We start from the raw sequence: 57,671 nt of genomic DNA on the forward strand, positions 1-57,671 counted from the left end.
TACGACGTGCAGATGTCCGAGCAGCTCGACGAAGCGATCGAACAGAACGGAAAAGGCGACCTGGCCGCACTGCTCGCCGGCGGCGACACCTGGACGGTCGTCGGCTAGTCGTCCCCGTACCCGGAACAGGCCCGCGTCCCCTTACGGGGCGCGGGTCTCGTCGTATGCGCTGCGGGCCTGTGTCACCGCTTCCATGCGGCGTTCCGTCCAGATCGCCAGCGTGCGGACCTGTTCCGCCGCCTCGCGGCCGAGGCCGGTGAGCGAGTAGTCCACGCGCGGCGGGATGACCGGCTTCGCGTCGCGGTGCACCATGCCGTCGCGCTCCAGGGTCTGGAGCGTCTGCGTGAGCATCTTCTCGCTGACGTTCCGCTCGCTGACGCGGCCGATCTCGCGACGCAGCTCGCTGAAGCGGTACGAGCGTTCCTCCAGGGCGATCAGGACGAGGACGCCCCAGCGGCTGGTGACGTGTTCGAGCACGAGGCGGTACGGGCACATGTCCTCGCCGCCGGAACTCCCCTTGCTTACTGCCATGCCAGTACCTTACTTCAAAGTGGGTACTTTCCACTGGTTAGCGCTACCCGTAGGCTCGGTGCCAGATAAGCCCCTAAGGCCAGATAACCCCCTAAGAGGAGATTCCAGACATGAGCATCGTCGTCACCGGAGCCACCGGACACCTCGGCCGTCTCGTCATCGACGGCCTCCTCGCCGCCGGCGTCCCGGCGGAGCGCATCGCCGCCGTCGTCCGCGACAAGGAGAAGGGCGCCGGCCTCGCCGCCCGGGGCGTCGAGCTGCGGATCGCCGACTACAACGCGCCCGAGACGCTGACCGGCGCCTTCGCCGCCGGGGACCGGGTCCTGCTGATCTCCGGCAGCGAGGTCGGGCAGCGCGTGCCGCAGCACCGGGCCGTGATCGACGCCGCGAAGGGCGCGGGCGTCGCCCTGCTCGCGTACACGAGCATCCTCGGCGGGCCCGACGCCGACTTCGAGCTTGCGGCCGAGCACAAGGTGACCGAGCAGGCGATCCTCGACTCCGGTCTGCCGTACACGTTCCTGCGCAACGGCTGGTACCACGAGAACTACACCGAGCGCCTGGCCCCGGTCCTGGAGCACGGTGCCGTCGTCGCCTCCGCGGGCGAGGGTCGGATCGCCTCCGCCTCTCGCGCCGACTACGCCGCCGCCGCGGTCGCCGTCCTGACCGGCGAGGGCCACGAGCACAAGGCGTACGAGCTGAGCGGCGACGTCGCCTGGTCCCTCGCCGAGTACGCCGCCGAGCTGTCGAAGCAGACGGGCAAGGCGATCGCGTACAACGCCGTCACGCCCGAGCAGAACAGGGAGATCCTGCTCGGCGCGGGTCTGCCCGCGCCGTTCGCCGACATCCTCGTGGGCGTCGACACCGCCATCGAGCAGGGCCTGCTCGCTGCCACCGGCGGCGACCTGTCCCGGCTGACCGGCCGCCCCACCACCCCGCTCGCGGACGCGATCAAGGCCGCCCTCGCCTAGGAACGGGCGATTTCCCACCTGCACGGATGTCCCGTCATGACCGTATAGAGATACGGACATGACAGCCGGTGCCCCGCGGCGCTACCTTCATGGGTGGCCGCCACGGGGCGTCCGCGCGTGTGGAGGAGGGGCCGTGGAGGCTGGGCAGTCGAGAAGCGAACAGCGCACAGGACTGTTGAACGGCATCGCGGCCTACGGAATGTGGGGCCTGGTGCCCCTGTTCTGGCCCCTGCTCAAGCCCGCCGGCGCCGGCGAGATCCTCGCCCACCGCATGGTGTGGTCGCTGGCCGTGGTCGGCGTCGCCCTGCTCTTCGTACGCCGCTGGGCCTGGGCCGGTGAGCTGCTGCGCAACCCGCGCAAGCTGGCGCTCGTCACCGTCGCCGCGGCCGTCATCACGGTCAACTGGGGCGTCTACATCTGGGCCGTGAACGCGGGCCATGTCGTCGAGGCCTCGCTCGGCTACTTCATCAATCCGCTGGTCACCATCGCCATGGGCGTCCTGCTCCTGGGCGAGCGGCTGCGGCCCGCTCAGTGGGCGGCGGTCGGCGTCGGCCTCGCCGCGGTCCTCGTCCTCGCCTTCGGATACGGGCAGCCGCCCTGGATCTCTCTCTGCCTCGCCTTCTCCTTCGCCACGTACGGCCTGGTGAAGAAGAAGGTCAACCTCGGCGGCCTGGAGTCGCTCGCCGCCGAGACCGCGATCCAGTTCGTGCCCGCGCTCGCCTATCTGCTGTGGATCGGCGCGCAGGGCGAGTCCACCTTCGGCGACGGCGCGGGCCACGCCACGCTGCTCGCGGCGACGGGCCTGGTCACCGCGATTCCCCTGGTCTGCTTCGGCGCCGCCGCGATCCGCGTACCGCTGTCGACGCTGGGGCTGCTCCAGTACCTGGCGCCGGTCTTCCAGTTCCTGCTCGGCATCCTGTACTTCCACGAGGCGATGCCCGCCGAACGCTGGGCGGGCTTCGCTCTCGTGTGGGTGGCGCTCACGCTCCTGACGTGGGACGCGCTGCGGACGGCCCGGCGGGGGCGGATCGCGCTTGCCGAGCAGGAGGCGCGGGTGACGGCTCCGGAGACGGTGCCGGAGTCGACGACGAATCCCCGGACACAGACCCAGCAGCAGACCCAGCCACAGTCGGGTCCGCAGACGGATCCGCGGCGCGAGCCGGCCGCCTGATCCCGCGCGCCGACACGAGCGCGCCCAGCGTCACCATCACCACCGGCACCACGAGGGCCGCGCGGAAGGCGGAGAGCGTGTCCGCCGCGCCGGCCCCCTTCGAGGCGAGCCCGTACACCGCGGTCACCGCCGAGATGCCCAGCGCCGAACCGAACTGCGTCGAGGTGTGGAGCAGCCCGCCCGCGAGCCCCTGCTCCTCCGCCGCGACCCCGTCCGTCGCCGCGATGGTCAGCGGACCGTAGGCGAGCGCGAAGGCGGTCCCGGCGATGATCAGGGTCGGGAACATGGCGGCGTACGTCCAGTCCATGCCCACCGGCAGGAACAGCCCGTACGCGAGGATCGCGAGCAGGAAGCCGCCGAGGACGACGCGCGCGTTGCCGAAGCGTTCGACCAGGCGCGGGGTGAGCGTCGGCGCGAGGACCGCGTCGCAGCCCATCACGACGAGCGCGATCGCCGTCTGCAGGGACGACCAGCCCCGCAGCTCCTGGAGGTACAGGGTCAGCACGAACTGGAAACCGAAGAAGGCGCCGACGAACAGCAGCGCCCCCAGGTCGGCGCGGACCACCGTCCCCGTACGGAAGATGCCGAGCCGCACGAGGGGCGCCGCGCTGCGCCGCTCCACGGCCACGAAGACACCCGCGAGTACGAGCCCCAGGGCGACGGCGGCGGCCGTCAGCGGCCAGCCCGCGAGCCCGTGTTCGAGCCGCACGACGCCGTAGGCGACGAGGAGCATGGCGCCCGCGGCCGCGGCCGCTCCGGCCACGTCGAACCCGCCGCCCCGCCGCTCGGGCGCGGCCTGCACGGGGATCAGCCGCCCCGCGGCGGCCAGGATCGCCCCGGCGAGCAGCACGGGCGCGAAGAACACCCACCGCCAGCCGAGCTCGGTCAGCAGCCCGCCGATGACGAGCCCGAGCGAGAAGCCGCCCGCGGCCGTTCCCGCGAAGACGAGGAGCGCCTTGTTGCGCTGCGGCCCCTCGGCGTACGAGGTGGTGATGAGCGACAGCGCGGCCGGCGTCATGAACGCGGCGGAGACGCCGGTGACGAAGCGCGCGACGATGAGCATCCACCCCTCGGTCGCGAAGCCGCCGAGCCCGGAGAAGGCCAGGAAGACGGCCAGCCAGAACAGGAACATCCGGCGCCGCCCGAGCAGATCGGCCGCCCGGCCTCCGAGCAGCGTGAATCCGGCGTAGCCGAGGACGTACGCGCTCATGACCCACGCGGCCGTGTCGGTGCCGAGGCCCAGGTCGGACCGGATCGAGGGGATCGCGACGGCGAGCATGGCGACGTCGATGCCCTCCAGAAAGATCGTTCCGCAGAGGACCAGCAGCAGTGCCCAGGCGCGAGTGCCCATGACGGATCGGCTCCTCAAGTCGCTTGAAGGGAAGGGTGGTTACGCGACAGAGGGTCGGTTCCCTCTTGTAACCACCACGATCCTGCGGCAGCATCGACGGGCATGGAAGAAGGCACTTCGAAGTCACCGAGTAACTGCGCGAGCACCGTCTCCGGCGCCGACCACGGCGACCCGGACCCCTTCCAGTGGGACACCCGCGAGGGCTGTGAGGTGCGCCAGATCCTCGACCGGGTCGCCGACAAGTGGTCCCTGCTCGTCATCGCGCTCCTCGAACACCGACGGCTGCGCTTCACCCAGCTGCGCCGCGAGATCGACGGGATCAGCCAGCGGATGCTGACGGTCACGCTGCGGCAGCTGGAGCGGGACGGCCTGGTGAAGCGGACGGTGCACCCGGTGGTGCCGCCCCGGGTCGAGTACGAGCTGACGGCACTCGGCGGCACGCTGCACGAGACGATCCGGTCCCTGGTGACCTGGACCGAGCGCCACCAGGGCGAGATCGCCGTGGCCCGCGCCGCGTACGACACCCGGGCGGTGGAGGAGGCGGCCGCAGCGGCCGGAGCGGCGGTCGGCCCGAGCGCTCCGTGACCCCCCGGGCCCGAGGCGAATCCTCTGGACGGAATTACTTGCGTGTGCATAAACTGCACGTGCAGGTAATCGGCGCGACCAACCGACCCCGGAGTGCCCCATGTCCCGCACGTTCCTCTTCCTGCTCGGCAGCAGCCGCGGCGAAGGCAACACCGAGATCCTGGCCCGCAAGGCCGCCGAGCAGCTCTCCCCCGAGGTCGGGCAGCGCTGGATCGACCTCACCGCGCACCCCCTCCCCGACTTCGAGGACCTGCGCCACGACAGCGACCACACCCGGCCCACCGGCGACAACACGGCGCTGCTCCTGGATGCGACCCTCGAAGCCACCGACATCGTCATCGCGTCGCCGCTGTACTGGTACTCCCTCTCGGCCCCCACCAAGCGCTACCTCGACTACTGGTCGGGCTGGCTGCGTACCCCCGGCATCGACTTCAAGGCGAGCCTCGAAGGGCGCACCCTGTGGGGCGTGACGGCGCTTGCCCACGAGGAGCAGGTCGTCGCGGACCCGCTGGTCGGCACGCTGCGCAACTCGGCCGCGTACATGGGCATGCGCTTCGGCGGCGTCCTGCTCGGCAACGGCAGCAGGCCCGGCGACGTGCTCAAGGACGAGGAGGCGCTGCTGCGCGCCAAGGCGTTCTTCGCGCCCGAACGGCAGCCGGAGATCGCCCGCTTCCCGTACGAGGTGCAGTAGCGCGGCAGTTGGTTACGCCATGATGTCCTTCGCCGTGAAGCGCGCCCACGCCGCCGAGCCGAACACGGCCGCGTACAGGCCCTGGAGGCCCAGGTTCTTGAGCAGGTCGTCCCAGTAGACCGGCTCGCGCATCAGGTCGGCGAAGGACAGCCAGTGGTGCGAGAACAGGTACGGCTGGATCGCGTGCAGCTGGGGGATCTGGTCGAGGATCTGGACGGTGATGAGCAGGCCCACCGTCGTCGCCATCGCCGCGATCCCGCTGTTGGTGAGGGTCGAGACGAACAGTCCGAGCGCGGCGATCCCGACGAGTGACGCGGCCACGACGAGGGCGATCAGCAGGGCCCGTACGAGTCCCTCGCCGAAACCGATCCGGGTGCCGGAGATCGTGACGAGGTCGCCGAGCGGGAAGAGCAGGGCGCCCGTGGCGAGCGCCGTCACCGCCACGACCAACGTCGCGACCAGGCAGAACGTCATCGTCGTCGCGTACTTGGTGAGCAGCAGACGGGTGCGGCCCGCGGGGGCGACGAGCAGATAGCGCAGCGTCCCCGCGTTCGCCTCGCCGGCGATCGCGTCCCCCGCGATCACCCCGACGGCCATCGGCAGGAAGAACGGGAGCGTCGCGGCGAGCGACGTGAAGACCAGGAACAGGCCGTTGTTGGTGATCTGCGCGATGAACGCGGGTCCTCCCCCGCCGCCCGCGGCCGGTGAACCCCCGCTCGTCTCGATCTTCACGGCGATCCCGACGAGGATGGGCACCCCGGCCAGGACGGCGAGCAGGGCGATCGTGCGCCAGCGGCGGAACGTGGTGACCAGCTCGCTGCGGAACAGGCCGAGCGTCCAGATCCTCTTCCGCACGGGCGACGCGTCCGTCACGACGGTGGCGGTGGTGCCGGCGGCCGTGGCCTCAGCCTGCGACATCGAATCCCTCTCCCGTCAGGGCCACGAACGCGTCCTCCAGCGAGGCCCGTTCGAGTCCGAAGCCGCGGACACGGACGCCCGCGGTGACCAGCGCGGCGTTCAGCTCGGCGAGGTCGGCGCCCGGACCGGGCGGCTCCCCCGTCACCTGGTCGTCCGTCACGGTCAGGTCCGCGATGCCCCGCTCCTTCAGGACGCGCGCCGCGTCGCCCGGGTCGGGGGTCGTGACCACGAGACGGCCTCGGGCGCCCGCCGCGAGCTCGGCGACCGGACCCTGCGTGATGAGCCGGCCCCGCGCCATCACGGCCGCGTGCGTGCAGACCTGCTCGATCTCGTCGAGGAGGTGCGAGGAGAGGAAGACCGTCGTGCCGTCCGACGCCAGCTCCCGCACCAGGGAACGGATTTCGCGCATGCCCTGTGGGTCGAGGCCGTTCGTCGGCTCGTCGAGCACGAGGAGTCTGCGGGGCTGGAGCAGCGCGGCCGCGAGCCCGAGGCGCTGCTTCATGCCGAGCGAGTACGCCTTCGCCTTCTTGCCCGCGGCGGCCGTCAGGCCCACCCGGTCGAGCGCGGTGGCGACGCGGGCGCGGCGGGTGCGGGGGTCGGCGGCCGGATCCGCGGAGTCGTACCGGATGAGGTTGTCGCGGCCGGACAGGAACCCGTACAGGGCGGGGCCCTCGATGAGCGCGCCGACGTGCGGGAGGACCGTACGCGTGGCGCGGGGCATGGGGAGACCGAGGACGCTGGCCGCGCCGGACGTCGGCTCGATCAGGCCCATCAGCATGCGGATGGTGGTGGTCTTGCCCGAGCCGTTCGGCCCGAGGAAGCCGAAGACGCTGCCGGCCGGGACGGTGAGGTCGAGGCCGTCGACCGCCAACTGGTCGCCGCCGTAGCGCTTGGTGAGGGCCCGCGTCTCGATCACGGACTCCTCGGCAGTGCTCGCCGCCATCTCGCTCCCGTCGTGCCCGTCGGTCCTGGTGGAGTGCGGGAGTGGAGGCACCGGGACCGGCGCCTCCACTCCTGCCTGCCAACTCTCGTGCCGCGTACGGCTACTGCGCCGCGTTCGCCGCCTTCACGAGCGCGTCCTTGGTGACCGCGCCCGCGTAGACCTTGCCGTCGTCCGTGACGAGCGCGTTGACCAGGCGCGTCGAGAAGACCGTGCCCGAGCCGAACTTGCCCGTCACATGGTCGCCGAGCGCGTCCATGAACTTCTGTGCCTCCGGCGGGACGTCGCCCGAGGACGAGCCGCCCGTCGGCAGGCCCTGCCCGCCGGGCAACTTCAGCTCGGCGATGGACGTCCAGCCCTCACCGATGACCTTCAGGTCGTTCATGCCGCCGCCCTGAGCGTCCCTCAGCTCCTTGGGCATGCCCTTCGGCATGTCCTTCGGCATGTCCTTCGGCGCGTGGGACTTGTCCCGCGCCTTGAGGTCGTCGCCCTCGGTGACCTTGGTGCCCTTCGGCGGGGTGAAGTCGAACGTCGAAGCGGCCGGCTTGGAGAAGTCCACCTTGGTGAAGCCCGCGTCCACGACCGCCTTGCCGCCGCCCGCGGGCGTCAGCGTGAACTTCAGCGGCACACCGGTCTTCGCGTCCACCGAGATGGTGATCCCGCCGACCGTCGAACCGGCCTGCTTCGGCTTGACGAGCAGCTTGTACGCGTCACGCCCCGCGACCTGCGAGGTGCCCTCCACGGAGATGGACGTCGTCTTGCCGGACGCCTTCAGGACCTCGTCCGCGAGCTCCTTCGGCGTGGCCGGGACACCCTTCGGCGTCTCCCCCTTGCGGTGCTGCGCGGCCCGGTCACCTGCGGCAGCGGCGCCCTTGGCGTGGTACGCCTCGTTCGACGCGCTGTCGTAGGCCCAGACCTCGTCGCCGTTGTGGATCACGCTGTACTCGGCTGCGCTGTCCAGGACGGACAGCTTGTGCCGGTCGGGGCCGTCCGCCGCGATACGCAGCGTGTGCGTGCCGGTGGCCAGCTCCATCAGCTTGGACTGCGGGTCGGCGGAGGAGCCCGCCTTGCCGTCCGAGGAGCCGCCGGCGCCCGGGGTGAAGCCGCCCGCCATACCGCCCAGGGACGGGAGTCCGAGATCCGTGGAGATCTTCACCGTGCCGGACATCTGCTGCACGTCCGACTTGGCGATCTTCTCGATGAGCTGCTGTGCACTGATCTTCGGCAGATCGGGATTGCCGGAGTCGGCCAGCGCGGGGACGAGCCCGATCGTCGCCGCGGCCACCCCCACCACCGCGACCGGGACCACATAGCGGGTCGCCTTGCGACGACCGGCGCTTTCGGATTCGTACGGTGCCATGTTGTTGCCCTACCTCCGTGTTGGGCGGCGGCCTACCGTCCTTGCTCGTCTGTCCACCCCAAGCCGCCATTCTCACCCGAACTGGTCGGGAGTGGTGCTATCAATCTGACCAAATCGGCCGCACGGAAGCGTCAGACCCCAGGATCAACTCCGCGTACTCCCGCGGTATGACACGGAAGGGCGGCGCCTCCCCCATCCCGTAGGGGAGACGCCGCCGGTCCCTCGTATCGATCAGCGCCGAACGAACACGTGGTCGGCCCGGTAGGGCACGCCGACGACCGTGCCGGGGTCGCAGCTGCCAGCCGGGATCTGCCTCGCACCACCACTCCATCGCCGAAGGAGGCGTACGGGCGGGGCGTGGACGGCACATGGTTCGCGGCGACACCCACCGGCGCCAAGGCACAGGGCAGCTCGGGGTCGAGCAGCAACGGCTACTGACCGGGCCGGCCCGCGCGTGGCGGCCCGGTGAGGCGGGAGGGCGTCAGCCCGCCCGGTGCACCACCGCGTCGCACAGCTCCAGGAGGGACGCCTTCGCGTCGCACTCGGGCAGCGGCGCGAGGGTCTCCCGCGCCTCCTCCGCGTACCGCACGGTGTCCCTGCGGGCCTGCTCCAGGGACGGGTGGACGCGCAGTCGCTCGAGCGCCTCGGCGTGGCGCTCGTCGTCCGTCAGGTCCGAGTCGAGGAGCTCGCACAGGGCTCGGTCCTCGGGCAGGCCGAGCTGCTCGGCGCGCTCGCGCAGGCGAAGCACCGGCAGCGTGGGGATGCCCTCACGCAGGTCGGTGCCGGGGGTCTTGCCGGACTCGTGCGAGTCGGAGGCGATGTCCAGGACGTCGTCGGCGAGCTGGAAGGCGACGCCGAGCCGCTCGCCGTACTGCGCGAGGACGTCCACGATGCGCTCGTCGGCGCCCGCCATCATCGCGCCGAACCGCACGGCCACGGCGATCAGCGAGCCGGTCTTGCCACCGAGGACGTCGAGGTAGTGGTCGACCGGGTCGCGGCCGTCGCGCGGTCCGGCCGTCTCCAGGATCTGCCCGGTGACGAGACGCTCGAAGGCCTCCGCCTGGATGCGGACGGCCTCGGGCCCGAGGTCGGCCAGCATGTGGGAGGCGCGCGAGAAGAGGAAGTCGCCGGTCAGGACCGCGACGGAGTTGCCCCAGCGGGTGTTGGCGCTGTCGACACCGCGGCGCACGTCGGCCTCGTCCATCACGTCGTCGTGGTAGAGCGTCGCGAGATGCGTCAGCTCGACGACGACGGCGGCGGGCACGACACCCGGCGCGTACGGGTCGCCGAACTGCGCAGCGAGCATCGCGAGGAGGGGCCTGAAGCGCTTGCCGCCCGCGCGCACGAGATGCTGCGCGGCCTCCGTGATGAAGGGGACCTCGCTCTTCGTTGCCTCGAGCAGACCCTCCTCGACAGCCGCCAACCCGGCCTGGACATCGGCTTCGAGAGCCTGGTCCCGCACGCTAAGACCGAAAGTCCCGACGACGGTCACGAGAGGTTCTCCTGTCTGCTGACGATCACATGGCGAACTCGGTCGATCATTTGGTCGATGACACGGTTTGTCGATGTGTCGCTGCCATCACTCAAGTCAGCGTATCCGGTCGCGTTTCGATCACAGTGGGGGCCTGCCCGCACAGACCAGGCCGAGCGACCCACGAACACCCCCGGTATGTTCTTGATCAGCTCATACGACCGAGTAGACCGGGAGTCTCCCCTTTGTCCCGCATCACGGCCGCGACCGAGCCGAACGAACCGGAGAGCGAGCAGCCGCCGCCGGGCGACGACCACGCGTTCTTCGGCCAGCCGCGCGGCCTGCTCACGCTGTCGGGCCTCGAGGTCTGGGAGCGTTTCTCGTTCCTCGGCATGCAGGCCATCCTCGTCCTCTACTTCGCGGACACGGTCGCACACGGTGGCCTGGGCATGTCCGCAGGGACGGCGGCGTCCGTATCGGCAGCGTACGGAACGCTCGTCTATCTCGTCTCGGTGGGGGGCGGCTGGCTCGCCGACCGGATCCTCGGCTCGTACCGCGCGGTCCTGTACGGCGGCATCCTGATCGCCTGCGGCCACTACGCCATGGCGGTGCCGACGGCGGCCATGACCTGGGTCGGTCTCGGCCTGATCAGCGCGGGAACCGGCCTGGTCAAACCCAATGTCGCCACCATGGTCGGCAAGCTCTACCGCACGGACGACGAGCGCCGCGACGCCGGCTTCGCGCTGTACTACATGGGCATCAACATCGGCGCCTTCGCGGGCCCGTTGATCACCGGCTGGCTCGGCGACCACAAGGGCTGGCACTGGGGCTTCTCGGCCGCCGCGATCGGCATGACGTTCGGTCTCATCCAGTACGTCGCCGGGCGGCGTCACCTGGCCGGACGCAAACACGCCGCCGAGTACGCCCTGCCGCCCGAGGGGATGCGGCGCGCGGTCCGGCTGATGATCGCGGGCGCGATCGCCGTCGCCGTACTCGCCGTGGTCCTCGTGGGCCGGCCGGCTGACGATGGACCGCTTCGTGGACGTCCTCACGGTCATCTCGGTGATCGCGCCGGTCGTGTACTTCGCGGTGATGTTCCGCAGCCCCCGCGTGACCTCCGAGGAGCGCGGCAGGCTCAAGCCGTACGTCGTGCTCTTCCTGGCCTCCGTGGTCTTCAACTTCATCCTGTTCCAGGCGTACTCGACGATGATCCTGCTGGCCTCGACGAACGCCAGGACCGAGATCCTCGGCTTCCACTTCCCCGCCGGCTGGTACGCGTCCGCGCTCGGCGCCTTCGAGGTCGCGCTCGCCCCCGTGGTGGCCGGTCTGTGGGCCCGGATGGGGCCGCGTCAGCCGCACGCCTCCAACAAGATCGCGTTCGGTGTGATCCTGGGCGGTCTGTCGTTCCTGCTCATGGTCATCCCCACCTCGGGGCACAGCGGGGACACGTACAAGATCACCGCCTGGTGGATCGTCGGCTCGTATCTCCTGCTCGGTCTCGGCGACATCCTCCTGGAGACCTCCGGCATGTCGGCGACGACGAAGCTCGCGCCGAAGGCATTCTCCAGCCAGACCATGTCGCTCTGGTTCCTGTCGCTCGCCCTCGCCAACGGCATCCAGGCACAGACCGTGAAGCTCTACGGCGAGGTCTCCAATCCCGTGTACTTCGGCGTCAACGGCGCCATCGCCGTCGCCATCGGCCTGGTCGTGGTCGCGCTCGCGCCGTGGCTGCGCAGGACCATGCACCCCGTTCACTGAGGTAACTCCCATGTCAGAAACACCGGCCATCACCATCCGCACCTCCTTCCCCTACGAGACGACCCGCGAGGACGTTCGCGTACCCCTGCCGGACGGCACCACACTGTTCGCCCGCATCTGGCGTCCGGTGACCGACGAGCCGGTGCCCGCGATCCTCGAATACCTCCCGTACCGCCTCAGCGACTGGACGGCGCCGCGCGACTGGCAGCGCCACCCCTGGTACGCGGGCCACGGCTACGCCTCCGTACGCGTCGACGTGCGCGGGCACGGCAACTCGGACGGCCTGCCCGGCGACGAGTACGACACGACGGAGCTCGCGGACGGGGTCGCCGTCGTCAACTGGCTGGCCGCACAGCCCTGGTGCAGCGGCAGGGTCGGCATGTTCGGCATCTCCTGGGGCGGCTTCAACTCCCTCCAGATCGCGGCCCTCGCGCCCGAGCCGCTCAAGGCGGTCGTCACGGTCTGCTCGACGGACGACCGCTATGACAACGACGTGCACTACATGGGAGGTTCCGTCCTCGCGGTGGACATGCACGCGTGGGCGGCGACCATGCTCGCCTTCGTGTCGCGGCCGCCCGACCCCCAGTTCGTCGGCGAGGGCTGGCGCGACATGTGGCTGAAGCGCCTCGAAGCGGTCGACCCGTTCATCCACACCTGGCTCGGCCACCAGACGCGCGACGCCTACTGGCAGCACGGCAGCGTCTGCGAGGACTACACCGCCGTACGCGCGGCCGTCCTCGCGGTGGGCGGCTGGCACGACCCGTACCGCGACACCGTCCTGCGCCTGGTCGAGAACCTGCCCGACCAGCAGGTACGCGGGATCATCGGCCCCTGGTCGCACCAGTACCCGGACCGCGGCCTGCCGCCGGGCCCCGCGATCGGCTTCCTCCAGGAGACCCTCCGCTGGTGGGACCACCACCTCAAGGGCGTGGACAACGGCGTCATGGCGGAGCCCAAACTCCGCTCCTGGATCAGCGACTCGCACCCGCCCGCCACCGTCTACCCGACGCTGCCGGGCCACTGGGTCGGCGATCCGTCCTGGCCGTCCCCGAACGTCGCGCCCCTCGCGTACGCCCTTCAGGGCCCGCCCGTGATCGTGAAGTCGCCCCAGCAGACGGGCCTGGACGCGGGCCGCTTCTTCCCCTTCGGCAACGACGCGGACCTGCCGCCGGACCAGCGGGACGAGGACGCGAAGTCGGCGTGCTTCGAGTTCGAGGTGCCATCGGAGCTGCAGGTCCTCGGCCGGCCACGGGTGACGCTGCGGATCACCAGCGAGGTACCGCGCGGGCAGGTCGCCGTCCGGGTGTGCGACGTGGCGCCCGACGGCTCGTCCACGCTGGTCACACGAGGCGTCCTGAACCTGTCCTCGCGCGAGGGCCGCGACAAGGCCGTCGCCTGGCCCCCCGGCACCACGGACGAGTTCTCCTTCGAGCTGAACGGCATCGGCCACACCTTCCCGGCCGGGCACCACATCCGCCTCGCGGTGTCGTCCGCGTACTGGCCGTGGATCTGGCCGCAACCCGGATCCGAGGCCGGCTTCACCCTCGACCCGGCGGGCAGCGCCCTCGAACTGCCGGTCAGGATGGTCGACGCCGAGAACGGCGCCGACATCGGCTTCGAACAGCCCGAACAGTCCGAGCCGATGGGCGTCGTCCACCCGGCCACCCTGGACGAACAGCGCCCCGAGCGCCTCTGCGTCCGCGACGTCGCCAAGGGCGAATGGCGCCTCGAGGTCGACCCGCGCTACGGCGGCACCCGCGTCTACCCCGACGGCCTCGAATTCACCGAGGACGCCGTGGAGACGTACGTCATCCAGGAGTCGGACCCGCTGAGCGCACGCACCCGCTCCGACTGGTCGATCCGTCTGCACCGGCCCGAGCTGGCGTGGGACGTGACGATCAAGACCCGCTCCGAAATCGCCTGCGACGCGACGGACTTCATCACCAGCAACGAGGTGGTGTGCCGGGACGGCGGCGAGGTGGTCTTCCACCGGACGTGGGAGCAGCGGATTCCGCGTACGGCGGGGTGAGGCAGCGGGGCAGTGCCGGCGGGGCGCGTGGCTAGCGTCGTGCGAAGTGGCGTTCGAGGATCACGGCGACGCCGTCCTCCTCGTTCGACAGGGTCACCTCATCGGCCGCCGCCCTGAGTTCTGCGTGGGCGTTGGCCATCGCGACGCCGTGGCCGGCCCACGCGAACATCGGCAGGTCGTTCGGCATGTCGCCGAAGGCCATCGTGCGCTCCGGTGTCAGACCGAGCCGCTCGGCGGCCAGCGCGAGCCCCGTCGCCTTGGTGACGCCGCACGGCTGGAGCTCCACGGTGCCGGGGCCCGACATGGTGACCGTCGCCAGGTCGCCGACGACCGCCCGCGCCGCCGTCGCCAACTCGTCGTCCGTCAGCCGGGGATGACGGAGCAGCACCTTGTTGATGGGCTCGGCCCACAGCTCCTCGCGGCGCTCGATGCGCACGGCGGGGAGCGTGGGATGCGACATCACATAGCCGGGCTCGATGAGCGTCAGGCCGTCCGTACCGTCCTGATCGACCGCCGCGTCGACCTGGCCGACCTCGGCCTCGATCTTGCCGAGGGCCTGTTCGGCGAGGTCACGGTCGAGGGTCAGGGACCACACGATGCGGTCCGTCGCCGCGTCGTACAGCTGGGCGCCCTGGGCGCAGACCGCGAGCCCGGTGCCCCCGAGCTCGTCGAGCAGCGGCCGCACGCGCGGCGCGGGCCGTCCCGTCACCACGAGGTGGCGGGCCCCCGCGGCGGCCGCGGCCGCGAGGGCACCACGCGTCCGGTCGGAGACCGTGTCGTCGCCGCGCAGCAGCGTCCCGTCCAGGTCTGTGGCGATGAGTTCGAACGGAGCGGAGCGAAACGGAGCGGGCATGATCGAGAGAATACGGACCGCTCCCCCAGGTCACTCCGCCCGGTCACCCCCTCCGTCGCCCCGTCCATTGCCCGGCTCGTTCACCCTTGCGCGGGGCGCCTCACGCGTGGGCCGCCGCGAGGTGCTTCGCCAGACGTGGCGAGGCGAACTCGGTGCCGCACACGAACCGCATCACCGGCCCGAACGACGACCCGCCCAGCATGCCCGTGAAGTAGAGCCCCGGCACCGAGGACACATAGCCGGCGCCCAGCCGGGGGGTTCCCCGGCTGGCGGCTATCCGGGTCCGCAGGCCGTCGCCGAGGAAGTCCATTGCGGCGAGGTCGACGCGGTAGCCCGTCGCGGCGATGACATGGTCCGCGGTCAATTCCTCGCGGCGCCCGCCGGGCGCCCGCACGATGAGGCTCGCGCCCCCGTCCGCCGCGGCGGACCCCACGATGCCCTCCACCTCGCGCACCCGCACCTTGTCCTCGAACCGCTCGCGCAGCCACCACGCCCCGAGCGGCCCGAGCACCCGCCGGACGAGGAAGTGCCGCGCCTGCGGCGGGAGATGGCGGTACGGGTGGGGGTAGTACGTCAGCGCGTACAGCGACCAGGCCCGGCCGAACGGTGTCTCGGGGCGCAGCTTCGGCTGGTCCCACGGCGGCGCGCCGAACCGCACGGAACCCTTTCCGCGCGCCACGATCCGTACGCTCGCCCCGGCCTCCGCGGCGAGCGCGGCGGTCTCCAGGGCGGACTGTCCGGCGCCGACCACGATGAGTTCCCTGCCGGAGAACCGGGACAGGTCGTGGTGCTGCGAGCTGTGGGAGACGGGACCTGTGGGCGCGGGCCCGTCGGGCGCCGCCGCGGCGAGCTCGTGCGGCAGGTGGTCAAGACCCGAAAGGCCGGTGGCGACGACGACCGCGCGGGCCGTGAACTGCTCCCCGGAGTCCAGCTTGACCTCGAAGTTCTCGTGTCCGCGCCGGTCGACCGACACGACCCTGACCCGCTCCAGGTCGGGCACGAGCTTCTGCTGGAACCAGTCCCCGTAGGCGACGAACGTCTCGACGGGGACGATGTCCTCGTCCGTCACCAGGCGCGGGATCCCGGCGGCTTCGCAGTAGTCGACGAGGTCGTGGCCCCGCTGCGGGGCGTCGATGTTCGAGGCGGACGGCACGGACTTCAGGATCATTCCCGCTGGCATGTGCGAGCGCCAGCTCACCATGGGGTCGCCGAAGACACGTACCGGAATGCCGCGCGCCCGCAGATGGGCGGCGGTCGACAGGCCGTACGGGCCCGCTCCGATGACAGCTACCGGATGAATCACGAAGTCCCCTCCCCAGGGAAGAACATTTGCTTCCTACTTCGCGGCGGCACTTGGCGCTCGTGCGCCCGCACGTCGTGTTGCTGGTGCGTTATTTGGTCTTTGCCTTGGTCTTGGTCTTGGTCTTGGCCTTGGTCTTCGTCGTGCCGCTGCCGCGGCGGTTGGTCCGCCACAGCTGATGGAGGTGACGGGCTCCCGGGCCCACGAACCGGGCGAGCATCGTGAACAGGGGCCGCAGGTCGTCGGTGGCGAGCCACGCGAGCTCCGTGCCCGTGGCGCGGGCCGGGGCGTGCGGGGTCGTGTAACCGCTGCGGCGGTAGGCGATGAGTGCGGGCAGGTCGATGTTCTCCACCACGTACCGGTGACCCGCGCGCTGTTCCCCCTCCGGGACGGCGCGGCCGGTCAGGTCGAGATGCATGGCACGGACGACGTCGATCCCGGACTCGCTCTCGAAGAGCCGGAACTGTGCGCCCATGCGCGGATTGAAGTCGAGGAGCTTGTACCGGCCGTCGCGCCGGTCGAAGCGCAGGTCGAGGTCGATGACGCCGGTGAAGCCGATCTGTTTGATGAAACGCGCGGCGAGGTCCGCGAGTTCCGGATTGTCGACGACGTACGCGTTCGCCGTCATGCCCGCGTGCGGCGGCCAGGAGCGCACCTTGACACCGGTGAAGAGGGCCAGCGGCGTCGAGTCCGCGTCGAAGTACGCGTGCACGATCCAGTCCTCGGCCTGCTCCCTCGGCAGATACTCCTGGAGGATCACGCCGGGCTGCTCGCCCCAGTCACGGGCGAGTTCGAGCAGGCCCTCGGGGGTCGCGATCTTCGTCGTCCCGTTCACCGCGGGCTGTTTGCGGCGCGTGAACGCCTCACGGTTCTTGGCGACCACCGGGAAGCGGGCCGACGCGGCGAACTCCTCGATGTCGGCGTACGACTCGGGGAACGCCGCCGCCGGCGACGCGACGCCGTGCTCCACACACAGTTCGTGCAGCCCCTGCTTGCTGGCAAGCCGGCGCGGCAGGTCCCGCTCGACGCGCGGGAACAGGAACTTCCCGCCGTCGGCCAACTCCTCCTGGTGCTCCGCGATGAGGACGGCCGCCTCTTCGTCGGTCGGGATCAGGACCGTAGGCCTGCCGATCCGGCGCGCGATGCGCAGCATGCCCTCGACCAGCCGCTCCGGCTCCTCGGCCCCGGTGGTCCGCCAGGGAAAGGCCCGGCGCAGATAGCGCGAGGACGCCGCGGGCGTGTAACGGTCCTCCGTGATCGCATACATGGGCACGCCGAGACGCCCCAGGCTGCGGATTGCTCCCACTCCGCCGTGGTGCAGTGGATAGTCGCCGAACTTGACGATCAGGCCCGGCACGTCCCGGTCGGCTGCGAACGGCACGCTGCTGGCGCTGCTGGCCACGGGTCCCCCCACGTGTCCTGTCCCCCTTCGGACCCGGACCCACCCCGTCCGCGTCCCCCGATAGGACGCTAAGCCGGAATTGACCACTCCAGCAAGGCTTATCCGGACATTGCGAACTCTTTAGACACTGCCCCAACGCGGCGCTCCCACGTAACGTGTGGCCCACCCATATGGAAAGCGAGGCAGGTACGCATGTCCGAGCAGACCCCGCTCACCCCCCTCGACCTCCCCGAAGGCGACCCCTTCGGACCGCACAACCTCCCGTACGGGGTGTTCTCCCTGCCGGGGGACGCCGTGGAAGCGCGCCGGGTCGGCGTGCGGCTCGGCTCGTACGTGCTGGACGCGGGCGCCGCGGCGGCAGCGCTCGGCTCGCCCTACGTCTCCCTGCTCGCCCGTCCCACCCTGAACCCGCTCATGGCGGCGGGCCGCACCGCCTGGTCGGACGTGCGCCGCGCGCTCACCGCCTGGGTCACGGTCCCGGCCCACCGCGAGACCGTACGGCCCCTGCTGCACCCGCTCACCGATGTCACCCTGCACCTCCCCTTCGAGGTCGCGGACTACGTCGACTTCTACGCCTCGGAGAACCACGCCCGGAACCTGGGCCGGATGTTCCGCCCGGACGAGGAGCCGCTGAAGCCCAACTGGAAGCATCTGCCTGTGGGTTACCACGGTCGCGCCGGGACGGTCGTGGTCTCGGGCACGGACGTGATCCGCCCCTCCGGCCAGCGCAAGCCCCCGGCCGACCCGGCCCCCGTCTTCGGCCCCTCCGTGCGGCTCGACATCGAGACGGAGCTCGGCTTCGTCGTCGGGACGCCGTCCACACAGGGCACACCGGTGCCGCTGTCCGCGTACCGCGACCACGTGTTCGGGCTCTGCCTCCTCAACGACTGGTCGGCGCGTGACATCCAGTCCTGGGAGACCGTGCCGCTCGGCCCGCACCTCGGCAAGTCGTTCGCCACGTCGGTCTCGGCCTGGATCACTCCGCTGGACGCGCTGGACGAGGCGCGCGTGACGCCCCCGGAGCGCACCTACCCGCTGCTGCCGTATCTGGACGACTCGGCGCCCTCCGCCGACGGCATCGCGGACGAGCCCGGCGGCTACGACCTGCACATCACCGTCACGCTCAACGGCCATGTCATCTCCGAGACCTCCTCCGCCTCCCTCTACTGGACGGCGGCGCAGATGCTGGCCCATATGACGGTGGCCGGCGCCTCCCTGCGTACGGGCGACCTGTACGGCTCCGGCACGATCAGCGGCGCCTCGGAGAACGCACGCGGCTCCCTCATCGAGATCACCTGGAACGGCCGCGACCCCATCGAACTCCCCGACGGCAAGCGGACGTTCCTCGAGGACGGCGACGTGGTCACGATGACGGCGTGGGCCCCGGGCCCGAACGACACCCGCGTGGGCCTCGGCGAGGTGACCGGACGGATCGTGGCGGGCGCCGCGGTGTGAGAGGCCTGGGGGTGGCGCGGTCAGCGACCTGAGGACGGCGCCGTCAGCGGCCTGAGGGCGGCGCCACCACCGTCACCAGTCGATGTCCTCGGGCTCCGGCTCGTCCTCGGGCCAGCCGGGGTCCGGCTCCGGCGCCTCCCCGGCGGCGGGGCCGGCCGGGGCCGGGGCGCCGCCGGAACCGGCGCCGTCCAGGCCGGCCAGGACCTCGAGGACACCCTCGCCCCACGTCGCCAGCTTCTTCTCCCCGACGCCGCCGATCGCGCCCAACTGACCGATGGACGCGGGGTGTTGGAGGGCGATCTCCTTGAGCGTCGCGTCATGGAAGATGACGTACGCCGGGACCCCGTTCTCCTTCGCCTGCGCGCCGCGCCACGCGCGCAGCGCCTCGAAGACGGGCAGCAACTGCTCCGGCAGGTCCGCCGCGGGCGACTTCGCCTTGCGGTCGCGCGAGGCCGAGCGGGACGTGGCGGGCCTGGGCGCCTCCTTGCGCAGCCGCACCTCCCGCTGACGCCCGAGGACGCTCCCGCTGTCCTCGGTGAGTACCAGCGTCCCGTACTCACCCTCGACCGCGATGAGCCCCTGCGCCAGCAACTGCCGTACCACGCCACGCCATTCGGCCTCGCTCAGGTCCTCGCCGATGCCGAAGACGGAGAGCTGGTCGTGGTCGAACTGGATGATCTTGGCCGTGCGCCGGCCCATCAGGATGTCGATGATCTGGCCCGCGCCGAACTTCTGCCTGCGCTCCCGGTCGAGGCGCACCACCGTGGAGAGGATCTTCTGCGCGGCGACGGTGCCGTCCCAGGTCTCCGGTGGCGAGAGGCACGTGTCGCAGTTGCCGCAGGCGGCCGTCTGCGGCTCCTGCCCGAAGTACATGAGCAGCTGGGACCTGCGGCACTGCGCCGTCTCGCACAGCGCCAGCATCGCGTCGAGATGGGACCCCGCCCGGCGCCGGAACGCCTCGTCCCCCTCCCCCATATTGATCAGCTTCCGCTGCTGGACGACGTCCTGCAGCCCGTACGCCATCCAGGCCGTGGACGCGAGCCCGTCACGCCCGGCGCGGCCCGTCTCCTGGTAGTAGCCCTCGACGGACTTCGGGAGGTCGAGATGCGCGACGAACCGGACGTCGGGCTTGTCGATGCCCATGCCGAACGCGATGGTCGCGCAGACGACCAGGCCCTCCTCGCGCAGGAAGCGGGACTGGTGCGCCGCGCGGGTGCCCGCGTCGAGACCCGCGTGGTACGGGACCGCCTCGATGCCGTTCCGGCTGAGGAACTCGGCCGTCGCCTCCACCGACTTGCGCGACAGGCAGTACACGATGCCCGCGTCGCCCTCGTGCTCCTGCTTGAGGAAGGTCAGGAGCTGCTTCTTCGGGTCGGCCTTCGGCACGATCCGGTACTGGATGTTGGGCCGGTCGAAGCTCGCCACGAAGTGCTTCGCGTCCGGCATGCCCAGGCGCTGGGTGATCTCCTCGTGCGTGGCGTGCGTCGCGGTCGCCGTGAGCGCGATGCGCGGCACGTCCGGCCAGCGCCGGCCGAGGACGGACAGGGCCAGGTAGTCCGGGCGGAAGTCGTGCCCCCACTGCGCCACACAGTGCGCCTCGTCGATCGCGAAGACGGAGATCCTGCCGCGGGAGAGCAGGTCGAGCGTGGAGTCGAGGCGCAGCCGCTCCGGTGCCAGATAGATGACGTCCAGCTCGCCCGCGAGGAACTCGGCCTCGACGGTGCGGCGCTCGTCGAAGTCCTGCGTCGAGTTCATGAACCCGGCGCGGACGCCGAGCGCCCGCAGCGCGTCCACCTGGTCCTGCATGAGGGCGATGAGGGGCGAGATCACGACGCCCGTGCCGGCCCTGACCAGGGCCGGGATCTGGTAGCACAGGGACTTTCCGCCGCCGGTCGGCATCAGGACGACGGCGTCCCCGCCGTCCACGACGTGGTCGATGATCGCTTCCTGCTCGCCGCGGAACGCGTCATATCCGAAGACGCGGTGCAGCGTCTCCAGCGCGCCGCCGCGCATCGCCGTCGCCACGCCGGGCTCCGTCACCTCGCTCATGCCACCGATCCCATTCATCGCCCTGTCCCCCGTACGTCCATACTCCGTGGTTCGACCACTGCTGCCACGATAGGGCTCCGCACCGACAGCCCGAAAAGTTATCCACAGGCTGGGGGTGAAGTCACCTCCCGGCCGGAGTCCCGGAACGCCTCCGCCCGGCACCCCCTCGCGGGGACACCGGGCGGTGACGACCGTGCGTGGCGCGGTTACCGCACGAACACGCTCGCCTGGTTCGCCAGGTCCAGGAAGTACTGCGGCGCAAGGCCCAGCACCACCGTGACCGCCACACCCACCGCGATCGTGGTCATGGTGAGCGGCGAGGGCACGGCGACCGTCGGGCCGTCCGCCTTCGGCTCGCTGAAGAACATGAGCACGATCACACGGATGTAGAAGAACGCCGCGATGGCCGACGAGATCACACCGACCACGACGAGCGCGCCGGCGCCGCCCTCCGCCGCCGCCTTGAACACGGCGAACTTTCCGGCGAAGCCCGAGGTCAGCGGGATACCGGCGAAGGCGAGCAGGAACACCGCGAAGACGGCCGCGACCAGCGGCGAGCGGCGCCCGAGCCCCGCCCACTTCGACAGGTGCGTGGCCTCGCCGCCCGCGTCCCTGACCAGCGTCACCACGGCGAACGCACCGACGGTCACGAACGAGTACGCGCCCAGGTAGAAGAGCACGGCCGAGATGCCGTCGGGTGTCGTGGCGATGACACCGGCGAGGATGAATCCGGCGTGCGCGATCGACGAGTACGCGAGGAGCCGCTTGATGTCGGTCTGGGTGATGGCGACGATCGCGCCGCCCAGCATCGTGATGATCGCGATGGCCCACATGACCGGCCGCCAGTCCCAGCGCAGGCCGGGCAGGACGACGTACAGGAGCCTCAGGAGGGCGCCGAAGGCGGCGACCTTCGTGGCGGCCGCCATGAAGCCCGTGACCGGCGTGGGCGCGCCCTGGTAGACGTCCGGGGTCCACATGTGGAACGGCACGGCGCCGACCTTGAACAGCAGGCCCATGACGACCATGGCGACGCCGATGAGCAGCAGCGCGTCGTTCCCCATGGTGTCGGCGAGCGCCGGGTCGATGTTCTGGATCGATCCGTCGACGACGTCGGCGATCGTCGCGTACGACACCGAGCCCGCGTACCCGTACAGGAGGGCGATGCCGAACAGGGTGAACGCCGAGGCGAAGGCGCCGAGGAGGAAGTACTTGACGGCTGCCTCCTGCGACATGAGCCGCTTGCGGCGGGCCACGGCGCACAGGAGGTAGAGCGGCAGGGAGAAGACTTCCAGGGCGATGAACAGCGTCAGCAGGTCGTTCGCCGAGGGGAAGACCAGCATGCCGCCGATCGCGAAGAGCGCGAGCGGGAACACCTCGGTGGTGGTGAACCCGGCCTTCACCGCGGCCTTCTCGCTGTCGCTGCCGGGAACGGCCGAGGCCTGCGCGGCGAACGAGTCGACGCGGTTGCCGTGCGCTTCCGGGTCGAGGCGGCGCTCGGCGAAGGTGAAGATCGCGACGAGGCCGGTCAGCAGGATCACGCCCTGGAGGAACAGGGCCGGGCCGTCGACGGCGATCGCGCCCATGGCCGCGATGTGTGCCTTCGTGGTGCCGTACCCGCCGGCCGCGAGCCCGACCACCGCGGCGAACGCGGCGGCCAGGGCGACGACGGCGAGGAACACCTGGACGTAGTAGCGGGACTTGCGCGGCACGAACGCCTCGACAAGGACCCCGAGGACCGCCGCACCGATGACGATCAGGGTGGGCGACAATTGGCCATATTCGATCTTTGGCGCGTCGATCTTGGAAATGGGATCGGCCGCCGTTGTCCACAGGCTGTGGACGGCTGCTGCGCTCACTTGGCCGCCTCCACCGCTGGCTTCGGGTCCTTCTTGTGTACGTCGGACAGGGTCTGCTTGACCGCCGGGTTCACCAGGTCGGTGACCGGCTTCGGGTAGACGCCCAGGAAGATCAGCACGGCGATCAGCGGGACGACCACCGCGAGTTCCCGCACCCGCAGGTCCGGCAGGGCCGAGACCTCCGGCTTCACCGGGCCCGTCATCGTCCGCTGGTAGAGGACCAGCGTGTAGAGCGCGGCGAGCACGATGCCGAAGGTCGCGATGATCCCGATCACCGGGTAGCGCGAGAACGTGCCGACCAGGACCAGGAACTCACTCACGAAGGGCGCGAGGCCCGGCAGCGAGAGGGTCGCGAGGCCGCCGATCAGGAACGTGCCGGCGAGGACCGGGGCGACCTTCTGCACGCCTCCGTAGTCCGCGATCAGGCGCGAGCCGCGGCGCGAGATCAGGAAGCCCGCCACCAGCATCAGGGCGGCCGTCGAGATTCCGTGGTTGACCATGTAGAGCGTCGCGCCCGACTGGCCCTGGCTCGTCATCGCGAAGATGCCGAGGACGATGAACCCGAAGTGCGAGATCGACGCGTACGCCACCAGGCGCTTGATGTCCCGCTGACCGACCGCGAGCAGCGCGCCGTAGACGATGCTGATGAGGGCCAGTACGAGGATGACCGGCGTCGCCCACTTCGACGCCTCCGGGAAGAGCTGGAGGCAGAAGCGGAGCATCGCGAACGTGCCGACCTTGTCGACCACCGCCGTGATGAGGACGGCGACCGGGGCGGTGGCCTCCCCCATCGCGTTCGGCAGCCAGGTGTGCAGCGGCCACAGCGGCGCCTTCACCGCGAAGGCGAAGAAGAAGCCGAGGAAGAGCCAGCGCTCGGTGCTGGTCGCCATGTGCAGCGAACCGTTCGCCCGCGCGGCGGCGATCTCCTGGAGCGAGAAGTTCCCCGCCACTACGTAGAGACCGATCACGGCGGCCAGCATGATGAGGCCGCCGACGAGGTTGTAGAGGAGGAACTTCACGGCAGCGTAGGAGCGTTGGGCTGCCGCGTTCTCGTCGCTGCCCGAGTGGGCGCGGTCCCCGAAGCCGCCGATGAGGAAGTACATCGGGATGAGCATGGCTTCGAAGAAGATGTAGAAGAGGAAGACGTCGGTGGCCTCGAAGGAGATGATCACCATCGCCTCGACGCCGAGGATCAGGGCGAAGAAGCCCTGCGTCGGCCGCCACCTCGAACTCCCGGTCTCCTGCGGGTCGGCGTCGTGCCAGCCCGCGAGGATCACGAACGGGATGAGGAGGGCGGTGAGCGCGATGAGCGCCACCGCGATGCCGTCCACGCCCAGCTCGTACCGCACCCCGAAGTCCTTGATCCAGGAGTGGGATTCGGTGAGCTGGTAGCGGTCACCGCCGGGCTCGAAGCGCACGAGCACGACCGCGGCCAGCACGAGCGTGGCGACCGAGACGAGCAGCGCGAGCCACTTCGCCGCCGTGCGCCGCGCGGCCGGGACGGCAGCCGTGGCGATGGCTCCCACGGCTGGGAGCACCGCCGTCGCTGTCAGCAGAGGAAAGGACATTGCTATCAGACCGCCCTCATCAGCAGGGTCGCGGCGACGATGAGTGCCGCACCGCCGAACATCGAGACGGCGTACGAGCGGGCGTAGCCGTTCTGGAGCTTGCGCAGCCGGCCGGAGAGCCCGCCGACCGAGGCCGCCGTCCCGTTGACCACGCCGTCGACCAGGGTGTGGTCGACGTAGACCAGGGAGCGGGTGAGGTGCTCGCCGCCGCGGACCAGGACCACGTGGTTGAAGTCGTCCTGGAGCAGGTCACGGCGGGCCGCCCGGGTGAGCAGCGAGCCGCGCGGGGCGACGACGGGGACCGGGCGGCGGCCGTACTGGAGGTAGGCCAGGGCCACCCCGATCACCAGGACCACCATGGTGGCCGCGGTGACGGTCGTGGCGCTGATCGGCGCGTCCCCGTGGCTGTGCTCGGTGACCGGCTCCAGCCAGAGCAGGAAGCGGTCGCCGATGCTGAAGAAGCCACCCGCGAAGACGGATCCGAACGCGAGCACGATCATCGGGATCGTCATGGACTTCGGCGACTCGTGCGGGTGCGGCTCGTGGCCCTCCGCATCCGGCTGCCAGCGCTTCTCACCGAAGAACGTCATGATCATCACGCGCGTCATGTAGTACGCGGTGATGGCCGCGCCGAGCAGGGCCACCGAGCCGAGGATCCAGCCCTCCGTGCCGCCCTTCGCGAACGCCGCCTCGATGATCTTGTCCTTGGAGAAGAAGCCGGACAGACCGGGGAAGCCGATGATCGCGAGATAGCCGAGCCCGAACGTGACGAACGTGACCGGCATGTACTTCCTGAGGGCGCCGTACTTCCTCATGTCCACCTCGTCGTTCATGCCGTGCATGACCGAACCGGCGCCGAGGAAGAGGCCCGCCTTGAAGAAGCCGTGCGTCACCAGGTGCATGATCGCGAAGACATAGCCGATGGGGCCGAGGCCCGCGGCCAGCACCATGTAGCCGATCTGCGACATCGTCGAGCCGGCCAGCGCCTTCTTGATGTCGTCCTTCGCGCAACCGACGATCGCACCGAACAGGAGCGTGACCGAACCGACGATGACGACGACGAGCTGTGCGTCCGGCGACGCGTTGAACACCGCGCCGGAACGGACGATCAGATAGACACCCGCGGTCACCATGGTCGCGGCGTGGATGAGGGCCGAGACCGGGGTCGGGCCCTCCATCGCGTCACCGAGCCAGGACTGCAGCGGCACCTGGGCGGACTTGCCGCACGCGGCGAGCAGCAGCATCAGGGCGATGCCCGTCAGCGTCGCGCCGCCGCCCTGGTGCTCCTCCGCCGCCTTCAGGACCGGCGCGAAGGCGAACGTCCCGAACGTCGTGAACATCAGCATGATGGCGATCGACAGGCCCATGTCTCCGACGCGGTTGACCAGGAAGGCCTTCTTCGCCGCGGTGGCCGCGCTGGGCTTGTGCTGCCAGAAGCCGATCAGGAGGTACGAGGCGAGGCCCACGCCCTCCCAGCCGACGTACAGGAGCAGGTAGTTGTCGGCGAGGACCAGGAGGAGCATCGCCGCGAGGAACAGGTTCAGGTAGCCGAAGAAGCGGCGGCGCCGCTCGTCGTGCTCCATGTACCCGATCGAGTAGATGTGGATCAGCGTGCCCACACCGGAGATCAGGAGCACGAACGTCATCGACAGCTGGTCCAGCTGGAAGGAGACGTCCGCCTGGAAGCCCTCGACCGGGATCCAGCTGAACAGGTGCTGGGTGAAGGTGCGGTCGTCGGCGCTCTTGCCGAGCATGTCGGTGAAGAGGAGGACGCCGATGACGAAGGAGGCGGCCGAGAGCAGCGTGCCGAGCAGATGGCCCACACGGTCCAACCGCCGTCCGCCGCACAGCAGTACGGCCGCTCCGAGCAGTGGCGCCGCTACCAGCAGCGCAATCAGGTTTTCCACTGTGCAGCGACCCCTTACAGCTTCATCAGGCTGGCGTCGTCGACCGAGGCCGAGTGGCGGGAACGGAACAGCGACACGATGATCGCGAGCCCGACCACGACCTCCGCGGCGGCGACGACCATCGTGAAGAAGGCGATGATCTGGCCGTCGAGATTGCCGTGCATCCGGGAGAACGCGACGAACGCGAGGTTGCACGCGTTGAGCATCAGCTCGACGCACATGAACAGGACGATCGCGTTCCGCCTGATGAGCACGCCGGTGGCACCGATCGTGAACAACAGGGCGGCGAGATACAGGTAGTTGACCGGATTCACTTCGACGCCTCCTCGGGCCGCTCAAGGCGCTCGGCCGAGCGCTGCTCCAGGGCCTTCAGGTCACTGAGCGCCTCGTCCGACACGTCGCGGATCTGGCCGCGCTCGCGCAGCGTCTGCATGACCGTGAGCTCCGACGGAGTGCCGTCGGGGAGCAGGCCCGCGATGTCGACCGCGTTGTGCCGGGCGTAGACACCCGGGGCGGGCAGCGGCGGCAGGTGCTTGCCCTCGCGCACACGCTGCTCGGCCATCTCCCGCTGCGTCCTGGCCCGCTCGACGCGCTCGCGGTGCGTGAGCACCATGGCTCCGAGGGTGGCCGTGATCAGCAGAGCGCCGGTGATCTCGAAGGCGAAGACGTACTTCGTGAAGATGAGGGCGGCGAGCCCTTCCACGTTCCCGCCGGCGTTCGCCTTGCCCAGTCCGATGAACTGGTGGAGCGAGGCGTTCCCGATGCCCACGAGGAGCAGGATCCCGAAGCCGAGTCCGCACAGCAGGGCCAGCCAGCGCTGCCCCTTGATGGTCTCCTTCAGGGAGTCCGCCGCGGTGACGCCGACGAGCATGACCACGAAGAGGAACAGCATCATGATCGCGCCGGTGTAGACGATGATCTGGACGACGCCCAGGAAGTACGCGCCGTTGGCCAGGTAGAAGATCGCCAGGATGATCATGGTCCCGGCGAGGCACAGCGCGCTGTGCACCGCCTTCTTCATCAGGACCGTGCACAGGGCGCCGATGACGGCGACCGTGCCGAGGACCCAGAACTGGACGGCCTCACCGGTGGAGGTGCCGGCAGCGAGAGTGGCTGCGGCGGCGAGCTGGCTCATGCCTCCGCCCCCTCGGATTCGGGCTTCTCGCCCTTGGAGACGGCGACCTGACGCACCGTGCCCGGCGCGGCCTCCGTCACCAGCCCCCGGTAGTAGTCCTGCTCGTCCGTGCCGGGGAAGATCGAGTGGGGCGATTCGACCATGCCCTCCTCGAGCCCGGCGAGCAGCTGCTCCTTGGTGTAGATCAGGTTCTCGCGGCTGCTGTCGGCGAGCTCGAACTCGTTCGTCATCGTCAGCGCGCGCGTGGGGCACGCCTCGATGCACAGACCGCACAGGATGCAGCGGGCGTAGTTGATCTGGTAGACGCGGCCGTACCGCTCGCCCGGCGAGTAGCGCTCCTCGTCGGTGTTGTCCGCGCCCTCCACGTAGATGGCGTCCGCGGGACAGGCCCAGGCGCACAACTCGCAGCCGATGCACTTCTCCAGGCCGTCCGGATGACGGTTGAGCTGGTGCCGGCCGTGGAAGCGCGGGGCCGTGGTCTTGGGCTGCTCCGGGTACTGCTCCGTCAGCCGCTTCTTGAACATGGCCTTGAAGGTCACGCCGAAGCCGGCCACGGGATTCTGGAAGCCGGGCTTGATCTGCCCGCCCTCCGTCGACTCCTCAGCCATGGGACGCCTCCTTTCCGTCACGAGGACCCTCACCGGTTTCGTCACCGGCAGTATCCGGTCCGCCACTGACAATCAACTCCCGCTCCCCGCGCGGGCGTCGGCGCGGCACGGCCGGTGGGGTCTGGCCGGGCAGCGGCGGGACCGGGAAGCCGCCTGCCATCGGGTCGAACGCCGCGGGTTCCTCGGCCGCCTCCTGGGCCGCACGCTCCTTGCCGCCGCGGTCCCTGAAGATGTCGACAAGGAACGAGAGCAGCAGCAGCGCGAGGACGCCGCCGCCCACGTACAGGGCGATGGAGGCGAAGTCATAGTTCTCGTTCCGCAGGGTCCGCACGGTGGCGACGAGCATCAGCCAGACCACGGAGACCGGGATGAGGACCTTCCAGCCGAGCTTCATCAGCTGGTCGTAACGCACGCGCGGGAGCGTGCCGCGCAGCCAGATGAAGAAGAAGAGCAGGAGCTGGACCTTGATGACGAACCAGAGCATCGGCCACCAGCCGTGGTTCGCGCCCTCCCAGAAGGTGGACACCGGCCACGGGGCCCGCCAGCCGCCCAGGAAGAGCGTCACCGACACGGCCGAGACAGTCACCATGTTCACGTACTCGGCGAGCATGAACAGCGCGAACTTGATCGACGAGTACTCGGTGTTGAAGCCGCCGACGAGGTCGCCCTCGGACTCCGGCATGTCGAACGGCGCGCGGTTCGTCTCGCCGACCATCGTCACGATGTAGATCAGGAACGAGACCGGCAGGAGCACGATGTACCAGCGGTCGTGCTGCTGGGCGACGATCTCCGAGGTGGACATCGACCCGGAGTAGAGGAACACCGAGGCGAAGGCCGCGCCCATCGCGATCTCGTACGAGATCATCTGGGCGCAGGACCGCAGACCACCCAGCAAGGGGTAGGTCGATCCGGAACTCCAACCCGCGAGCACGATCCCGTAGATGCCGACCGAGGCGACCGCGAGGATGTAGAGCATCGCGATCGGCAGGTCGGTGAGCTGCATCGTGGTGCGCTGGCCGAAGATCGAGACCTCGTTGCCGGAGGGCCCGAAGGGGATCACGGCGATCGCCATGAAGGCCGGGATGGCGGCGACGACCGGCGCCAGGATGTAGACCACCTTGTCGGCGCGCTTGACGACGACGTCTTCCTTCAGCATCAGCTTGATGCCGTCGGCGAGCGACTGGAGCATGCCCCAGGGGCCGTGCCGGTTGGGGCCGATGCGCAGCTGCATCCAGGCGACGACCTTGCGCTCCCACACGATGGAGAAGAGCACGGTCACCATCAGGAAGGCGAAGCAGAAGACCGCCTTGACCGCCACCAGCCACCAGGGGTCTGTGCCGAACATCGAGAGGTCTTCCAGAGCGAGCGGGTTCATGACTGCACCTCCTTGGCCTCGTCGATGCCCGCGGGGCCGATCCGGACGAGTGCGCCGGGCACGGCCCCCGTGTCGGAGGCCACGCCCCCGCCGGTGGAATTCAGCGGAAGCCACACGACGCGGTCCGGCATCTCCGTGACCTGGAGCGGGAGTTGGGTCGTCCCCGCAGGTCCCGTGACGGCGAGGACGTCGCCGTCCTTGACGCCCGCCTCGGCGGCCGTGGCGGCCGACACCCGCGCGCGTGCCGCGTGCCGCGTGCCGGCGAGCGCGTCGTCGCCTTCCTGGAGGCGGCCCTGGTCGAGCAGCAGCCGGTGCCCCGCGAGGACGGCCTCACCGGACGCGGGCCGCGGCAGCTGTGTGGCCGTCTCCAGCGAGTCCGTCGCCCGGGGCCCGCTCCAGCCGCCGAGGCGGTCGAGCTCCCCCCGCGCGGCCCGCAGGTCCGGCAGGCCCAGGTGTACGTCCATGGCGTCCGCGAGCATCTGGAGGACCCGCGCGTCGGCGGGCGCCACGGAGCGCGTCATCTGGTCGGGCTTGAGCGCGGCCTCGAAGAGGCGCGCCCGGCCTTCCCAGTTGAGGAACGTGCCCGCCTTCTCGGCGACCGCGGCGACCGGAAGCACGACGTCCGCGTGGTCGGTGACCTCGCTGGGACGCTGCTCCAGGGAGACGACGAACGCCACCTCGTGCAGTGCTTCACGCGCGCGTGCCGGGTCCGGCAGGTCCGCGACCTCGACACCGGCGACGACCAGGGCCCGCAGCTCGCCGCCGGCGGCGGCCTCCACGATCTGGCCCGTGTCGCGCCCGTAGCGGTGCGGGAGTTCGGACACTCCCCAGGCGGCTGCGACCTCTTCCCGCGCGCGCGGGTCGGTGGCCGGGCGTCCGCCCGGAAGCAGGGACGGCAGCGCGCCCGCCTCGATCGCACCGCGCTCCCCGGCCCGGCGCGGAATCCACACCAGCTGGGCGCCGGTCGCCGTGGCGGCCCGTACGACGGCCGTCAGGGCGCCCGGCACGGCCGCGAGCCGCTCGCCGACGACGATGACGGCACCCTCGGCGCGCAGCGCCTCGGACGCCTCGGCGCCGCCGTCCTCCAGGCCGAAGCCGGAGGCGAGCGCGTCGAGCCACTCGGTCTCGGTGCCCGGAGCGGCCGGCAGCAGCGTGCCGCCCGCCTTCTCCAGGCCCCGGGTCGCGAACGGGGCGAGCCCGAACGTCCGCTGGCCGTGCCCGCGCCACGCCTTGCGCAGCTTCAGGAAGACGCCGGGCGCCTCCTCCTCGGCCTCGATCCCGACGAGGAGTACGGCGGGCGCCTTCTCCAGAGACGTGTACGTGACCCCGACACCGTCGAGATCACGCCCGCGTCCCGCGACCCGCGCCGCGAGGAAGTCGGCCTCCTCGCTGCTGTGCACGCGCGCGCGGAAGTCGATGTCGTTCGTGTCGAGCGCCACGCGCGCGAACTTGCTGTACGCGTACGCGTCCTCGACGGTGAGCCGGCCACCGGCGAGGACCCCGGCGCGCCCGCGCGCCGAGGTGAGTCCCCGGGCGGCGATGTCCAGGGCCTCGGGCCAGGAAGCGGGCTCCAGAACGCCCTCCGCGTTACGCACGAGCGGCGTGGTCAGCCGGTCGGGCTTCTGTGCGTAACGGAACCCGAAGCGGCCCTTGTCGCAGACCCACTCCTCGTTGACCTCGGGGTCCGGCGACGCGAGGCGCCGCATGACCTTGCCGCGCCGGTGGTCCGTGCGGGTCGCACAGCCGCCCGCGCAGTGCTCGCACACGCTGTGCGAGGACACGAGGTCGAAGGGCCGGGAGCGGAACCGGTACGCCGCCGAGGTCAGCGCGCCGACCGGGCAGATCTGGATGGTGTTCCCGGAGAAGTACGACTCGAAGGGGTCGCCCTCGCCGGTGCCGACCTGCTGAAGCGCTCCGCGCTCGAGCAGCTCGATCATCGGGTCACCGGCGATCTGGTTGCTGAACCGCGTGCAGCGGGCGCAGAGCACACAGCGCTCACGGTCGAGCAGGACCTGGGTCGAGATCGGGACCGGCTTCTCGAACGTCCGCTTCTTCCCGTCGAAGCGGGAGTCGGACTGGCCGTGCGACATCGCCTGGTTCTGCAGCGGGCACTCGCCGCCCTTGTCGCAGACCGGGCAGTCCAGCGGGTGGTTGATGAGGAGCAGCTCCATGACACCGCGCTGCGCCTTCTCGGCGACGGGCGAGCTGAGCTGGCTCTTGACCACCATGCCGTCGGTGCAGGTGATGGTGCAGGACGCCATCGGCTTGCGCTGGCCCTCGACCTCGACGATGCACTGACGGCAGGCGCCGACCGGGTCGAGCAGGGGGTGGTCGCAGAAGCGGGGGATCTCGATGCCGAGCTGTTCGGCGGCGCGGATGACCAGGGTGCCCTTGGGCACGCTGATCCCGATGCCGTCGATCGTCAGCGAGACGAGATCTTCCGGCGGCACCGCCGCCTCACCGCCCCCGGAGGGAGCGCCTGTGGTTACCGTCATGCGTTCACCTCCGTGCGCTGGTCCGCCCAAGCGGTCGACTTGGCGGGGTCGAAGGGGCAGCCCTTGCCCGTGATGTGCTGCTCGTACTCCTCGCGGAAGTACTTGAGCGAGGAGAAGATCGGGGACGCGGCACCGTCGCCGAGCGCGCAGAACGACTTGCCGTTGATGTTGTCGGCGATGTCGTTCAGCTTGTCGAGGTCGCTCATCGAGCCCTTTCCGGCCTCGATGTCGCGCAGCAACTGCACGAGCCAGTAGGTCCCTTCACGGCACGGTGTGCACTTGCCGCAGGACTCGTGGGCGTAGAACTCGGTCCAGCGGGTGACCGCCCGTACGACGCAGGTCGTCTCGTCGAAGCACTGGAGCGCCTTCGTGCCGAGCATGGATCCCGCGGCGCCGACGCCCTCGTAGTCGAGGGGCACGTCGAGGTGCTCGTCGGTGAACATCGGGGTCGAACTGCCGCCGGGCGTCCAGAATTTGAGCTGGTGGCCCGGACGGATGCCGCCGCTCATGTCGAGGAGCTGGCGCAGCGTGATGCCGAGCGGCGCCTCGTACTGGCCGGGGTTGGTGACGTGCCCGCTGAGCGAGTACAGCGTGAAGCCCGGGGACTTCTCGCTGCCCATCGACTTGAACCAGTCCTTGCCGCGATTCAGGATCGCGGGAACCGACGCGATGGACTCGACGTTGTTGACAACAGTGGGGCACGCGTAGAGCCCCGCGACCGCGGGGAAGGGGGGACGGAGCCGCGGCTGGCCACGGCGGCCTTCCAGCGAGTCGAGCAGCGCGGTCTCCTCGCCACAGATGTACGCGCCCGCGCCCGCGTGCACCGTGAGTTCGAGGTTCAGCCCACTGCCCAGCACGTTCTCGCCGAGGTAGCCCGCCGCGTAGGCCTCCCGTACGGCCTCGTGGAGCCGTCGCAGTACGGGGACGACCTCGCCCCGCAGATAGATGAAGGCATGCGAAGAGCGGATCGCGTAGCACGCGATCACGATCCCCTCGATGAGGGAATGCGGGTTCGCGAAGAGGAGCGGGATGTCCTTGCAGGTCCCCGGCTCCGACTCGTCGGCGTTGACAACTAGATAGTGCGGTTTGCCGTCGCCCTGCGGAATGAACTGCCACTTCATTCCGGTGGGGAAGCCCGCGCCGCCACGGCCGCGCAGGCCGGAGTCCTTCACATAGGCGATCAGGTCGTCCGGCGACATGGCGAGGGCCTTGCGCAGACCCTCGTAGCCGTCGTGCCGCCGGTAGACGTCCAGGGACCAGGACTTGTCCTCGTCCCAGAACGCCGAAAGTACCGGTGCGAGCAGCTTCTCGGGGCTGGTGTCGTTGTCGATCTCGGCTGCCAAGGTCATCACTCCCCCTCCTCGGCGACAGGGCCCGCCGGGTGGGCCGGATCGGAGGACGACGTGTCCTGCGGCGCGTCGTGCGAACTCAGGTGCTCGGCGGGCGACGTGTCGTGCGGTGCCGCGTCGTCGGCGTCCCGATGGGGGCCTCCGTCGCGCGGATGGACCACACGCGCGGGGGCGGCCTCCCCCTTGGCGAGGCGCAGGCCGATCAGCGAGGCAGGTCCCGCGCTGCCGCTCGCCTCGACGGCGCCGGGCCGCTCGTCCGGGAAGCCGGCGAGGATCCGCGCGGTCTCCTTGTACGTGCACAGGGGGGCGCCTCGGGTGGGTTCGACCTGTGCTCCCGCGCGCAGGTCGTCGACCAGCCGCTTCGCGCTGCCCACCGTCTGGTTGTCGAAGAACTCCCAGTTGACCATCACGACGGGCGCGAAGTCGCAGGCCGCGTTGCACTCGATGTGCTCGAGGGTGACCTTGCCGTCCTCGGTGGTCCCGCCGTTGCCGACGCCCAGGTGCTCCTGGAGGGCCTCGAAGATGGCGTCGCCGCCCATCACGGCGCACAGCGTGTTCGTGCAGACCCCGACCTGGTAGTCACCGCTCGGCTTGCGCCGGTACATCGTGTAGAAGGTCGCGACGGCGGTGACCTCGGCGGTGGTCAGGCCCAGCATGTCGGCGCAGAACTGCATGCCCGTGCGCGTGACATGGCCCTCCTCCGACTGCACGAGGTGCAGCAGCGGAAGGAGCGCGGAGCGCGATCCCGGGTAGCGGGCGATGATCTCGCGCGCGTCCGTCTCGAGCCGGGTTCGGACGTCGTCCGGGTAGTCGGGCGCGGGCAGTTGGGGCATGCCCAGGCTGACGCCCTGGCCCTGCTCGGAAGGAGTGGTGGTCACCGGTCGACGCCTCCCATCACGGGGTCGATGGACGCGACGGCGACGATGACGTCGGCCACCTGGCCGCCCTCGCACATCGCCGCCATGGCCTGAAGGTTGGTGAAGGAAGGGTCGCGGTAGTGGACCCGGTAGGGACGGGTGCCGCCGTCGGACACGACGTGCACCCCCAGCTCCCCCTTGGGGGATTCGACGGCGGAGTACGCCTGCCCGGCGGGGACCCGGAAGCCCTCGGTCACCAGCTTGAAGTGGTGGATCAGGGACTCCATGGAGGTGCCCATGATCTGCTTGATGTGGTCGAGCGAGTTGCCGAGGCCGTCCGGGCCGAGCGCGAGCTGCGCCGGCCAGGCGATCTTCTTGTCGCCGACCATGACCGGGCCCGGGGCGAGCCGGTCCAGGCACTGCTCGACGATCCGCAGCGACTGGCGCATCTCCTCCAGGCGGACCAGGAAGCGTCCGTAGGAGTCGCAGGTGTCGGCGGTCGGGACCTCGAAGTCGTAGTTCTCGTAACCGCAGTACGGCTGCGACTTGCGCAGGTCGTGCGGGAGGCCCGCCGAGCGCAGGATCGGTCCGGTGGCGCCGAGGGCCATGCAGCCAGTGAGGTCGAGATAGCCGACGTCCTGCATACGGGCCTTGAAAATGGGGTTCCCGGTGGCGAGCTTGTCGTACTCGGGAAGGTTCTTCGACATCTTCTTCACGAACTCGCGGATCTGGTCCACCGCGCCGGGCGGCAGGTCCTGGGCGAGTCCGCCGGGCCGGATGTACGCGTGGTTCATGCGCAGGCCGGTGATGAGTTCGTAGATATCGAGAATGAGTTCACGATCACGGAAGCCGTAGATCATGATCGTCGTGGCGCCGAGCTCCATGCCGCCGGTGGCGATGGCGACCAGGTGCGAGGACATCCGGTTCAGCTCCATCAGGAGCACCCGGATGATCGACGCCCGGTCGGGGATCTCGCCCTCGATACCGAGCAGCTTCTCGACCGCGAGGCAGTACGCCGTCTCGTTGAAGAACGGCGTCAGATAGTCCATGCGCGTCACGAACGTGGTGCCCTGCGTCCACGTGCGGTACTCGAGGTTCTTCTCGATGCCGGTGTGCAGATAGCCGATGCCGCAGCGGGCCTCGGTGACCGTCTCGCCGTCGATCTCCAGGATCAGCCGGAGCACGCCGTGCGTGGACGGGTGCTGCGGGCCCATATTGACGATGATGCGCTCGTCGTCGGCCTTGGCAGCGGACTGGACGACCTCGTCCCAGTCGCCGCCGGTGACCGTATATACGGTCCCCTCGGTCGTCTCGCGCGGCGATGCAGAAGGAGTAGACATCAGGAGTACGACCTCCGCTGGTCCGGAGCCGGGATCTGGGCGCCCTTGTACTCGACGGGGATACCGCCGAGGGGGTAGTCCTTGCGCTGCGGGAAGCCCTGCCAGTCGTCCGGCATCATGATCCGCGTCAGCGCCGGGTGGCCGTCGAAGACCAGACCGAAGAAGTCGTACGTCTCGCGCTCGTGCCAGTCGTTCGTCGGATAGACGGCGACCAGCGAGGGGACGTGCGGATCCGCGTCGGGGGCGCTGACCTCGAGGCGGATCAGGCGATTGTGGGTGATCGAGCGCAGGTGGTAGACGGCGTGCAGCTCACGGCCCTTGTCGTCCGGGTAGTGCACCCCGCTCACGCCCGTGCAGAGCTCGAAGCGCAGGGCCGGGTCGTCGCGCAGGGTCTGGGCGACGCGCACCAGGTACTCGCGCTCGATGTGGAAGGTGAGCTCGTCGCGGTCGACGACCGTCTTGTCGATGGCGTTCTCGGGGACGAGGCCCTGTTCCTCCAGGGCCCCCTCCAGCTCGTCGGCCACCTCGTCGAACCAGCCGCCGTACGGCCGCGAGGCGGCGCCCGGCAGCCGTACGGAGCGGACGAGGCCGCCGTATCCCGACGTGTCGCCGCCGTTGTTGGCGCCGAACATGCCGCGCTGGACGCGGATCTCCTCGCCCTGGTCGCCGCGCTGCCCCGGAAGGTTGGCCGCGCTGAGGTCCTTCTCGGGGTTGACCCCGTTGCTGTCCGCGTCGCTCACCGCAGCAGCCCTTTCATCTCGATCGTCGGGAGCGCCTTGAGCGCCGCTTCCTCCGCCTCGCGGGCCGCCTCCTCGGCATTCACGCCGAGCTTGGAGGACTGGATCTTCTGATGGAGCTTGAGAATCGCGTCCATCAGCATCTCCGGCCGCGGCGGACAGCCGGGCAGGTAGATGTCCACAGGGACTACGTGGTCGACGCCCTGCACGATCGCGTAGTTGTTGAACATCCCGCCCGACGAGGCGCACACGCCCATGGAGATGACCCACTTGGGGTTCGGCATCTGGTCGTAGACCTGCCGCAGGACGGGCGCCATCTTCTGGCTCACGCGCCCGGCCACGATCATCAGGTCCGCCTGCCGCGGCGAGCCGCGGAAGACCTCCATGCCGAAGCGCGCCAGGTCATAGCGGCCGGCGCCCGTCGTCATCATCTCGATGGCGCAGCACGCCAGGCCGAACGTGGCCGGGAAGACGGATGACTTGCGCACCCAGCCCGCGGCCTGCTCGACAGTGGTCAGCAGAAAGCCGCTCGGCAGCTTTTCTTCGAGTCCCATGGCTTAAGGCCCCTCAGTCCCATTCCAGGCCGCCGCGCCGCCATACGTACGCGTACGCGACGAAGACGGTGAGCACGAAGAGCAGCATCTCCACGAGCCCGAAAACACCCAGGGCGTCGAAGGTGACGGCCCAGGGGTAGAGGAAGACGATCTCGATGTCGAAGACGATGAAGAGCATCGCCGTCAGGTAGTACTTGATGGGGAAGCGCCCGCCGCCGGCCGGCGTGGGGGTCGGCTCGATACCGCACTCGTAGGCCTCGAGCTTGGCCCGGTTGTACCGCTTTGGACCGATAAGCGTGGCCATGACCACGGAGAAGATCGCAAAGCCTGCCCCGAGGGCTCCCAGTACGAGGATGGGCGCATACGCGTTCACCGCTCCTCGCTCCTCTCAGTCGGCGCTGACTGCTGGCGGATACGTCGGGCCCGCCCCCGCTCCCCGCGAAGCCACCCCCGATTGCACGAAGATCGCTCACATGTGAAGCAGGTCACAAGCCCAACTGCCCCGCATCCTATGCCTGCCGGTCTGTGATCTGCGACACGGGGTGCGCCAACAGCTTTGTGATCTCCACCACCTGACGAAGGATCATGAAGTCGGATGAGCGGTGATCTTCACACGCGAAGCGCCTGAGTGATCACCAGAGGTGACATCTTGGCTCGTTACCCCAGGTAGAAGCGTTGGCTCACTATCAAGAGGTGGCGCGCGCGGGCAAATTGGCGCTGGACAGAACTGGCTGATAGTGGCCGCCGTTCACACATCAGGGGGAGAGGTGTGGACGTAAGTGGACGCGGGCACGCGTCCACGAGGAGCGCCCGACGGCAAAGGCGGCCCCTTTGTGACCTGCGTCACGTCGACCGTTACCTGTTAGAAACCGGGCTTGGCCATCGGTGTCAACGAGTGGTAAGTCGAGGGCAATTCGGGCGTATTACAGAAAGCCCGTGATCACAGGCTTGATCAGCCCTGTCCGGATTGCCCGTTACGGCGTCAATAAAGGTCGCCGCGCCCGGGATTCAAACGTTCACACGACAACTGTGGCGCACCACACGTTTCTTGAAGGAACCATGGAGGCCCTGATAGCGGTTGTACTCATGTCCCACACCGCTCACATACCCAGCCACCGGAAGCCCCGTCGCAGCGCTTCGAAAATCGCCCTGCGCGCCGGAGTTGCCGGTGGCGTCCTCAGCACCCTGGCAGTGGCCGGTGCGTCCGGTCCGGCGTTCGCCGCCGAGCCGGTGACCGAGACCATCGAGATGCCGACCATCACGGCGGACCTCTCCACTCAGGTCGCCCAGTCCGCGGACGCCACCCAGCAGGCCGCGAACTCGTACGCGCTGCAGGCCGAGCAGGACCTGGCCGTCGCAAAGGCCGCGAAGCAGGCCAAGGCGGACCAGGCCCTCGCGGAGAAGAAGGCGGAGGCCAAGAAGAAGGCCGAGGCCGAGGCGAAGCGCAAGGCCGAGGAAGCGCGTGCGTCGCGCTCCGCCGAGCGCACCACCCTCTCCACCGCCTCCTCCGCGGCCTCCCACGTCGCGGCCCCCGCCAGCGGCAGCGTCGCGTCCGTCATCGCGTTCCTGAAGGCGCAGCTCGGCGACGCGTACGTCATGGGCGGCACCGGCCCCAACTCCTGGGACTGCTCCGGCCTGACCCAGGCCGCGTTCGCGCAGGCCGGCGTCAGCCTGCCGCGCGTCTCGCAGGACCAGTCGACGGCCGGCACCCCCGTCTCCCTCGACAACCTGCAGGTCGGTGACCTCCTCTACTGGGGCGCCGCGGGCTCGGCGTACCACGTGGGTGTGTACATCGGTAACGGCCAGTACCTGGACGCCGCCAACCCCTCCAAGGGCGTTGTCATCCAGGACCTGTCCGGCTACCCGGCGAGCGGTGCGGTCCGCGTTCTCTGAGGTTCTCGCAGCGCATACACGCAGACACACATGAACGGCACAGGCCGTCGCTCCCTCCGCTCGGGGTGCGGCGGCCTTTGCCGTGCGTACGAGAAGGCCCGCGGGAAGGGCCGCGAACGGGCCTCAGCCCAGATCGAAGGTGTTCGGCAGGCCGAGCCGGAAGCGGGCCTCATCGACGCGCTTGAGGGGTTCGAGCTCGGGCGGCCGGTACAGCTCCCAGATCCGGCAGCGCTCGGCATCCGAATTGTCCCGGTCCAGGAGGGCGTTGACAGCCCTCCTGGCGGACTCGTTGGCGCCTTCCATCGTGGCGAGGTCCACGTCGGTACGGACGTAGTCCCCGGCGAGGAAGAGGTTCGGCACCGCGGTGCGGGCTGTGGGGCGCAGGTGCCAGGTGCCGGTCGGGTGGATGAACAGCGGTTCGCGGTTGCCGGGAGCGGGACCGCCGAGCCCCGTCACCGCCGGGTCCATGAACCAGGACAGCCGGTCCGCGTCCTCGATGAGCGCGCGCCCACTGTCGTTGACGCCGTCCTTGAGCTGCGCCCAGCACTCCTCCACGATTTCCTCGCGGGTGCACTCCCGCGCCCGCTTTCCATAGAGAATGCCGGGAACATCCCATTCCGAGATGATCGTCGAGACGCAGTCGACGACCCGCCCGTCGCCGTAGTCGGCGGCGAAGTCCCGCCCGTCCCAGAACTGCGCCTGGCCGATCGCCGTCACCGCCCACGGCGAGTCGAGGCAGTTGACGTGTCCGTGCACCAGCGGAACGGGCCGGCGCACATAGAACATGATCCCGGTCATCCAGTCCGTGCGGAGCCGGTCGCAGCGCGCGAGCTGCGGGTCGGCCGCACGCAGGGCGGCGCCCCAGGTGGGCCGAGCATGTTCGACGGGCATCGCCTGGACGTAGTAGTCGGCGGTGACGACGCGCTCGCGTCCGCCGTCGGGGTCGGTGATCCGGACGCCGGTGACGCGCCCGTCGGCGTAGAGCACCTCCCGTACGTCACTGGAGAACACGAACTCGACGCCGAGGGAGGCGAGGTGGGTGCGCCAGGGGTCGATCCACGCCTCGCTCGTGGGAGCGTTCAGTACGCGGTCGATGTCGGCGTCGGGCCCGTCGAGGCCGCGGCCGAGCAGTCCCCAGAGGATCAGCGCCTCGATGATGACGCGGCCGACCGTGCGGGTGGAGGCCTCCTGGGCGCGGGTGGCGACGAGGTTGCGGGTCTGGCCGATGCCGAGGAGCGTGCGGTACTCCTCGCTGAAGTCGCCGGCGCGGATGAAGTCCCACCACGGCACGGCCTCCCACTCGCCCTCGCGGCGGGCGTCGCAGCTGGTGAGATGGACGAGGAGGCGGTTCACGAAGTAGGCGACCTCATGCGCGGGGAGACGGGTCCCCGTGTCCAGGGCCGCCGTGATCTCGTCGCGCAGCCAGGTCGTCGTCAGATCGCCCACACGCGGTGGGGTCGTGGCACGCCGCAGAGGGAAGTGCAGGTCTGGGCGGCCCTCGTGGCGGGCGAAGAGTTCCTCGGTGGTGTTACGGAGATTGCCGCGCACACCGCCCGGACTGCCAGGGAACGGGATGCGGCGCATCGTGTCGGGCAGGTTCCGGTAAAAGCCGGGGAAGAAGCGGAAGCCGTGCTCGCCGGGGAGCGGCCTGCGGCCCCCCGAGGCCGAGCCCGGTACGTCCATGGATCGGGCCTTGCCGCCGAGGACGTCGTAGTACTCGTGGACCGTCACCGCGTAGCCGCGTTCGGCGAGTTCATGGGCCACCGAGAGGCCGGAGACGCCGCCGCCGAGGACGGCGACGCTGGTGCCGGCGACGGCGGTGCCGGCGGCCGCCGTGGCGCCGGCCGCCGTGGCGCCGGTCGCCGGCAGCGCGGCGGCCCCGACCGCGACGCCGGTGCCGGCCAGGATCCGTCTACGGGTCGGTCCGCCCGGTCCGGTGGAAGTGGTCATTCCCTGCCCCCTGACGCATGTGGCATGAATGCGTCAGGCTAGGGAGCCGGAGTGCGCCCGGTAACCCGGTGCGCGGCAGCGCCCACAGCACCCTCACATCGTCCGCACTTCAGCCCTTCGGGGACAATTCACCCATAGGGCCCCAACTGCCGCCCGGGATCTCCGTGTTGATGATCTCCGGTACGGAGGCGATCAGACCGGACATCGTCTCCAGGCCGGCCTTGAAGTGGTCGGAGCCCACGTGCGCGGCCCCCGCGTCCCCGTCCCGGAACCCCTCCAGGAGGACGTACTGGTTCGGGTCCTCGACACTGCGGGACCAGTCGAAGAAGAGGTTGCCCTCCTCGGCGCGCGTGGCGCGGGTGAACTCGGCGGTGTGCTCCAGCCAGGAGTCGGCGTACTCGGGCCGGGCGGTGAACTTCACGGCGATGAAAATCATGCATCCAGGGTGGCCCCCGCGGAGCGCGGGGGCCAAATCGGGCGAACGCCCGATCGTGGGAGTGCGTACGGGGCGTCGCCCGAACATCACGCCTTCGGCGCCACCTTGCTCAGGCCGTTGATGATGCGGTCCATCGCGTCGCCGCCCGTCGGATCGGTCAGGTTGGCGAGCATCTTCAGCGTGAACTTCATGAGCACCGGGTGCGACAGACCGCGCTGCGTCGCGATCTTCATGACCTTCGGGTTGCCGATGAGCTTCACGAAGGCGCGGCCCAGCGTGTAGTAGCCGCCGTAGGTGTCCTTGAGGACCTTCGGGTAGCGGTGGAGGGCGAGTTCGCGCTGGGCGTCGGTCGCGCGGGCGTGCGCCTGCACGATCACGTCGGCCGCGATCTGGCCGGACTCCATGGCGTACGCGATGCCCTCGCCGTTGAACGGGTTCACCATGCCGCCCGCGTCGCCGACCAGGAGCAGGCCCTTGGTGTAGTGCGGCTGGCGGTTGAAGGCCATGGGCAGGGCGGCGCCGCGGATCGGCATCGTCATGTTGTCCGGGGTGTAGCCCCAGTCCTCCGGCATCGAGGCGCACCAGGCCTTCAGGACCTCGCGCCAGTCGAGCTCCTTGAACGCGGCGGAGGAGTCGAGAATGCCGAGGCCGACGTTCGACGTGCCGTCGCCCATGCCGAAGATCCAGCCGTAACCGGGCAGCAGCCGGTCCTGGGCCCCGCGGCGGTCCCACAGCTCCAGCCAGGACTCCAGGTAGTCGTCGTCGTGGCGCGGCGAGGTGAAGTACGTGCGGACGGCGACGCCCATCGGGCGGTCGTCGCGCCGGTGCAGGCCCATCGCGAGGGACAGCCGGGTCGAGTTGCCGTCCGCGGCGACGACGAGGGGCGCGTGGAAGGTGACTTCGCGCTTCTCCTCACCGAGCTTGGCGTTGACGCCGGTGATGCGGCCCGTGCGGTCGTCGATGATCGGGGCGCCGACGTTGCAGCGCTCGTACAGGCGCGCGCCCGCCTTCTGCGCCTGCCGGGCGAGCTGCTCGTCGAAGTCGTCGCGCTTGCGGACGAGTCCGTAGTCCGGGTAGGAGGCGAGATCCGGCCAGTCCAGCTGGAGCCGGACGCCGCCGCCGATGATCCGCAGGCCCTTGTTGCGCAGCCAGCCCGCCTCTTCGGAGATGTCGATGCCCATCGACACGAGCTGCTTGGTGGCCCGCGGGGTGAGGCCGTCGCCGCACACCTTTTCCCTGGGGAACGCGGTCTTCTCCAGAAGGAGGACGTCGAGTCCGGCCTTGGCCAGGTAGTACGCGGTCGTCGAACCGGCTGGCCCGGCCCCGACGACGATCACATCTGCGCTGTGCTCGGAGAGGGGCTCGGTCACGGCGGGTTCTCCCGAAGACTCGAAATCTGCGTGCCGCGCGGCACCGGATGTGGGCAGTCTATGCAGCGGTACTGATCACCCAGTCGAAGGGCCGCCCTGTGAACCGAGCTCTGCCTGATGTACAGCTGCGCGTCCCCACGGACGAGGACGCCTTCGCCTGGCACCGCGTCTTCGACGACCCGGAGGTCATGGAGTTCCACGGCGGGGCCGCTGCCGAGCTGTCCGTGTACGAGGAGCTGACCGCCCGGCAGCGCCGGCATGACGCGGAGCGCGGCTTCTGCCTGTGGACGATGACCGACACGGACGGCGACGTCATCGGCTTCACGGGCGCGCAGCCCTGGCCGCACGCCTGGGGTCCGGCGGGCGAGATCGAGATCGGCTGGCGGCTCGGGCGGGCGCACTGGGGCCGCGGCTACGCGACGGCGGCCGCCCTGGCGACCGTGGAACGCGTACGGGCCGCGGGTGTACGGAGCGTGGTGGCGATGGTCGACTCGCGCAACGAGCGGTCGGTGGCGGTGACACGGCGCCTCGGCATGGAACCCGCCGAAACGTTCACCGTCCCGGGTGACCCGCGTACGGGCCTCTGCTTCAGGCTCGCGCTGTAGGTCCCTTCGGGCTCGCCTCGTCAGCCCTGCCGCTTCCGGTCGGGGGTCCGGCGGAGCTACCCTTCGGGTACCGCTGGGGGTGAAGTCTGTGCGTATTACACCCAAGACGCCCGAAGTGCGCGTACCGAAGTTCGTCGGTCTGATGGCCGTCGACGCGCGCGAGGCTGCGGCGGCGCGCGGCGTGCGGCTGGCCGCGCCCGACCGCCCCGACTTCCGTCTCACCGTGGTCGACTACGTCGTGCGCCAGTACCCGCTGCCCGACACCGAGGTGCCCCGCGGCGCCGTCGTCACCGTCTGGTTCGACCTGGCGGACGGCGAGGGCCACGGCGGCTCCGGGGTGAACGAGCCCCGCATGCCGGGGCCGCGCGGCGGCGGGCTGCAGCGCGAACTGGACGAGCCGGGCGAGACGTACACGGTGGTCGGCATGTAGTCGTCGGCACGTAGCGGCCGGCGCCTACGACCGGCCGTGACCGTCGTGGCGCCCGGCCGGAGTCAGTTCGTCAGGCGCCAGGACTCCAGGCCGGTCCGGTACATCCTCTTCAGGTCGGCCCACACGTCCTGCTGCCCCACGAGGAAGATCGTGTACTCGGTGCCGTCCTCGGCGACGTACGACTGGTCGATGCCGTGCATCGTCCGGCCGCCCTCGTCGCGGTAGGTGTACTCCCAGATCGCGCCTGGCCGCCCCTGGAAGGTGTTCCGGCGCAGGTCGATCCGCTGGTAGTCCTGCTTCTTCTTGTCCTCCTCGGCATGCTTCTCCATGTTGAGGACGTTGTCGTACGAGGTGTAGCCCGCGTCCGGGATGACGCCGATGAGGTAGTGCTCGGCGCCGGTGCTGCCCGCGTAGGTGATCTGGCTGCCGTTCTCCACGCCCTGGCGCGACCACACGTCGGGGATCACGAAAGAGAAGCCCATGGGGTCGACGGCCTTGCGGTAGCCGGACGGAACGGTCACGTCCGGGGTCGTGCTCGGCGTGGTGTCCGTGGCCCGGTCCGGCGTCGCACTCGGTGTGGGGCTCGGCACCGGGGTCGGCGTCTGCGACGTGGCGGGCTGCTCGGTGCCGACGGCGGGCTTGTCGTCGCGGCCCGCCTTGTCGTCCTTGCCGCCGTGGTCCTGGAGCAGCAGCACCCCGGCCGCCACGCCGCCCCCGATGACGAACGCGCCGGCGATGGTGGCGACCCAGATCCCGGCGCGGCGCGGCGACTTGGCCGGCGCGGCGGCCGGCTGCACGCCTAGCTGGAAGGTGCGCGGGTCGTACAGAGCAGCGGGGGCGGGGGCGGGCCCGGGGGGAGGCGTGGGGGTGGGCACCGGAGCGGCGGTGGCCGTCGGCAGGGCGGCCGCCACGGCGGGGTTCGGCGGGTCGTTGGGGGCGGGCGGTTCGTTGGGCGCTTCCGGCGCGGTAGGCGCCTGAACGGGAGCCGCCGACGCGCGATGCGCCTGCACAGGGGCATCCGGCGCAAGGGCATCCGGCGCAAGCCCGAACGCCCCCGGCGGCACCTGCGGTTCCGGGACGATCCCGGTCCGCGCCCCCGCCATCTGCATCAGATACGGCGCGAGAAACGCCGCCGCGAACACCCACAGCAGCCCGAACAGGAGCGCCTCCGCCAGGCCGAGGCCCACGCCGGCGCTGCCCGTGCCGCTGCCGCCGAGGTCGGACGCGGCCCCGGTGGCCCTCACACCGAGGCCGCCGAGCGCGCCGAGCAGCAGGAACAGACCGAGGAAGATCCCGGCGGAAAGGAGCTGCTCGCGACGGTCGGCCGACCGTCGGGCCGCCATCACGCCCACGGTCAGCGCGCAGACGGTGCCGAGGGCCAGCGCCCCCACGACCGCCCACGAGTTGGTGACGTCGCCGAGCTCGGAGAGGCCGAACGACTGGTGCTGATACCCGCCCCCGTACGTCGAACTGCCGCCCGCCTCGAAGGAGATGGGCGCGCCCCAGCCGAGGCCGAGCGCCATGGCGCCGAGGTTGGGCAGCACGAGCAGGGCGACGACCAGCGGCGACAGGTCGGCCTGGCCGAGGTCGGACACGTCGGAGGCATCGCCCAGGTCGTCGATCTGGGCGACGCTGATGAACGCGGCGATCGAGCAGATCACGAGGACGACGGCGAGGGCGCGCAGTGCCGTCCCGGTGGCCCGCACCAGCGCCAGCGCCGCCGGCCGGGCTGCGAGCCACTGGGCCAGGTCGTCGCGGTGCAGCATTCCCGCGGCGACGGCGAGCGAGATGAGGAGCGCGCCGAGCGCGGCGAGCACGGGTGACGACGAGATCCGTACGCCTTGGATCGAGGGCTGCGCGAACAGGCCGAGTACGAGAACGCCGACGGTCACCAACAGGGCGACACGCAGGGCGGCTTCGAGCCCGGGAGTACCGGGTCCGGGCGTGCCGGGGACGGGGTGGCCGCCGGGGACGGCCGGGCTCGTCGCGCGGGCCCGGAGTCGTGAGCGCAGGACGCGTACGCCGATCCAGAGCGCCAGGATCCACAGGGCGGTGACGGTGAGAGGGACGAGGGAGAGCGCGGCGCCGCCGCTGAGCTCCGCGCCCATGTCACCGCCGCCGGAGCCGAACGGCGAGTCCCCGCCGCCGAAGGGCGAGGAGCCGCCGGAGGCCGACACCTCGAAGCCGCCGCCGAGCGACTGGAGCAGCAGCGCGAGCGAGATCCGCATCCGGTCCCCGAACCCGACGACGACATAGCTGCCCTGCCCGTACGAAGGGATGGCGAGGGCGACGGCGGCGATCACCAGGAGTCCGACGGGCCACAGCGCGGCCTGCGCCGAGCCGGCCCAGTCGCCGCGGAAGGCGCGCCCGAAGAAGGCTCCGACGGGCGAGGGCCCGCCGGGGGCGAACGCGGGCGGCGGCGGGGCGGCGGGCGGCGCGAGCGGCGGAGCGGGCGGCTGACCAGGGGGCGCCGCCGGAGGAGCCGCGGGCCCCTGAGCCGTAGGCTCGCGCTCCGGCGTTCGTTCCCGCCCGCACTTCATGCAGAAGCGGGCCTCGTCGGGAGCCTGGGCTCCGCAGTGCGGGCAGAACGACGCCATGGGAAAATGCTCCGTCATCCGGGAAAGTCGTACCGTCACCAGGGGTGACCGGCTGTCACCACGTACTCAACGGACACATCTTTCCCGGTGACCGGTTCCCCGTGGCGGGGATTCGGCACAACGGACGGGCACGGAACGGGAATTGAGGGCCCGCTACTTCAAAGCCCGCTACTTGACGCCCCGGTGCAGCGCCACGACGCCGCCCGTCAGGTTGCGCCAGGCCACGTCCGACCAGCCGGCCTTCTGGAGGCGGGCCGCGAGCGCCGGCTGGTCGGGCCAGCTGCGGATCGACTCGGCGAGGTAGACGTACGCGTCCGGGTTCGAGGACACGGCGCGGGCCACCGGCGGCAGGGCCCGCATCAGGTACTCGGTGTAGACGGTGCGGAACGGCGCCCACGTCGGCTGCGAGAACTCGCAGATCACGACGCGCCCGCCGGGCTTCGTCACCCGGTACAGCTCGCGCAGCGCCGTGTCCGTGTCCTGCACGTTCCTGAGGCCGAAGGAGATGGTCACGGCGTCGAAGGTGTCGTCCTTGAACGGCAGCTTCGTCGCGTCGCCCGCGGTGAACGGCATCCACGGGTGCCGCTTCTTGCCGACCTGGAGCATCCCGATCGAGAAGTCGCAGGGCACGACATAGGCGCCGGCCTGCGCGAACGGCTGCGAGGACGTCGCCGTACCGGCCGCGAGGTCGAGGACCTTCTGCGCGGGCCGCGCGTCGACGGCCTTCGCGACCTCCTTGCGCCACAGCCGTGCCTGGCCGAGCGAGAGCACGTCGTTGGTGAGGTCGTACCGGTCCGCCACGTCGTCGAACATCGAAGCGACTTCGTGCGGCTGCTTGTCCAGGGATGCGCGGGTCACGCGTCCATTGTGGCAGTACGCCCCCGGGCAGGCGTCAGCGGCGCCGGTACACCAGGCGACCTTCGATGACCGTGGCCACACAGCTGGCCGGGCCGAGCCGCGCGAGCGAGGCGCGGTCCGGCACGTCGAACACGGCGAACCTGGCCGGTCCGCCCACGACCAGCGGCGGCAGCAGGACGAGCGGCACCGGCGAGAAGGACACCGGCCCCGGCTGGTTCGGCGGGCGCTGCCCGATCGCGAGTCCGGCCCTGCGCACCGCGTCCACCACGGCGCGGGAGCGCAGCTCCCCGGCCACGGCGACCGTGCCGTGCGCGAACAGCTGCTGGATGCCGCGCCGCGCGCTGGCCCCGACCCGGGACGGATCGGCACGGAAGATCTCCCGCGCGCGCTCCCCGACGACCGGCCGCGTGCCGAACTCGTCGGCCTCGCGCGGGTCCGGGTGGTACGTGCCTTCGAGGATCTCGGGCCCGTACGGGTTGAGCAGGCCGGGCGTGAGGATGCCGGGCCACCGCCGCACCCGTGCCTGCGGGCGGACGGCGGCGAGGTCCTCGTACGGGCCGAGGGCGGCGACGGACGCCCCGTCGACCAGGACCGCGGCCTCGGGCGAGGCCTCGGCCACGTGGATCGTCAGCAAATGAGCCTCAGTTGGTGGAGACGAGCTTCAGCTCGGGGTGTGCCGTGCCGCCCTCGATCGCGGTGGACGAGATGTGCGACTGGACGCGGTCGTCGACCGGGTCGTTCGCCGGGTCGTCGTGCACGACGAGGTGCTCGTACGTCGTGGCGCGCTGCGCGGGGACGCGGCCCGCCTTGCGGATGAGGTCGATGATCTCCAGGCGGTTCGAGCGGTGCTTGGCACCGGCCGAGGAGACGACGTTCTCCTCCAGCATGATCGAACCGAGGTCGTCGGCGCCGTAGTGCAGCGACAGCTGTCCGACCTCCTTGCCGGTGGTCAGCCAGGAGCCCTGGATGTGGGCCACGTTGTCGAGGAAGATCCGCGCGATGGCGATCATCCGCAGGTACTCGAAGAGCGTCGCCTGCGTGCGGCCCTTCAGGTGGTTGTTCTCCGGCTGGTACGTGTACGGGATGAAGGCGCGGAAGCCGCCCGTGCGGTCCTGTACGTCGCGGATCATGCGGAGGTGCTCGATGCGCTCGGCGTTGGTCTCGCCGGTGCCCATCAGCATCGTGGACGTCGACTCGACGCCGAGGCGGTGGGCCGCCTCCATGATCTCCAGCCAGCGCTCGCCGGACTCCTTCAGCGGGGCGATCGCCTTGCGGGGGCGGGCCGGGAGGAGCTCGGCGCCGGCGCCCGCGAAGGAGTCGAGGCCGGCCGCGTGGATGCGCTCGATGGCCTCCTCCACGGACACCTTGGAGATGCGGGCCATGTGCTCGACCTCGGACGCGCCGAGGGAGTGGATGACCAGCTGGGGGAACGCCTGCTTGATGGCGGAGAAGTGCTTCTCGTAGTACTCGACGCCGTAGTCCGGGTGGTGGCCGCCCTGGAACATGATCTGCGTGCCGCCGAGTTCGACGGTCTCGGCGCAGCGGCGCAGGATGTCGTCGAGGTCGCGCGTCCAGCCCTTGGCGGTGTCCTTGGGCGCGGCGTAGAAGGCGCAGAACTTGCACGCCGTCACGCAGACGTTCGTGTAGTTGATGTTCCGCTCGATGATGTACGTCGCGATGTGCTCGGTGCCGGCGTACCGGCGGCGCCTGATCGCGTCGGCGGCCGCGCCGAGCGCGTGCAGGGGAGCGTCGCGGTAGAGGTCGAGCGCCTCTTCGGGGGTGATGCGTCCACCCGCGGCGGCACGGTCGAGGACGGGCTGAAGGTCGGCCTTCTCGGTCACCGGGGTCCCTTTCGCGGGGTCAATGGACGGACCGATCCAGCCTACGCCAGCTCTTCCGGCTGCCCGAGACCAGGCGCCCCGACCCGCCCCGACCCACCCCGCCCGCCCGCCCGCCGGGTCAGCGGACCGGCCGTGTCGTGACCAGGACGTAGTCGAAGTACAGGGGGTCGCCCTCGTCGTCGGTGGGGTACTCGTAGGAGCTGTTGTTCGCGAAGGTGGTCTTGAGCTCCGGCAGGAGATACGTCCCGTAGTCGTCGTCGTACTCGACCTCGTGCCCGCGCTCCTCGATCTGCTCCACCAGCTCCTCGCTGGGGGTGCGGAACACGTCCAGACCGTCGAAGGTCACGTTGATGTCGGCGTCCTCCTTGCGGAAGCGCCAGAGTTCGACACTGGCCAGTGCCCGGTCCTCCGGGAAGAACAGGACGAACTGGAACCTGGAGTCCTCCAGCGTCAGCACGTACTGGCCCGGCGGCTGCTCGGCACCCGCCTGATGGCTGACGGTGGCACCCAGATCCCGGGCGATGTCCATCGCCTCACCGAAGGGCATGCCGAACCGGAACGGGGCAACGCCGGCGTTCGGCCGAATCTCGACATCCATGTTCTCTCCCCTTTACCGCTTCTACCGCTTGACAACTGGCCGTCTCACCGAAGCAGTTCGGCCGTGTCGATGCTCCAGCCGCGCTTGGTGAGCATGTCCTTGAGGTTCTTGTTGTCCTTGAGGCTGTTGACCATATCTTCGATGTGCGAGTCGTATTTGCCGGGGAACCTGCGCTTGATGTCATCGATATCCATGCGCATTGCCTCGGTGATACGCCCCTGGTCCACCAGTTCCCGCTGCCTCATGTGCCACGCCTGCGTCTGCAGGTCGCTGCCGGTGCTGTAGAGGGAACGGTGGTCGTCGTACTCCATACGGATGGACGGACCGCTGCGGACCTGCTGCTTCTTGTGTGGTTTCCCGGCCCGGTAGAAGCCCGGGTCCGTGATGTTCTTCCACGCCGTCTTCGGCGGGATGTGGTTGACCTCCATATCGATGGTGGAGACCCGGTTCCCGTTCTTGTCCTTGAGGTTCGCCGGGAGCTGTCCGCCGTACCAGCCGCCCTTTTCCGTGCACCCCTTGGCAATCAGCCCTTCGGGGTCCATCCGCGTATGGGGATTGCCGACGTACGCGGCCGGGTTCGGCGCCGGGACCAGGCCCAGCGGGTCCGCCGAGACGTAGCGGGCCGTCTCCGGGTCGTAGTGCCGGAAGTAGTTGTAGTGCAGGCCGGTCTCCGGGTCGTCGTACTGACCCGGGAAGCGGAGCGGGGTGTAGGCGTCGGCCTCGCGGTTCCAGGCCGTGATGCCCCAGAGGGTGGAGCGTTTGTACCAGGCGATCTCGCCCTGTTCGTCGACGAGCTCGGTGGGCGTGCCGACCAGGTCGGTGACGATGGCGAAGAACCGGCTGTCCATGTCCGGCTGGGCGGCGTCCGGTGTGAGCCGGCGTTCGAGCTGGGAGATCGGGCGGTAGCCCTCGTAGTCCCAGGTCAGCGTCACACCGGTCACGTCGTCCGTCTGCTCGGCGAGCACCGGGCCGTCCCAGGAGAAGCGAACCGTCGACTCGGCCTCGGTGGTCCGTCCGTCGGGCGCCATGCGGTACTTGGCGGTGCGGCGGCCGAGCGGGTCGTAGGTGTAGCGCCACACCACGCCGTCGGGGGTGGTGCAGGACACCAGGCGGTCCTCGGCGTCCCACGCGTAGCGCCAGGTGTCGGGGCCGCGCGACAGGCGCCGCTTCTGGCGCAGGACGACCCGTCCCGCGGCGTCGTACTCGTAGCGCACGTCGCCCGCGCGGAGGATGCGCGTCCCGTCGTAGTCCCGTTCGCCGCGGCTCTCCGTGTGCCGGGCACGGTCGGGCCACTGGGCGCTGGTCTGGTTTCCCGTGGTGTCGTAGGCGTAGGCCTCGGACCAGTCGCCCGCGCTGACGCCGAGGGGTCTGCCCAGCGGGTCGAGCTCGAACTGCGTGGTCAGGCCGGTCAGCTGGTCGGTCGCCGAGGTCAGCAGGCCGTCGGCGCGGTAGCCGTACGCCCGTGAGCGGACCGTGCGCCGCGCGGTGGAGACCGACTGGGACGTGAGGCGCCCGATCGCGTCCCATCCCGAGGCGAGCGTGACGGGCGCGTCGGCCGGCCCGAACGTGCGCTGGAGTTCCCGGCCCATCTCGTCGCGCGTGTAGGTGAGCGTGCGGCCGGAGCCCTCGACGCGCGTGCGGTTGCCCCCGGCGTCGTAGGCGTACGTGGCCACGGCCCCGGTGGGTGTCGTGCGCGACGTCAGCTCGCCGTGCGCGTCGTAGCCGAGCCGCAGGGTGCGTCCGTCGACGGTCTCCGCGACGAGGCGCCCCATCGCGTCCCGCTCCAGCGTGAGGGTGGACGTCGGCGACACGGCCCGGGTCATTCGGTCCCCCGCGTCGTAGGAGAAGTGGGTGACGACCCCGGCGACGTCCTTCGACAGCGCGTTGCCCACGGCGTCGTAGACCGTCGTGATCCGCTCGCCGAGCGGCGTCGTGCGGGTGAGGAGACGGCCTGCGGCGTCGTGCTCGTACGTGGTGGTGCGGCCGTCGAAGTCGGTCTCGGACACCGGGAGTCCGGACGCTCCGTAGACGTAACTCCACGTCCTGCCCTGTGGGTTGAGGACGCCCGTGACCCGCAGCTCGGTGTCGTGGGAGAACTCGTAGCGCGCCCCGTCGGGGCCCGTGCGGGCGGTGAGCTGGTCGAACCAGGCGTACTCGAACCGGACGACGGAGCCCAGCGGGTTCGTGTACGAGAGGCAGTTGCCCTCGTCGTCCCACGTCCACGACTCGCTCGTCCCGTCCGGGGCGACGCGCCGCGTGAGCCAGCCGTCCGTCGTCCACTCCAGGCGGGTGACGGATCCCGCCGGGTCGACGGACTCGCAGGGCCGGGCGAAGGCGTCCCGCCGCACCGTGTACACGGCGCCCTGCGGATCGGTGACCGAAAGCGTCACGCCCGCCTGGTCGTTGGTGCGCAGCTCCGTGTCACCGGTGGGGTAGGTCGCCGTGGCGACAGCGCCTGCGGCGTCGTACGTGAACGTGGTCGACGTCCCGTCGGGTGCGGTGATCGCGGTCCGGTTGCCGAACGCGTCGTAGGTGTGGCGCCACACCGTGCCGTCCGGGCCCGTCATCGTCTCCGGCTGGTGCAGGGCGTTGTACGTGGCCGACGACCGGCGCCCGTCCGGGAAGTGCACCGTGAGCAGATTGCCTGCATCGTCGTACGTGAACGTGGCCGTGCTGCCGAGTTCGTCGGTACGGGAGATCAGGTTGTCGTAGCGGTCCCACTCGAAGTGGACGGTGTTGCCCAGCGGGTCGGTCTCGGACACGGTCTGGCCGAGCGTGTTGAGGCGGGTCACGGTGATGGCGCCCGTGGAGTCCCTGAACCGGGTGACGCGCTCGGCGAGGTCGTAGTCGAAGCGCGAGGAGAGCGCGCCGTCCGGGCCGACGGTCTCCACGACACGGCCCGCGGCGTCGTAGACGTAGGTGTAGGCGTGGCCGTTGCGGTCGGTCCACGACGTCACGCGGTGCTCGTCGTCGTACGTGAAACGCAGCGGGGCTCCGGAGGAGTTGGTGACCGTCTCCAGGTCCCGTGCCGCGTCGTACCCGAACGAGGTGACGCGGACCGGGCCCTCCGGGGTCCGCAGGTCGAGGGCGGTGACCCGGCCGAGCCCGCGGTCGGTGGTCACCTTCACGTGGTAGCCGCCCTCGTGGAGGACGGTCGCGGGCAGGCCCTCGTCGTCGCGGACGATCTGCACGGCGTTGCCGTTGCGGTCCTCGAGCTCGCGCAGCCAGTAGAGGCCGGAGGTGTACGGGTTGCCGGTGAAGCGGCGTGTAAGGCCGGAGCGCACCTCGCTCACGGAGTAGGTGACTTCGCCGAGGACCGACCGCTCGACGTAGGTGAGCGGAATGCGGTCGCCCTCCAGCGGCAGGACCTCTTCGTCCGGGTCGCGGGGAAGCGCCGGGTAGACGAGGACGGAGCCGTCCTCGCGGGCCCACAGCGCGCCGGTGCCGTGCAGTTCGAGGCGTTCGTCGAGCGTGGAGGCCCAGCTCGCCCCGAAGCAGTGGCCGTAGCGGTAGCTGGATATGTGCGTGCGCCGCAGCACCAGCGGCAGCACACCGGGCAGGGCCAGGTCCGTCTGGCTCAGGACCATCTCGCCGCTCGCCACGTCGACCGGGTCGGTCTTGCAGCGGCGCCGCAGCAGGGCGACGGCCTTCTCCCGCGCGCTGTCCAGCGCCGTACGCATCGACCCCGGGCGACGCTTGCCCCCGCCGTACGGCTTGTGCCTGCCGTCGTCGCCGTCTTTGCCGCCCTTGCCGGACGCGATGGCCTTTATCCGGGCCCGGATGTCGTGGTCGGTGTTCTTGTGGTGCTTGGACGTGGCCCGGATGCCCTCGGTGACCTCGTCCCGTACGTGCTTGACGACCCGGCCGAACGCCTTCTCGGTGCCCTTGAGCGCGCCGTGGAGCATCGAGTCGAAGGCCTGGGTGAAGGGGTCACGGCCCTTGCTCTTGCCGAAGGCCGTCCTTGCGCGGGTCAGGGACGGCATGGAGAAGCTGTGCATGTCGCCGCCGCGGCGCACCAGGTTGTCGGCGCCGCTCTTGTACGCGACGTGGTCGATGTGGATGTCGTCGCCGGTGCCGCCGCCTCCGCCGCCACCCCCGCCTCCGGCGGAGGCCAGCGCCATGTGGTCCTTGCCGCCGCCGTGGTGTCCCCCGCCGCCCTTGCCGCCGTCGCCGCCGGGGTCCATGGTCTCGGGCGGCAGAGACAGCGCGTCCGACGCCAGGTCGAGGGCGACGTCCTCGGCCATCTTCTCCAGCTTCTTGGAGACCGGCTCGGTGACCTTCGCGAGGAGCTGGGAGACGATCTCCTCGGCGGCCTCCTTGACGATCCGCCGGGCCACCTCGCGCATCGCCGTCACCTCGGCGGCGCCGATCAGCGCCGAGAGTCCGCCGGTGACCACGGCGAGGCCGGCCGAGATACCGACCGAGGCGGCCATCACCCCGAGTTCGATCTCGGCCTTCGTCTTCATGCCGAAGACGACGTCCGCGACCACGTCACAGGCGTCCGCGAACAGCCGGGCCAGTTTGGGCAGTTCGTCCAGATGCCCGGCCTTCACCTTCCCCCAGTGCTTCTCCAGGGCATCGACCGCGTACCCCGAGCTGGAGGCGAGCACCTGAGCGATCTCCTGGTGCGCGGACGCCCCATGGCCCTCGAACTGCTCGGCGAACTCCCGCAGGGCCGTGGCCATTTCGCGGTAGTCGTCCTCGTCCACGTTGGGCCAGTTGATCCCGATGAAGTCGAGGACCTCATCCAGCCAGCCGGGCAGTACGTAGCCCATCCCCCGTCATCCCCCTGTTTCGCCATCACCCGTAGTGGCAACCACTGTTCGAACAGACGATGACCTTAGACGCCGCGGTTCCCCACCGGACTTCACCCGGGATCAGGCGGCGTACGCCCCCATCAGCACGCCGGCGAAGGCGCCCGCGATCAGGAACGGGCCGAACGGGATCGCGGTCCGCCGCCCCGCCCGCCGCAGCGCCACGAGCACACCCCCGTACAGCGCCGCGAACAGGAACCCGGCGAACGTTCCGATGAGCAGCAGGCCCCAGCCGTACCAGCCGAGCACCGCACCCAGTCCGACGGCCAGTTTCACGTCCCCGAATCCCATCCCGGCGGGGTGGATGAGGAAGAGCACGAGGTAGCCGCCGCCGAGTGCGGCCGCGCCGAGCAGGGACGTGCGCCAGGCGCCGCCGGGCTCGGGCAGCAGCGCGGCGAGCCCGAGCAGGGCGAGGGCGGCCGCGGCGAGCGGCAGGGTCAGCACGTCGGGCAGCCGCTTCACCCTGGCGTCGACCACCGCGAGCAGCACTCCCACGGGCGCGAGCAGCAGCCAGGCCGCGAGTTCGGGGCGAGCGCCGGTCGCGGCGGCGAGGGCGGCACAGACGAGAGCGGTGGCGAGGGAGACGAGAGCGGTGCGGGGCCCGTACCGGGTACCGTCCGCGCACCGGGCACGCCCGAGCCAGCCGCCCGCAAGGCCGCCGATGGGATGTCCGGCGGGGCACACGGCCCGCCAGTCCTCGCCGGGCTCGACGGAGAACCGGTAGGCGGCACGAGGCACAAGTCCTCCGGCGACCACACCCCAGAAGACAGCCCCGACGACCAACAGCAGGTCCACATCCACGCCTCGCACCCTACGTACTCCCCCGGGAGCCCGTCAGGCGTCAGCTCCGAGGTGAAGCTCGAGGCTGAATTCGGCGTCTCGCGCGTGACGGTCCGCAAGGCCACCGCCGCCCTGCGCGCGGAAGGGCTGATCGTCACCACTCCCGGCATGGGCTCCTTCGTCGCCGGCAAGGGCGACACGTAGCGTCAGGGAGATCGCGTACGACGCCCAAGAACTGACCGGCCCTCCGCGGCCTCGCCGCACGCCCCCGGCTCAGCCGCCCACCCGCCCCAGGCGCGCCTTCGGGTTGCCCGCCTCCGGATACTCCGACGTGTACACCAGCACCTTCCCCTCCAGCCGTAGATGCACGGTGTGGGCGGACGACGCGCACGTTCCGGGGTTCGACTCGGCGGCCTCTCCCCCAGCCACCAGCTCCTTGCCCGTGGCCGACTTCAAGGTGAGTACGTCGACACAGTTGATGCCCAGCGGATCGGTCGACGTCACCGTGCCGACCTTCTGCCCCGGCCTCGCCTGCCGCACCTCGACATCGAAGGTGCCGAACGGAACCCCGGCCTGCACCACCTTGCCGTGCCACTTGCCGAGATAGCCGGACGGGACCTGCCCGCCGGACGGCGTGGCCGCGGGCGGCCTCCCACCCGTGTCCGAGCCGCCTTGCGAGTCCGAATCCCCCGGCAGCAGGTCGAAGAGGAAGGCCGAGCCCAAGGTGACCGCGGCAAGGGCGCCCGCGACTCCCAGAGCGACCGTACAACTGAGCCTGCGCCCACGCCCGTTGACGCCCGGCAGGGACGTCGCGGCCACGCTGACGGAGACCTTCCCGGCTCCCGGCACCTCAGTGCGCGGCGCCGGCACGGCGGAGTCGGCGGGCACGTAGGTCTGCGGGGCCGGAGGCGCGTACGCGGGATCGGGCGGCCCGAACACCCCGGCGGGCGCCCCCGCCGCGTCCGACGGCCAGCCGACCGAGGGCCTGCTGAAGCCGACGGGACCAGAGCGCTCGGCGACACCCGCCGGCGCCGCGCCCTCCAGGTCCAGGAGTGCCACCGCGCTGCGCCCCACCTGCTCCACCAGCGCGCCCGGCAGCCACCCCGCCGCCACGAGCCGGGCCGCGCCCTGCGGGGCGAGAGCGCTCACCACCTCGTCAGGGGTGGGTCGCGCGGCCGGGTCCTTCGCCAGGCACGCGGCGGCGACGTCGCGCAGCTCCCCGCGCGCCAGGCCGAGTTCGGGCTCCTCGTGCACCACCTTGTAGAGGAGCGCGGCGGACGAGTCCCCGGAGAAAGGGGACGTGCCGGTCACCGCGTAGACCAGGACCGCGCCGAGGGAGAAGACGTCGGCGGCGCCCGTGACGCCCTTGCCGAGGATCTGCTCGGGCGCCATGTATCCGGGCGACCCGATCGAAACGCCGGTGGAGGTGAGGGAGGCGGTGCCGTCGGTGGCGCGGGCGATGCCGAAGTCGATCAGGCGCGGGCCGTCCACGGTGAGCAGCACGTTCGACGGCTTCACGTCGCGGTGGACGAGCCCGAGACCGTGCACCGCCACCAGCGCCTCGGCGAGGCCCGCGCCCAGGACCCGTACGGAGTGGTCGGGCAGGGCGCGTTCCTTCACGGCCTGCGCGAGGGAGGGGCCGGCCACGTACCCGGTCGCCACCCACGGCACGGACGCCTCCGGGTCGGCGTCGAGAACCGGCGCCGTCCAGGCGCCCCCGACACGGCGCGCGGCGTCGACCTCGCGCCTGAAGCGCGCCCGGAACTCCTCGTCGAGCGCGAAGTGCGGATGGACGACCTTCACGGCGACGGTGCGGCCTCCGGCGCTGCGCCCCAGATAGACGCGGCCCATTCCGCCCGAACCGAGCCTTCCGAGCAGCCGGTAGGGCCCGATCGTGGTCGGTTCGCCGGCTTCCAGCGGCTGCATGGCCTGGCCTCCCCCTGTGCCCACGCTCCAGTCGGGCCAGGGTAGTCCTCCCCCGTCACGGCACCCCGGATGCCACCGCTCGACGGAACGCATCCCTCCGATATCCGCGTGCCCGCCGTATTCAAAACGTTCACCGGTGAAATTCCTGACGTTCACAGTCGATCGCAACCGAACGGCCCGTTGTTTCCCGGATAGCCGGAATTGCCCCGCAGGCGAGAGGGGCGGAACGCAGAAGGCGTACGCGAATTCCCGCGGGGGAATTCCCGTACGCCTTCCGAGGCCGGCGGAGCTACCGCGTCACGGCTGCAGCAGATCGACCCGGACATCGGCCGCGAAGCCGGTCGTCGGACCCACCCGGCGGGCGAACTCCGTGACGCCCTCCAGCTGCCGCGCGCCGAAGCGGAAGTCGAGCGTCGTGAAATAGCGCTCGAGGACCTGCTCGTCGAAGACCTCCCAGCGGGAGGCCTGCTCGGCGACCTTGGTGACCTCTTCCAGGGACACGTCCCGGGAGGCGAGGAACGCCTCGTGCACCTTGCGCGTGATGAGCGGCTCGCGCTCCGCGTAGTCCTTGCGGGCGGCCCACACGGCGAAGACGAACGGCAGTCCCGTCCACTCCTTCCACAGGGCGCCCAGGTCGTGGACCTGGAGCCCAAGGCGCGGCGCGTCGTGGAGGTTGGCGCGCAGGGCCGCGTCCCCGATGAGCACGGCCGCGTCCGCGTCCTGCATCATCAGGCCCAGGTCGGGCGGGCACGTGTAGTAGTCGGGCTGTACGCCGAAACGGTCGGCGAGCAGCAGCTGCGCGAGCCGTACGGACGTGCGCGAGGTGGAGCCGAGCGCGACCCTGCGCCCGTCGAGCTGGTCGAGAGGTACCTGCGAGACGATCACGCACGACATCACCGGGCCGTCGCAGCCGACCGCGAGGTCGGGGAAGGCGACGAGCTGGTCGGCGGCCTTCAGGAA

Annotated in this window: 45 protein-coding genes and 3 pseudogenes (1 of these 48 running past the window's edge); 12 read left to right on the forward strand and 36 right to left on the reverse strand. The window is 70.4% G+C overall.

The features are described 5' to 3' along the window. Window positions 1-108 (forward strand): annotated as a pseudogene (locus ACWFR4_RS34950) (2-oxoacid:ferredoxin oxidoreductase subunit beta); the annotation flags it as partial. A gap of 33 nt (window positions 109-141) precedes the next feature. On the opposite strand, the gene ACWFR4_RS34955 reads toward ACWFR4_RS34950, so the two are convergent. Continuing rightward, window positions 142-531 (reverse strand): winged helix-turn-helix transcriptional regulator, encoded by a 390-nt coding sequence (locus tag ACWFR4_RS34955; protein WP_453456944.1) that lies wholly within the window; start codon window positions 529-531, stop codon window positions 142-144. Window positions 532-641: 110 nt separating this feature from the next. Here ACWFR4_RS34955 and ACWFR4_RS34960 point away from each other — a divergent pair, with 110 nt between their 5' ends. Continuing rightward, window positions 642-1,499, forward strand: a complete 858-nt coding sequence (locus ACWFR4_RS34960) for an SDR family oxidoreductase (protein ID WP_453655999.1) — start codon at window positions 642-644, stop codon at window positions 1,497-1,499. A gap of 199 nt (window positions 1,500-1,698) precedes the next feature. Beyond that, window positions 1,699-2,670 carry an EamA family transporter RarD gene (rarD, locus tag ACWFR4_RS34965; RefSeq protein WP_453656043.1) on the forward strand — a complete coding sequence of 324 codons (972 nt, stop codon included), beginning with the start codon at window positions 1,699-1,701 and terminating at the stop codon, window positions 2,668-2,670. Here rarD and ACWFR4_RS34970 read toward each other — a convergent pair. After that, window positions 2,656-4,021, reverse strand: a pseudogene (locus ACWFR4_RS34970) (MFS transporter); the annotation flags it as partial. The gene rarD and the pseudogene ACWFR4_RS34970 overlap by 15 nt on opposite strands. 102 nt (window positions 4,022-4,123) lie before the next feature. On the opposite strand from ACWFR4_RS34970, the gene ACWFR4_RS34975 reads away from it, so the two are divergent. Continuing rightward, the gene (locus ACWFR4_RS34975; RefSeq protein WP_453656000.1) at window positions 4,124-4,606 is read left to right on the forward strand and encodes a winged helix-turn-helix transcriptional regulator; all 483 of its coding nucleotides are present in this window, start codon (window positions 4,124-4,126) and stop codon (window positions 4,604-4,606) included. Window positions 4,607-4,706: 100 nt separating this feature from the next. Further along, window positions 4,707-5,297, forward strand: a complete 591-nt coding sequence (locus tag ACWFR4_RS34980) for a flavodoxin family protein (protein WP_453656001.1) — start codon at window positions 4,707-4,709, stop codon at window positions 5,295-5,297. 12 nt (window positions 5,298-5,309) lie between these two features. On the opposite strand, the gene ACWFR4_RS34985 is transcribed toward ACWFR4_RS34980, so the two are convergent. The 4 genes from ACWFR4_RS34985 to ACWFR4_RS35000 all read right to left on the reverse strand — a co-directional run bounded on the left by ACWFR4_RS34985 (window position 5,310) and on the right by ACWFR4_RS35000 (window position 10,007). After that, a complete protein-coding gene (locus tag ACWFR4_RS34985; protein ID WP_453456955.1) occupies window positions 5,310-6,215 on the reverse strand; it encodes an ABC transporter permease in 906 nt (301 codons plus the stop codon). Then, window positions 6,202-7,158, reverse strand: coding sequence for an ABC transporter ATP-binding protein (locus ACWFR4_RS34990; protein ID WP_453456957.1), 957 nt, complete (start codon window positions 7,156-7,158; stop codon window positions 6,202-6,204). Before ACWFR4_RS34990 ends, ACWFR4_RS34985 begins: the two co-directional genes overlap by 14 nt. A 100-nt stretch (window positions 7,159-7,258) precedes the next feature. Next, window positions 7,259-8,515 carry a LolA family protein gene (locus ACWFR4_RS34995; protein ID WP_453456960.1) on the reverse strand — a complete coding sequence of 419 codons (1,257 nt, stop codon included), beginning with the start codon at window positions 8,513-8,515 and terminating at the stop codon, window positions 7,259-7,261. Window positions 8,516-8,996: 481 nt separating this feature from the next. After that, on the reverse strand, window positions 8,997-10,007 hold the full coding sequence (locus ACWFR4_RS35000; RefSeq protein WP_453656002.1) for a polyprenyl synthetase family protein: 1,011 nt from the start codon (window positions 10,005-10,007) through the stop codon (window positions 8,997-8,999). A gap of 224 nt (window positions 10,008-10,231) precedes the next feature. Here ACWFR4_RS35000 and ACWFR4_RS35005 point away from each other — a divergent pair. Continuing rightward, window positions 10,232-11,744: pseudogene (locus ACWFR4_RS35005) on the forward strand (peptide MFS transporter). Between the two features lie 28 nt (window positions 11,745-11,772). Next, window positions 11,773-13,773 carry a CocE/NonD family hydrolase gene (locus tag ACWFR4_RS35010; RefSeq protein WP_453457074.1) on the forward strand — a complete coding sequence of 667 codons (2,001 nt, stop codon included), beginning with the start codon at window positions 11,773-11,775 and terminating at the stop codon, window positions 13,771-13,773. Between the two features lie 31 nt (window positions 13,774-13,804). On the opposite strand, the gene ACWFR4_RS35015 is transcribed toward ACWFR4_RS35010, so the two are convergent. The 3 genes from ACWFR4_RS35015 to ACWFR4_RS35025 all read right to left on the reverse strand — a co-directional run bounded on the left by ACWFR4_RS35015 (window position 13,805) and on the right by ACWFR4_RS35025 (window position 17,328). Next, window positions 13,805-14,626, reverse strand: coding sequence for an HAD family hydrolase (locus tag ACWFR4_RS35015; RefSeq protein ID WP_453456969.1), 822 nt, complete (start codon window positions 14,624-14,626; stop codon window positions 13,805-13,807). A gap of 100 nt (window positions 14,627-14,726) precedes the next feature. Continuing rightward, window positions 14,727-15,929, reverse strand: a complete 1,203-nt coding sequence (locus tag ACWFR4_RS35020; RefSeq protein ID WP_453656003.1) for an FAD-dependent oxidoreductase — start codon at window positions 15,927-15,929, stop codon at window positions 14,727-14,729. A gap of 88 nt (window positions 15,930-16,017) precedes the next feature. Beyond that, on the reverse strand, window positions 16,018-17,328 hold the full coding sequence (locus ACWFR4_RS35025; RefSeq protein WP_453656004.1) for a carboxylate--amine ligase: 1,311 nt from the start codon (window positions 17,326-17,328) through the stop codon (window positions 16,018-16,020). A gap of 192 nt (window positions 17,329-17,520) precedes the next feature. On the opposite strand from ACWFR4_RS35025, the gene fahA reads away from it, so the two are divergent. After that, complete coding sequence (gene fahA / locus ACWFR4_RS35030) at window positions 17,521-18,783, forward strand: fumarylacetoacetase (RefSeq protein ID WP_453656005.1); 1,263 nt, start codon at window positions 17,521-17,523, stop codon at window positions 18,781-18,783. A gap of 72 nt (window positions 18,784-18,855) precedes the next feature. Here fahA and recQ read toward each other — a convergent pair whose 3' ends face one another. The 15 genes from recQ to ACWFR4_RS35105 form a co-directional block, all read right to left on the reverse strand. Next, window positions 18,856-20,832 (reverse strand): DNA helicase RecQ, encoded by a 1,977-nt coding sequence (recQ, locus tag ACWFR4_RS35035; RefSeq protein WP_453656006.1) that lies wholly within the window; start codon window positions 20,830-20,832, stop codon window positions 18,856-18,858. Between the two features lie 206 nt (window positions 20,833-21,038). Continuing rightward, window positions 21,039-22,688 carry an NADH-quinone oxidoreductase subunit NuoN gene (gene nuoN / locus ACWFR4_RS35040; RefSeq protein WP_453656007.1) on the reverse strand — a complete coding sequence of 550 codons (1,650 nt, stop codon included), beginning with the start codon at window positions 22,686-22,688 and terminating at the stop codon, window positions 21,039-21,041. Then, window positions 22,685-24,256, reverse strand: a complete 1,572-nt coding sequence (locus ACWFR4_RS35045; RefSeq protein WP_453456986.1) for an NADH-quinone oxidoreductase subunit M — start codon at window positions 24,254-24,256, stop codon at window positions 22,685-22,687. The genes nuoN and ACWFR4_RS35045 overlap by 4 nt, the downstream gene beginning before the upstream one ends. Before the next feature lie 5 nt (window positions 24,257-24,261). Beyond that, window positions 24,262-26,163: an NADH-quinone oxidoreductase subunit L gene (nuoL, locus tag ACWFR4_RS35050; RefSeq protein ID WP_453456988.1), complete on the reverse strand. Its 1,902-nt coding sequence runs from the start codon at window positions 26,161-26,163 to the stop codon at window positions 24,262-24,264. Between the two features lie 14 nt (window positions 26,164-26,177). Further along, complete coding sequence (gene nuoK / locus ACWFR4_RS35055) at window positions 26,178-26,477, reverse strand: NADH-quinone oxidoreductase subunit NuoK (RefSeq protein ID WP_100598032.1); 300 nt, start codon at window positions 26,475-26,477, stop codon at window positions 26,178-26,180. Next, the gene (locus ACWFR4_RS35060; protein WP_453456991.1) at window positions 26,474-27,298 is read right to left on the reverse strand and encodes an NADH-quinone oxidoreductase subunit J; all 825 of its coding nucleotides are present in this window, start codon (window positions 27,296-27,298) and stop codon (window positions 26,474-26,476) included. The genes nuoK and ACWFR4_RS35060 overlap by 4 nt, the downstream gene beginning before the upstream one ends. After that, on the reverse strand, window positions 27,295-27,906 hold the full coding sequence (gene nuoI, locus ACWFR4_RS35065; protein ID WP_453456993.1) for an NADH-quinone oxidoreductase subunit NuoI: 612 nt from the start codon (window positions 27,904-27,906) through the stop codon (window positions 27,295-27,297). The genes ACWFR4_RS35060 and nuoI overlap by 4 nt, the downstream gene beginning before the upstream one ends. Next, complete coding sequence (gene nuoH / locus ACWFR4_RS35070; protein WP_453456996.1) at window positions 27,899-29,281, reverse strand: NADH-quinone oxidoreductase subunit NuoH; 1,383 nt, start codon at window positions 29,279-29,281, stop codon at window positions 27,899-27,901. The genes nuoI and nuoH overlap by 8 nt, the downstream gene beginning before the upstream one ends. Next, window positions 29,278-31,776 (reverse strand): NADH-quinone oxidoreductase subunit G, encoded by a 2,499-nt coding sequence (locus tag ACWFR4_RS35075; RefSeq protein WP_453456999.1) that lies wholly within the window; start codon window positions 31,774-31,776, stop codon window positions 29,278-29,280. The genes nuoH and ACWFR4_RS35075 overlap by 4 nt, the downstream gene beginning before the upstream one ends. Next, the gene (nuoF, locus tag ACWFR4_RS35080) at window positions 31,773-33,128 is read right to left on the reverse strand and encodes an NADH-quinone oxidoreductase subunit NuoF (RefSeq protein ID WP_453457002.1); all 1,356 of its coding nucleotides are present in this window, start codon (window positions 33,126-33,128) and stop codon (window positions 31,773-31,775) included. Before nuoF ends, ACWFR4_RS35075 begins: the two co-directional genes overlap by 4 nt. Continuing rightward, window positions 33,125-34,003: an NADH-quinone oxidoreductase subunit NuoE gene (nuoE, locus tag ACWFR4_RS35085; RefSeq protein ID WP_453457004.1), complete on the reverse strand. Its 879-nt coding sequence runs from the start codon at window positions 34,001-34,003 to the stop codon at window positions 33,125-33,127. Before nuoE ends, nuoF begins: the two co-directional genes overlap by 4 nt. Then, window positions 34,000-35,322, reverse strand: coding sequence for an NADH-quinone oxidoreductase subunit D (locus ACWFR4_RS35090; protein ID WP_376543173.1), 1,323 nt, complete (start codon window positions 35,320-35,322; stop codon window positions 34,000-34,002). The genes nuoE and ACWFR4_RS35090 overlap by 4 nt, the downstream gene beginning before the upstream one ends. Further along, on the reverse strand, window positions 35,322-36,062 hold the full coding sequence (locus tag ACWFR4_RS35095; protein WP_227296709.1) for an NADH-quinone oxidoreductase subunit C: 741 nt from the start codon (window positions 36,060-36,062) through the stop codon (window positions 35,322-35,324). The genes ACWFR4_RS35090 and ACWFR4_RS35095 overlap by 1 nt, the downstream gene beginning before the upstream one ends. Next, window positions 36,059-36,613, reverse strand: a complete 555-nt coding sequence (locus tag ACWFR4_RS35100; RefSeq protein WP_006133126.1) for a NuoB/complex I 20 kDa subunit family protein — start codon at window positions 36,611-36,613, stop codon at window positions 36,059-36,061. The genes ACWFR4_RS35095 and ACWFR4_RS35100 overlap by 4 nt, the downstream gene beginning before the upstream one ends. 13 nt (window positions 36,614-36,626) lie before the next feature. Next, window positions 36,627-36,986: an NADH-quinone oxidoreductase subunit A gene (locus ACWFR4_RS35105; protein ID WP_007383963.1), complete on the reverse strand. Its 360-nt coding sequence runs from the start codon at window positions 36,984-36,986 to the stop codon at window positions 36,627-36,629. A 713-nt stretch (window positions 36,987-37,699) separates the two neighbouring features. Here ACWFR4_RS35105 and ACWFR4_RS35110 point away from each other — a divergent pair. After that, complete coding sequence (locus tag ACWFR4_RS35110; protein ID WP_326711713.1) at window positions 37,700-38,506, forward strand: C40 family peptidase; 807 nt, start codon at window positions 37,700-37,702, stop codon at window positions 38,504-38,506. 123 nt (window positions 38,507-38,629) lie between these two features. Here the strand turns inward: ACWFR4_RS35110 and ACWFR4_RS35115 are convergent, their stop codons facing one another. The 3 genes from ACWFR4_RS35115 to ACWFR4_RS35125 all read right to left on the reverse strand — a co-directional run bounded on the left by ACWFR4_RS35115 (window position 38,630) and on the right by ACWFR4_RS35125 (window position 42,262). Beyond that, on the reverse strand, window positions 38,630-40,456 hold the full coding sequence (locus ACWFR4_RS35115; protein ID WP_453656008.1) for a hydroxysqualene dehydroxylase: 1,827 nt from the start codon (window positions 40,454-40,456) through the stop codon (window positions 38,630-38,632). 109 nt (window positions 40,457-40,565) lie between these two features. Next, window positions 40,566-40,892, reverse strand: coding sequence for a putative quinol monooxygenase (locus ACWFR4_RS35120; protein ID WP_116511241.1), 327 nt, complete (start codon window positions 40,890-40,892; stop codon window positions 40,566-40,568). A gap of 86 nt (window positions 40,893-40,978) precedes the next feature. Next, the gene (locus ACWFR4_RS35125; protein WP_453656009.1) at window positions 40,979-42,262 is read right to left on the reverse strand and encodes a geranylgeranyl reductase family protein; all 1,284 of its coding nucleotides are present in this window, start codon (window positions 42,260-42,262) and stop codon (window positions 40,979-40,981) included. A gap of 98 nt (window positions 42,263-42,360) precedes the next feature. Between ACWFR4_RS35125 and ACWFR4_RS35130 the strand changes: the two genes are divergently transcribed. Together ACWFR4_RS35130 and ACWFR4_RS35135 are read left to right on the forward strand one after the other, a co-directional pair. After that, window positions 42,361-42,867, forward strand: coding sequence for a GNAT family N-acetyltransferase (locus ACWFR4_RS35130; RefSeq protein WP_240654323.1), 507 nt, complete (start codon window positions 42,361-42,363; stop codon window positions 42,865-42,867). 88 nt (window positions 42,868-42,955) lie between these two features. Continuing rightward, window positions 42,956-43,297 carry a PASTA domain-containing protein gene (locus tag ACWFR4_RS35135; protein ID WP_453457018.1) on the forward strand — a complete coding sequence of 114 codons (342 nt, stop codon included), beginning with the start codon at window positions 42,956-42,958 and terminating at the stop codon, window positions 43,295-43,297. A gap of 62 nt (window positions 43,298-43,359) precedes the next feature. On the opposite strand, the gene ACWFR4_RS35140 is transcribed toward ACWFR4_RS35135, so the two are convergent. From ACWFR4_RS35140 to ACWFR4_RS35170, 7 genes are all read right to left on the reverse strand, one after another. After that, complete coding sequence (locus ACWFR4_RS35140; protein ID WP_453656010.1) at window positions 43,360-45,894, reverse strand: zinc ribbon domain-containing protein; 2,535 nt, start codon at window positions 45,892-45,894, stop codon at window positions 43,360-43,362. 168 nt (window positions 45,895-46,062) lie between these two features. After that, window positions 46,063-46,752, reverse strand: coding sequence for a demethylmenaquinone methyltransferase (locus ACWFR4_RS35145; RefSeq protein ID WP_266673174.1), 690 nt, complete (start codon window positions 46,750-46,752; stop codon window positions 46,063-46,065). Window positions 46,753-46,786: 34 nt separating this feature from the next. Next, complete coding sequence (locus ACWFR4_RS35150) at window positions 46,787-47,386, reverse strand: hypothetical protein (RefSeq protein WP_453656011.1); 600 nt, start codon at window positions 47,384-47,386, stop codon at window positions 46,787-46,789. A gap of 7 nt (window positions 47,387-47,393) precedes the next feature. Further along, window positions 47,394-48,593 carry a cyclic dehypoxanthinyl futalosine synthase gene (mqnC, locus tag ACWFR4_RS35155; RefSeq protein ID WP_389531204.1) on the reverse strand — a complete coding sequence of 400 codons (1,200 nt, stop codon included), beginning with the start codon at window positions 48,591-48,593 and terminating at the stop codon, window positions 47,394-47,396. 118 nt (window positions 48,594-48,711) lie between these two features. Further along, entirely contained in the window at window positions 48,712-49,191 is a 480-nt protein-coding gene (locus tag ACWFR4_RS35160) for a hypothetical protein (RefSeq protein ID WP_453656012.1), read from the reverse strand. Window positions 49,192-49,235: 44 nt separating this feature from the next. Next, window positions 49,236-53,966 carry a DUF6531 domain-containing protein gene (locus tag ACWFR4_RS35165; protein WP_453656013.1) on the reverse strand — a complete coding sequence of 1,577 codons (4,731 nt, stop codon included), beginning with the start codon at window positions 53,964-53,966 and terminating at the stop codon, window positions 49,236-49,238. 102 nt (window positions 53,967-54,068) lie between these two features. Further along, window positions 54,069-54,806, reverse strand: a complete 738-nt coding sequence (locus tag ACWFR4_RS35170; protein WP_453656014.1) for a prepilin peptidase — start codon at window positions 54,804-54,806, stop codon at window positions 54,069-54,071. Between the two features lie 51 nt (window positions 54,807-54,857). Here ACWFR4_RS35170 and ACWFR4_RS35175 point away from each other — a divergent pair, with 51 nt between their 5' ends. Beyond that, a complete protein-coding gene (locus ACWFR4_RS35175) occupies window positions 54,858-54,989 on the forward strand; it encodes a GntR family transcriptional regulator (protein ID WP_453656015.1) in 132 nt (43 codons plus the stop codon). A 69-nt stretch (window positions 54,990-55,058) separates the two neighbouring features. On the opposite strand, the gene ACWFR4_RS35180 is transcribed toward ACWFR4_RS35175, so the two are convergent. Then, window positions 55,059-56,711, reverse strand: coding sequence for a serine/threonine-protein kinase (locus tag ACWFR4_RS35180; protein WP_453457039.1), 1,653 nt, complete (start codon window positions 56,709-56,711; stop codon window positions 55,059-55,061). Between the two features lie 297 nt (window positions 56,712-57,008). Then, window positions 57,009-57,671: the 3' portion of a menaquinone biosynthetic enzyme MqnA/MqnD family protein gene (locus tag ACWFR4_RS35185; RefSeq protein ID WP_100598013.1), read on the reverse strand. It continues 201 nt past the right edge of the window; the window shows 663 of its 864 coding nt (coding positions 202-864); its start codon lies off the right edge, out of view; its stop codon occupies window positions 57,009-57,011.

The sequence above is a fragment of the Streptomyces sp. NPDC055140 genome, from assembly GCF_053607285.1.

Coding starts and splice junctions, on each gene's coding strand:
- rarD (WP_453656043.1), top strand. CDS start 1,699: ATGTGGGGCCTGGTGCCCCTGTTCTGGCCCCTGCTCAAGCCCGCCGGC.
- ACWFR4_RS34985 (WP_453456955.1), bottom strand. CDS start 6,215: ATGTCGCAGGCTGAGGCCACGGCCGCCGGCACCACCGCCACCGTCGTG.
- ACWFR4_RS34995 (WP_453456960.1), bottom strand. CDS start 8,515: ATGGCACCGTACGAATCCGAAAGCGCCGGTCGTCGCAAGGCGACCCGC.
- nuoH (WP_453456996.1), bottom strand. CDS start 29,281: ATGAACCCGCTCGCTCTGGAAGACCTCTCGATGTTCGGCACAGACCCC.
- ACWFR4_RS35140 (WP_453656010.1), bottom strand. CDS start 45,894: ATGGCGTCGTTCTGCCCGCACTGCGGAGCCCAGGCTCCCGACGAGGCC.
- ACWFR4_RS35045 (WP_453456986.1), bottom strand. CDS start 24,256: ATGTCCTTTCCTCTGCTGACAGCGACGGCGGTGCTCCCAGCCGTGGGA.
- ACWFR4_RS35165 (WP_453656013.1), bottom strand. CDS start 53,966: ATGGGCTACGTACTGCCCGGCTGGCTGGATGAGGTCCTCGACTTCATC.
- ACWFR4_RS35075 (WP_453456999.1), bottom strand. CDS start 31,776: ATGACGGTAACCACAGGCGCTCCCTCCGGGGGCGGTGAGGCGGCGGTG.
- recQ (WP_453656006.1), bottom strand. CDS start 20,832: ATGAGCGAGGTGACGGAGCCCGGCGTGGCGACGGCGATGCGCGGCGGC.
- ACWFR4_RS34980 (WP_453656001.1), top strand. CDS start 4,707: ATGTCCCGCACGTTCCTCTTCCTGCTCGGCAGCAGCCGCGGCGAAGGC.
- ACWFR4_RS35120 (WP_116511241.1), bottom strand. CDS start 40,892: ATGATTTTCATCGCCGTGAAGTTCACCGCCCGGCCCGAGTACGCCGAC.
- nuoI (WP_453456993.1), bottom strand. CDS start 27,906: ATGGCTGAGGAGTCGACGGAGGGCGGGCAGATCAAGCCCGGCTTCCAG.
- ACWFR4_RS35090 (WP_376543173.1), bottom strand. CDS start 35,322: ATGTCTACTCCTTCTGCATCGCCGCGCGAGACGACCGAGGGGACCGTA.
- ACWFR4_RS34975 (WP_453656000.1), top strand. CDS start 4,124: ATGGAAGAAGGCACTTCGAAGTCACCGAGTAACTGCGCGAGCACCGTC.
- ACWFR4_RS34960 (WP_453655999.1), top strand. CDS start 642: ATGAGCATCGTCGTCACCGGAGCCACCGGACACCTCGGCCGTCTCGTC.
- ACWFR4_RS35015 (WP_453456969.1), bottom strand. CDS start 14,626: ATGCCCGCTCCGTTTCGCTCCGCTCCGTTCGAACTCATCGCCACAGAC.
- ACWFR4_RS35100 (WP_006133126.1), bottom strand. CDS start 36,613: ATGGGACTCGAAGAAAAGCTGCCGAGCGGCTTTCTGCTGACCACTGTC.
- ACWFR4_RS35060 (WP_453456991.1), bottom strand. CDS start 27,298: ATGAGCCAGCTCGCCGCCGCAGCCACTCTCGCTGCCGGCACCTCCACC.
- ACWFR4_RS35115 (WP_453656008.1), bottom strand. CDS start 40,456: ATGACCACTTCCACCGGACCGGGCGGACCGACCCGTAGACGGATCCTG.
- ACWFR4_RS35160 (WP_453656012.1), bottom strand. CDS start 49,191: ATGGATGTCGAGATTCGGCCGAACGCCGGCGTTGCCCCGTTCCGGTTC.
- ACWFR4_RS35110 (WP_326711713.1), top strand. CDS start 37,700: ATGTCCCACACCGCTCACATACCCAGCCACCGGAAGCCCCGTCGCAGC.
- fahA (WP_453656005.1), top strand. CDS start 17,521: ATGTCCGAGCAGACCCCGCTCACCCCCCTCGACCTCCCCGAAGGCGAC.
- ACWFR4_RS35180 (WP_453457039.1), bottom strand. CDS start 56,711: ATGCAGCCGCTGGAAGCCGGCGAACCGACCACGATCGGGCCCTACCGG.
- ACWFR4_RS34990 (WP_453456957.1), bottom strand. CDS start 7,158: ATGGCGGCGAGCACTGCCGAGGAGTCCGTGATCGAGACGCGGGCCCTC.
- ACWFR4_RS34955 (WP_453456944.1), bottom strand. CDS start 531: ATGGCAGTAAGCAAGGGGAGTTCCGGCGGCGAGGACATGTGCCCGTAC.